Here is a 55,631-nt window from a genome sequence, read left to right on the forward strand (position 1 = left end):
ACGTGCACGCCGCGCCCACCCAAGTCGCGCCGATGAGCCCGCCCGGCGTCGCCCCGGTCCCGCCCCCGGCCCCCGCGCCCGCGCCCTATGGCCACCCGCCCCAGCAGCAGCCGTACGGACAGCCCCCCGGCCAGACCGCCCCGCCTCCGCCCGGCTACGGCCAGCCCCAAGCTCCCCAGGCCCCCGCCCCGCCGCCCGGTTACGGCCAGCCGACCCCGCCTCCGGGGTACGGCCAGCCGACCCCGCCCCCCGGTTACGGACAGCAGCCGCCCTTCGGGCAGGTCCCTGGACAGCAGGCGTACGGCGTCCCGCAGGGCGCTCCCCAGGGTGGTGCCGGTGTCGGGGCCGCGCTGCAGATGTTCAAGGAGACGCCCACCGGGCAGCGCTGGACCCTGCAGAACAGCAAGCTGGTCCGTGTCGACCTCGGCGTCGGCGGCCAGCCAGTGCTCGCGCGTCAGGGCAGCATGGTGCTCTACCAGGGCAAGGTCGACTTCGCCTACAAGGGCGCCGGCATCATGGGCCGGGTGGTGGGCAACGCGACCGGCCAGGAGATGCAGCTGATGCGCTGCACCGGCCAGGGGCAGGTGTTCCTCGCCGAGCAGGCCACCTATCTGCACCCCGTCGAACTCCAGGGCGACGCGATCTGCGTGTCCGCCGAGAACGTCCTCGCCTTCGACGAGGGCCTCCAGTACGAGGTCCGCCGGATCGAGGGACACGGCATCCCCGGGGGCGCGCTGTTCACGATGCAGTTCCAGGGCACGGGCACGCTCGTGGTCAAGACGCACGGCACGCCCGTGGCGCTGCCGGTCACGCCGACCACGTTCGCCGACGCCAACGCCGTGGTCGCCTGGTCGGCCGCCGCCCAGGTGATCGTCTCCAGCCAGGTCCGGATGCGGCGCAACGCCTATCCGGGCGACACCGGGGAGAGCGTCAACCTGCAGTTCCGGGGCGCTCCCGGCAACTTCATCGTCGTCCAGCCGTACGAGGTCTGAGGGAGCCCGTCATGAACCAGCCGCTCGCGGGCTTCGCCCCCGCACCCGTCACCACCCGTATGGACACCCACGGCGACCACATGCTCAAGGTCGCCATGCAGACCGGACAGGACCTCTTCGCGCGCGTGGGCTCGATGATCGCCTACGAGGGCTTCATCCAGTACGAGCCCAACCCGCCGGCCGTGCGCCAGATCGCCCGGGACTGGATCACCGGCGAGGGCGCGCCCCTGATGAAGTGCTCCGGCGACGGGCTGCTCTACCTCGCCGACTACGGGGCAAACGTCGTCGTCATCAACCTGGGCGGTGACGGCATCTCCGTCAACGCCACCAACCTCCTCGCCTTCGACGCCCACCTCACCTGGGGCGTGGAGCGGGTCAAGGGGCTCGCGAAGTTCGCCGGGCAGGGCCTGTGGAACACCAAGATCTCCGGGCAGGGCTGGGTCGCGCTGACCTCCCGGGGCAAGCCGATCGTCGTCGACTGCGGCGGCGGCGAGGACGAGACATACGTCGACCCGGACGCGCTCGTCGCCTGGTCCCCGAACCTCAAGGTGAAGGGCAAGCGCAGCTTCAAGGCGCAGTCACTGATCGGCCGCGGCAGCGGCGAGGCCTACCAGATGGCCTTCTCCGGTCAGGGCATCGTCGTCGTCCAGCCCAGTGAGGACAGCACCGACCGCCTGCGGTTCCGGGGCTGAGGGGGAGCCAGAAACGCCATGCAGAGTCCGCTTTTCGCCTTCAACGACTCGCAGTCCCAGGAGCGCTACAGCCTGCAGAACAAGCAGCTGCTGCGCGTCGCCCTGCAGGGCCACGACGACATCCTGGCCCGCAAGGGCACCATGGTCGCCTACCAGGGGCTCGTCGAGTTCGACGCCGAGTACCAGAGCAACCAGCAGGCACGCGCGCGTGCCTACACCGGCGAGGGCCTGAGCCTGATGCGCTGCCACGGGCAGGGCACGGTGTACTTCGCCAACCTCGCCCAGCACATCCATGTGGTGGACGTCGATCAGGACGGTCTCACCGTCGACAGCGGCTACGTCCTCGCGATGGACTCCTCGCTGCACCACGAGGTCATCGCCGTCGACAGCCTCTACGGCATCTCCGGCTCGGGGAAGTACCAGCTGAACATCACCGGCCGCGGCAAGGTCGCCCTGATGACCTCGGGGGCGCCCCTGATGATGCAGGTGACGCCCGACAAGTACGTCAACTGCGACGCCGACGCCATCGTCGCCTGGTCGACCGGGCTGCGGGTGCAGATGCAGGCCCAGACGCACTCCTCCGGGGTGTGGCGGCGCCGAGGCAACACCGGTGAGGGCTGGGAGCTCAGCTTCATGGGCAGCGGCTTCGCGCTGGTCCAGCCGAGCGAGTTGCTGCCGCCGCAGAACGCGCACATCGGGCAGGGCCTCGCCGCGCAGTACGGCATGGGGCAGCACGGGGTGCGCGCGCAGAACCAGGGGAACGTCTGGAGCTGAGCGTCCAGGAAGCAGACGTAAGGGGCGCCCGCCATTGCGGGCGCCCTTTACACGTTCACAGCCTGGCGCGCGTCGCCTCGAGCAGACGTACGACGGACTCGTCGGCGACGTCCGCGACCTCGCCGTACGGGAACCATCTGACGTCCAGCGACTCGTCGCTGATCGTGACGTCCGCCTCCGGCGGTGCCAGGACGGCGTACTGCACGTCGAAGTGCCAGTGACACGGCGCCGGGATGGGGTGCCGGTCCAGGCGGACCGGGCCGCCCGGCAGCAGCGTCAGCCCGGTGACACCGGACTCCTCCGTCGCTTCCCGCAGGGCCGCCGCCTCCAGCGACGCGTCCTGCGGCTCGCAGTGGCCGCCCATCTGCAGCCACATCCGCAGCTTGCGGTGCAGCGTCAGCAGGACGCGCTCGCGCGAGGGGTCGATCACCAGGGCGCTCGCCGTGATGTGACCCGCGTGGCACGCCTTCCACAGGCCGTCCGGGTGGGCCGCCAGATGATCCAGATAGGCCTGGCACAGCTCTTCCTGGTCCTCGTACCCCTTCAGGACGAGGACCGCGTCGTCGTACAGGCTCACTCGGAGTCGTCGTCCTTCTTCAGGTCCGGCTTCCCGGCGGAGCCGTCCGCCGCCTCGCCCAGCATCTTGTCCAGCTCGGAGAAGTCCAGCTGCTCGCGGTGGACGAAGCCGTCCGGGTCGTCCAGGTCGGACGCCGTGGGCAGCATGTCCGGGTGCGACCACAGGGCGTCGCGGCCGTCCACCCCACGCGCGTCCGTGAGTGAGGCCCACAGACGGGAGGCGTCCCGCAGCCGGCGCGGACGCAGCTCCAGGCCGATCAGCGTGGCGAACGTCTGCTCGGCCGGGCCGCCCGTCGCACGGCGGCGGCGCAGGGTCTCACGCAGCGCGTCGGCGGACGACAGACGCGGTTTCGCGGCCGCGTGCACCACCGCGTCCACCCAGCCCTCGACGAGCGCCAGAGCCGTCTCCAGACGGGCCAGGGCCGCCTTCTGCTCGGGCGTGTCCTCCGGCTGGAACATTCCCTGCTGGAGGGCGTCCTGCAGCTGCTCCGGGTTCTGCGGGTCGAACTGGCCGACCACGTCCTCGAGCTTGGCCGTGTCGACCTTGATGCCGCGCGCGTACCCGTCGACGGCGCCGAACAGGTGTCCGCGCAGCCACGGCACGTGCGCGAAGAGGCGCTGGTGGGCGGCCTCGCGCAGGGCGAGATACAGCCGCACCTCCTCCTTGGGCACGCCCAGGTCCTTGCCGAACGACTCGATGTTCACCGGCAGCAGGGCCGCCTTGCCGGCCGGGCCGAGCGGCAGGCCGACATCGGTGGAGCCGACGACCTCGCCCGCGAGCACGCCGACGGCCTGCCCGATCTGCGTGCCGAACATGGCGCCGCCCATCGAGCGCATCATGCCGATCAGCGGGCCGGCCATGGCCTGCATCTCCTCCGGCAGGACGTCGCCCATGGCCGCGCCCACGCGCTCCGCGACCGGATCGACGAGCTCCTTCCAGGCCGGCAGGGTCGCCTCGACCCACTCCGCGCGGGACCAGGCCACCGCGGTGCCGGCGCCGGACGGCAGGGACGTCGCGTCGTCCAGCCACAGGTCGGCGAGACGGACGGCCTCCTGGACGGCGTTACGCTCGGCGGGGCCGACGCTCGTGTCCTTCACGCCGTCCGCGGTGCCCTGGGAGACGGTCTGGCGGGCGATCTGCTTGGCCATGTCCCAGTTCACCGGGCCGCCCTCGTACGAGAGCATCTGGCCCAGCTGCTGGAAGGCGGCGCCCAGGTCGGTGGGGTTCAGCGAACCGAACATGGCAGCGAGCGGATTGTCCGCACCGGGGCCGCCAAAGCCCCCGGCGCCGGGCAGCCCGCCGAAACCGAACGGGTTGGCCGGGCCCTGACCACCGCCGCTCTCCTGGTCCTTCTTCTTGCCCTCGTCGCCGTCTTCCGGCTCCTCCGGCGGAAGGCCGAATCCGAATGGGGTGTCACTCACGGGATTCCTCGGCTGGTAAGGCCGCCGGTTGTCTCCGACGGCACGACTGCCCGATAACACCACCCAGCGTAGACACCATGGGCGGTTCGGGCCTCGGTGCTTCGCCGACTCTTGGCCTGCGGCAGGATGGATGCCACCTGGTACGGACGCCTCATGCGCGTTCGTACTGAAGACAACCGCTGGAGACGCCCGGTGAGTTCCCCAGATCCGCAGGTTCGCGCAGCGCGAAACGAGTCAGCCCCGCCAACCGTACGCGGACCCGTCGTCGCGGTCACCGGTGCCGCGTCCGGTATCGGGGCGCTGCTCACGGAGCGGCTCGCCGCGTCGGAGGAGATCAAGCAGGTCGTCGCCATCGACGAGCGGCGCGGCGAGTGCGCGGCGGCGCAGTGGCACATCCTGGACGTGCGGGACCCGGCCATCGCGGACAAGCTGCGCGGCGCGGACGCCGTGGTGCATCTGGCGCTCGACCTGGACCTGGAGAGCGATCCCGCCGCCCGGACGGCGTACAACGTCCGGGGGACGCAGACCGTGCTCACCGCCGCCGCGGCGGCCGGTGTCCACCGGGTCGTGCTGTGCACCTCTGCGATGGTCTACGGCGCGCTGGAGGACAACGAGCTGCCGCTGTCGGAGGACGCGGAGCTGCGCGCCACCGCCGAGGCCACCGGTGTGGGCGACCTCCTGGAGATCGAGCGGCTCGCGCGTCGCGCGCCACGCGCGCATCCCGGGCTCAATGTCACCGTGGTGCGGCCCGCGGTGCTGGTGGGCGGGACCGACACCGCGTTGACGCGGTACTTCGAGTCGCCGCGGCTGCTCGTCGTCGCCGGGTCGCGGCCCGCGTGGCAGTTCTGCCACGTCGAGGACCTGTGCGGCGCCCTGGAGTACGCCGTCCTGGAGAAGGTGGACGGGGAACTCGCCGTGGGGTGCGACGGGTGGCTGGAGCAGGAGGAGGTCGAGGAGCTCAGCGGGATCCGGCGGATGGAGCTGCCCTCCGCGGTGGCGCTGGGCGCCGCGGCCCGGCTGCACCGGATCGGGCTGACGCCGTCCCCGGCGGGGGATCTGGCCTACACGATGTACCCGTGGGTGGTGAGCGGGAGCCGGCTGCACGACGCCGGGTGGCGGCCGCAGTGGACCAACGAGGAGGTGCTCGCGGAGCTGCTGGAGGAGGTCTCCGGCCGGCACACGGTCGCCGGACGGCGGCTCGGCCGCAAGGACGCGACGGCGGCGGGCGCCGCGGGCGCGACGGTGGCCCTGCTGGGCGCGGCGGCGGTCGTGCGGCGGGCCCGCAAGGCGCGGCGGCGGATCTGAGCCGGGTCCCGGGGCTGTAGGAGGCTCCGAGAGGGCACGCGCGTGTGCCTGGTGATCGTCGTATTCCTCGCTGTCACACGCGTGAGGCACGATGGACGTATGGCACCCACATACGACCATCCCGGTGAGCGGGCCGCGGGCGACCCCGTCAAGCTCATCGGCATCCGGGAGACCCCGCTCTCCGTCGACGAGGTCTTCCGGGCCGTCGGTGACGACGCCGCCGGTGGTACGGCGCTGTTCGTGGGGACCGTGCGGAACCACGACGGGGGCGCCGACGTCGACCGGCTCGGTTATTCGTGTCACCCGAGCGCCGAGGCCGAGATGCGGCGGATCGCCGAGAAGGTCGTCGCGGAGTATCCGGTGCGGGCGCTGGCCGCCGTGCACCGGGTCGGTGACCTCCGGGTGGGTGACCTCGCCGTCGTCGTCGCCGTCTCGTGCCCGCACCGGGGCGAGGCCTTCGACGCCTGCCGCAAGCTGATCGACGATCTCAAGCACGAGGTGCCGATCTGGAAGCACCAGACCTTCTCCGACGGCACAGACGAATGGGTCGGCGCGTAGCGCCGTCGGTGAGGGGTGGTGGTCGGGTGACGGGAGGACGGGTCGGCGCGTAGCGCCGTCGGTGAGGGGTGGTGGTCGGGTGACGGGAGGGCGGGTCGGTGCCTGCTGACTCCCTTCGTGGCCTGCTGAGTCTCTTCGGCGTCCGCCGAACCCCCTTCGCCGGTCCTCCGGTTGCGTAACCACACCCCTGCCGTGAGCGTTGTCAGTGCGGATGGTTAATCTGCTGATCAGTCAGTTCTTGCGGTCGCTCACCGGGGTTGGGAGGTCGGCATGGGAGCGCTCGTCTGGTTGTTGATTCCGCTGATGGCCGGGATCGTCGCCGGTCTGTGGGGCAGCTGGGCCACCCGGACCCGGAAGGTGCGCGGCGACGGGCCCGAGCTCGACGGGTACGCGCGCTTCCGCGAGGCCATGGAGAAGTCCCACTCCGGTACATGACAGAGGTGGGGCTGACGGTGCGCTGACAGCGCCGTCCCGTACTGTCTTGGCATGCCACGCCGCACCGCGACGATGCTCGCCTCCACCCTGATGCTGATCGCGCTCCTGTGCGCGGGAGTCTTCATCCCCGTGCCCTACTCGGAGATGTCCCCCGGGCCCACCGTGAACACGCTGGGGGACCACGACGGCGAGCCGGTGCTGCAGATCGCCGGGCACAAGACCTACGCGGCGAGCGGGCATCTGAACATGACCACGGTGCGGGTCACCAGCGCCGACTACAAGATGAACCTCGTCGAGGCCGTCTACGGATGGCTCGCGCACGACTACAAGGTCGTGCCGCACGACACGCTCTACCCGAACGGCAAGACCGAGCAGCAGTCGACCCAGGAGAACGCCGAGGAGTTCAGCCAGTCCCAGGAGAGCGCCAAGGTCGCCGCCCTGAAGGAGCTGAACATCCCGGTGAGGTCCTGGGTGATCGTCTCGACCGTGGTGAAGGACTCGCCGGCCGAGGGCCGACTGCACGCCGGTGACGTCATCAAGGCCGTGGACGGCACCGCCGTCAAGCAGCCCACGGACGTGGCCAAGCTGGTGACCAAACACCAGCCGGGCCAGAACGTCGTCTTCACGGTGGTGCCCGCGAAGGACCAGGCCGCCGCCGAGAAGGCGAACAAGACGGCGACCAGTACCGAGGACATCACGATCAAGACGGCCACCTCGGACGACAGCGACCCCAAGCGGGCCATCGTGGGGATCTCGGCGGGGACCGACCACACCTTCCCGTTCTCGATCGACATCAAGCTCGCCGATGTCGGCGGCCCCAGCGCCGGCCTGATGTTCGCCCTCGGCATCTACGACAAGCTCACCCCGGGCGACCTCACCGGCGGCAAGTTCGTGGCCGGCACCGGCACGATCGACGACACCGGCAAGGTCGGCCCGATCGGCGGCATCGAAATGAAGACCGTCGGCGCGCGCGACAAGGGCGCCCAGTACTTCCTGACCCCGGCCGAGAACTGCGCCGCCGCGGCCAAGGACACCCCCGGCGGGCTCAGGCTCGTCAAGGTGCACACCATCGCGGACGCCCTCGGCGCCCTGAAGGACATCCGCAGCGGTGACACCGCCGCCCTGCCGAAGTGCACGACCAAGGGCTGACAACCGGGTCCGGTACGACGACGGGGGCGCCCTCGCACAGCAGGAGCGCCCCCGTCGTCGTACCCGAAGAGGATCAGTCCTCGAAGGTCGCCGCCAGGGCCTCGGCGAGGCCGGGAACGAGGCCGGAGCCCGTGAGGACCTCCGTCGGCGCGTCCTTCTCGCGCAGCCTGAGGGCCGACTCGCGGGCGCCGTCGCGCAGGACCGCCACCGTCATCCGGACCTCCTGCCGGTCCGGGTGCTCGGCGACCCAGCGGGCGAGCTTGCTGTCGTCCAGGCCTTCCGGGACGGACGCCTCGGCGGACGGCGGCAGCATCAGCCGCTCCACCGTGAGCGCGCAGCCGGCCACCGCGTCGGGCCAGGCGATGGTGGCGAGGAACTCGTCCAGCGGGCTGTTCGCCGGGATCTCGTCCTGCTCGATGGGCGTGAGACCCGAGGACTCCGGCTCGTCGTCCAGGCCGAGCTGGGCGGCGAGAGCCGGTTCCTCGGCCCGCAGCCGAGCGGTGTCTACGAGGGCGAAGAGGCGGGCGGGCTGGTCCCAGCCGAGGCCGGAGGCGTACTCGTCGATCTCGAGCACGGCCCGGGTGAGCGGGCTCGCCGCCATGGGGGTGTTGGACATGGTCACAATCCTGCCTCGTTCATGGCCGGAATCGGGAACCGAGTAAACGGTGAGTAAGTTGCATAGGTGTGGGCCCGCGATCACGGGGGGCCACGGAGGGGCTCACGAACACGCGGGGGCCTGACGAACCGACAGCGACTTCGAGGTGCGCACCTTGGCTTTCCAGATGCCGGACCGCGGCGGAGGCCCGACGGGGCCACGGATCAGAGTGGGCCGCCCGTCCCGGCGAGTCCGGACCCTGCTCATGACACTGGGCGTGCTCGCCGTTCTCGGCATGGCCTTCACCATGTTCGCGGGCTTCTGGACGGACTGGCTCTGGTACCGCTCGGTGAAGTACTCGTCCGTCTTCACCACCACGCTGTGGACGAAGATCGGCCTGTTCTTCGTCTTCGGTGTGCTGATGGCCCTCGCGGTCGGCGTCAACATCTGGCTCGCGCACCGGCTGCGGCCCCCGCTGAGTGCCATGTCCATGGAGCAGCAGAGCCTGGACCGCTACCGGATGGGCATCGCGCCGTACAAGAAGTGGCTGCTGCTCGGGATCACCGCGCTGGTCGGCCTGATCGCCGGTGCCTCCGCCTCCAGTCAGTGGCAGACCTGGCTGATGTGGGTCAACGGCGTGCCCTTCCACCAGAAGGACCCCCAGTTCCATCTCGACGTCTCCTTCTACGCCTTCGACCTGCCCTGGTACCGGTTCCTGCTCGGTTTCGGCTTCGCCGCCGCGATCCTCTCCCTGATCGCCGCCGCGCTCACGCACTACCTGTACGGCGGCCTGAGGATCACCTCCCCGGGCGCGCGCGCCACCGCCGCCGCGACCGGTCATCTCTCCGTGCTGCTCGGCATCTTCGTCGCGCTGAAGGCGGTCGCGTACTGGCTCGACCGGTACGGTCTCGCGGTCAAGTCCAGTGACTTCAAGGCGACCGGCAACTGGACCGGCCTCAGGTACGTCGACGCCAACGCCTATCTGCCGGCGAAGACGATCCTGTTCTGCATCGCCGTCATCTGCGCGGTGCTGTTCTTCGCCACCCTGTGGCGGCGCACCTGGCAGCTGCCCGTGATCGGTTTCGGGCTGATGGTGCTCTCGGCGATCCTGATCGGCGGCCTGTACCCGGCGATCGTGCAGAAGTTCCAGGTCCAGCCCAACGAGCAGGCCAAGGAAGCGCCGTACGTCCAGAAGAACCTCAAGGCGACCCGCGAGGCGTACGGCATCGACGACACCAAGGTGACCGAGTACTCGGGGACGAGCACCACCAAGGACAAGACCAAGCTGCGCGACGACGTCGACTCCACGGCGAGCATCCGCATCCTGGACCCGAACATCGTCTCGCCGACCTTCCAGCAGCTCCAGCAGATCAGGAACTACTACGCGTTCCCGAACAATCTGGACGTCGACCGGTACAGCAAGGACGGCAAGGAGCAGGACACCGTCATCGGTCTGCGGGAGCTGAACCTCAACGGCATCCCGAAGAACAACTGGATCAACGACCACTTCCGTTACACCCATGGCTACGGCGTGGTCGCGGCCAAGGGCACCGAGGTCGAGGACGGCCAGCCCGTCTTCACCGAGTCCGATCTGCCGTCCACGGGTGACCTGGGCGAGTACAAGCAGCAGATCTACTACGGCGAGAAGACCACCACGTACTCGATCGTCGGCGGTCCCCAGAAGGAGATCGACTACTCCGACGACAGCGGCGAGAAGACCACCAGCTACAAGGGCAAGAGCGGGGTCAACCTCGACAACCCGGTCAACCGGGCCGCCTACGCGGTGGCGTTCAACGAGCCGCAGATCTTCTACTCGGGCGCGATCGGCAAGGGTTCGCGGATCCTCTACAACCGCACACCCAAGGAGCGCGTCGAGGCGGTGGCGCCCTGGCTGACCATCGACGGCGACGCCTATCCGGCGGTGGTGGGCGGCCGCATCCAGTGGATCGTCGACGCCTACACGACGACCAACGGCTATCCGTACGCCTCCCGTACGACCTTGGGCGACACGACGGCCGACTCGCTGACCGCGACCAACAACAACCGCGCGGTGGTGGCCCAGCAGAACCAGGTCAACTACATCCGCAACTCGGTGAAGGCGACCGTCGACGCGTACACCGGTGAGGTCAAGCTCTACCAGTGGGACACCGAGGACCCCGTCCTGAAGACCTGGATGAAGGCGTTCCCGGGCACGGTGGAGCCGAAGGCGGACATCTCGCCCGATCTGCAGGCCCACTTCCGCTACCCGCAGGACCTGTTCAAGGTCCAGCGCGAGCTGCTCACCCGCTACCACGTCACCGACGCGCAGACCTTCCTCACCGGCAGCGAGGTGTGGCAGGTGCCGGACGACCCGACCAACAAGTCGGGCAACGCGGTGCCGCCGTACTACCTGAGCATGAAGATGCCCGGGCAGCCCGCGCAGGCGTTCTCGCTGACGACGACCTTCACACCGAACGGCCGGGACAACCTCAGCGCGTTCATGGCGGTCGACGCCGACGCCAGTACCAGTGACTACGGCAAGATCAGAATCCTGAAACTGCCGACGAGCACGACCGTCGACGGACCCAAACAGGTCCAGAGCAAGTTCAACTCCGAGCAGGACATCGCCGCGGCGATCAGACTCCTCAAGGGCGGCGACTCCGACATCGAGTACGGCAACCTGCTGACGGTGCCCCTCGACGGAGGACTGCTCTATGTGGAGCCGGTCTACGTACGCGGTGGTGGACTGAAGTACCCGCTGCTGCGGAAGGTGCTGGTGACCTACGGAGGCAACACCGCCTTCGAGAACACCCTGGACGAGGCCCTCAACAAGGTCTTCGGGGCGCAGAGTTCGACCTCGCCGCCGGACCAGGGGACGACCACCCCGCCGCCGACGTCCAGCAACCCGACGGTCCAACAGGCCCTGAACGACGCCCAGAAGGCCTTCGACGCGGGCCAGGAGGCCCTGAAGAAGAACGACTGGACGGCGTACGGCAAGGCGCAGAAGGACCTCGAGGACGCGCTCAAGCGGGCCGAGGCCGCGCAGTCCCAGGCCGACAGGACCAGCGGCAACGGCAACAAGAGCGGGAGCAGTGCCAAGCCCGGCAGCAGTCCCAGCCCGAGCGGCAGTTCGGGCGGCGGCTGATCAACTGCCCCTCCCGCGTCGTGATACGGTTGCCGAACAACGACGCGGGGTGGAGCAGCTCGGTAGCTCGCTGGGCTCATAACCCAGAGGTCGCAGGTTCAAATCCTGTCCCCGCTACTGCAGTCGAAGGCCCGGATCCTCAAAGGATCCGGGCCTTCGTGATGTGCGAACGGATGTGCCGGGGGAGGGGACCGCCGTGCCGCCTCGGGGAGTCGCGTGCCGTGTGTTTGACTTGTCTCTCTGTGGGCATGTCGACAAAACGCTGAAGTGACCTCACTGGCTGCGGTATACCAGGTGTACCCAGGTTGCAGGTGGTGCGACGATGGACGTTATGGGGGACAAGGCAACTCTGTTCGAGACAGGGCGATTTGTGCAGCCATCCCAGGGGGACGCGGGGGAGGCTGCTGAAGAGGCTGCCGAGGAACTGCGTCAGCGGCTCGCCGCCGAGACCGGCGACGTCGAGGCGATGAGTGTTCTCGGGGCCATGCTGCTGCGCCGCGGCGATCTCGACGGAGCCGAGCCCCATCTGCGTGCCGCCACCGCCGCGGGCGACCGTGCCGCCGCCAACAACCTGGGAGTCCTGCTGCACCAGCGCGGCTACGCCGAGGAGGCGGCCGGCTGGTGGCGGATCGCCGCCGTCGCCGGATCCGCCGCGGCCGCGCACGCGCTGGGCCGCCACCACCGCGAGCGCGGCGACGAGCCCGCCGCCGAGTACTGGCTGCGGCAGTCCGCCGAGCAGGGCCACCCCCTCGGGGCGTACGCGCTCGCCGACCTGCTGGAGCACCGCGGGGACGGCGGGGCCGAGGAGTGGATGCGGGCCGCCGCCGAGCGCGGGCACCGGGAGGCCGCGTACCGGCTGGCGCGCGTGCTCGATCGCAGAGCGGTCGACGAGGGCGAGGACGGGGCCGACAACGGTGTCGCGCCGCTGGAGGAGGCCGAGCGGTTCTACCGCCAGGCCGCCGCGCGTGGACACCGCCGGGCCGCGCTGCAACTCGGGGCGATCCTGGAGAAGCGCGGCGAGCTCAAGGAGGCCGGGCGCTGGTATCTGACCTCCGCCAAGGACGGCGAGGCGCGGGCCGCCTGCGCGCTGGGCTTCCTGCTGCGTGACGCCGGGGACACCGAGAGCGCCGCCGTGTGGTGGCTCAGGGCCGCGCAGGAGGGGGACGGCAACGCGGCCAACGCGCTGGGGGCGCTGCACGCCGAGCGCGGGGAGCCGCAGACCGCCGAGCGGTGGTACCGGGCCGCGATGGACGCCGGCGATGTGAACGGCGCCTACAACCTCGGGCTGCTCTGCGCCGAGCAGGGACGGACCGCGCAGGCCGAGCAGTGGTACCGGCGGGCCGCGTACGCCGGGCACCGGGAGGCGGCGAACGCGCTGGCCATCCTGCTGCTGCAGGGCGGCGACACGGCCGGTGCCGAGCCGTGGTTCTCCAAGGCGGCCGAGGCGGGGAGCGTGGACGCCGCGTTCAACCTGGGGATCCTGTACGCCGGGCGGGGCGAGGACGTCGTCGCGCTGCGGTGGTACGAGCGTGCCGCGGCCGCCGGGCACACCGAGGCGGCGCTGCAGGTCGGCATCGCTCGGCTGCGCGACGGGGACGAGACGGCGGCCGAGCGGCATCTGCGGTGCGCGGCCGGCGGCGGCAGCGCCGAGGCCGCGTACCGGCTGGCGACCGTGCTGGACGCCCGGCGGCCGCCGGAGCCGGCGCACGAGCTGGGCGAGACGGTGCACGAGAAGACCGAGTGCGAGGAGTGGTACGAGCGGGCGGCTTCCCAGGGGCACCGGCGGGCGCAGGTGCGGGTCGGGATGATGGCGGCGGCTCGGGGGGACGTCGTGGAGGCGGCGCGGTGGTACCGGCTGGCCGCGGAGGCCGGGTCGCGCAACGGAGCCTTCAATCTGGGGCTGCTGCTGGCCCGGGAGGGGAGCGAGCCGGAGGCCGCCGTGTGGTGGACGCGGGCCGCTGACGCCGGGCACGGGCGGGCGGCGCTGCGGCTGGCCCTCGTCTACGCGCGTCGGGGCGAGCTGGCGGAGGGACAGCGGTGGGCCGATCGCGCGGTGTCGCTGGGGCCGGGGGAGGTCTCGGAGCGGGCGGCCCGCTTGCGGGACGCGTTGCGGGAGGAGCTCTCCGCATGAGGCCGGGGGCCGGGACGAGAGCGCTGGTCGTAAGCGATTTGCTTCCCCTGGTGTCGCTGACGTAATGTTGCGTTCACCGACGCGGGGTGGAGCAGCTCGGTAGCTCGCTGGGCTCATAACCCAGAGGTCGCAGGTTCAAATCCTGTCCCCGCTACTGATGGCCGAGGGGCCGGAATCCAGAGATGGGTTCCGGCCCCTCGGCGTTTCCCACGGTCAGGGCGTGTGGCCCACCGCTTCCTCGTAGTAGGCGCGGTCCACGATCCTGGGTTCGGGGACGGCGGAGCCCTCCGTGGCGCCCTGGGTGACGTACGCGGACTGGAGGCGGTTCGTCGTGCCCTTGCGGATCTCCCAGTCCATGCGGAGGGGCGGGGTGGACCTCAGGACGGACTCGTCGGTCTTGAGCAGCTTCGCCAGGTAGGTGACGAAGGTCTCGTTCTGTTTGTAGTCCGAGGCGAAGTATGTGTTCACCGTGCGGATGTAGGCCCTGAGGAGGGCCATCCCGGCGTCCACGTCGTCCCGCAGCAGTGTGCGGCCGTAGAGCATGCCGCCGAGGGGCTCGCCGAGCGGCTGGCCGCCCAGGAAGGCGTATCCCCGCTCGCCGTCGACCTTGCGCCAGACCGGGTCCAGCAGCCATGCCGAGTCCACGCCGCCGTTCTGCAGGGCCGTGAGCACGTCCGCCGAGCCCAGCTGGCGGTACCGGATGCTGTCGAGGCCGCCTTGGTGCCCGGCCAACGCCTTCTGCATGGGGTACGCGATCACGGAGCCCTTGCCGATCATCGTCCCCAGCGAGCGGCCGGCCAGCTTCACCCCGGCCGCCGTCTCGCCCTTCTTCAGCCGCACCCACAGGCCGCTCTTCGACTTCGGGTCGGGGGAGAAGTTCCCGGCGACCCACCTGATGTCGAAGCCGCCCTTGATGCCATTCATCACGGCCGCCTCCGGAGCCGCCCACAGCGCGTCGATGTCGCCCTTGGCGAGCAGGGGCAGCGCCTCCGGCGTGGGCAGGACCTTGAGGGTGACGTCCAGCCCCTCCGCCTTGAACTCGCCCTTGTCCAGGGCGACTTCGAGGGGTGCCACATACTCCGCGCTGAGTGTGCCCGTCGCGATCGTCAGCTTTCGCGTCGTGGACAGGGGGCGCGCGGCAGGAGCGCGCGGTGCGCAGCGGGCCGGTGCGCGGGCGGCGGAGAGGTCGGCCGGGTCCGTCCAGGAGGACGGACCGCAGCCGTCGACCGGGCGGATCGTGCGACCGGCGGCCGGGTCCGCCCCGGTGTCGTCCTTCGGTGTCGCCGAGCAGGCCGCCGACACCAGCAGCGCGGCCACCGCCAGCGCGGCGCCGTACCCACGGGGTGTCCGTCCGCTCATGACTGGCCCCTTCCTCTGTCCCTCGGTGCCCACGGAGTCAACAACCGGCCCAGCACGCGCACCAGTTCGGAGAACAGCACGCCCAGGACGGCCACGCAGACGATGCCCACGAACATCACGTCGTTCTGGAACAGCGCCCGCGAGTCGAAGATCAGGTGACCGAGGCCGTCCGTCGCGGCGATCTGTTCCGAGGCGACGATCACCAGTACGGCCACGCCCGCCGCGATCCGCGCGCCCACCAGCACCGAGGGGAGGGAGGCGGGCAGCAGGACGTGGCGGAACATCTGCCAGGGGGAGGCGCCGAAGACCCGGCCCGCGTCCCGGTGGCCCGACGGGATCGCGATGACGGCCGACATCGTGGAGATCCAGACGAAGAAGAAGACGGTCGTCGCCACGAGCGCCACCTGTGGGCCCTCGCCCAGGCCGAACATGTTCAGGAAGACGGGCAGCAGGGCGAGTTTGGGGACCACGTAGAGGGCGTCGAGGAGGGGCTCCAGGGCGGCCCTGACCAGGGAGAGCGAGCCCATCAGGAGGCCGAGCGCGTAGCCCGTCGCGGTGCCGATCGCATAGCCGGCCAGGACGCGTCTGAGGGTCGCCCACACGTCCGGCCACAGATCGCCGGCCGCGGCGCGGTCCCAGCCGTCGGAGAGGATGGTGGAGGGAGCCGGGTAGACGCGGGGGTCGATCCATGCCCGGGCGGCGGCCAGTTGCCACAGCAGGATCAGCAGGGCGGGTACGGCCACGGCCAGGGAGAGTTCCAGGGCTCGTCGGCGGCGGTGGGTCCGGACCGGGTGGAGTTCCCCGGGGCCCGGACGGCGGACCAGTACCGGCTCGGGGTCCTTGCCGGGGGCGATCGTCGTCATGCCGGTGCGGCCTCCTTGCGCAGCAGGTCCCACAGTTCGCTCTTCAGGGCCGCGAACTCCGGCGCGGCGCGCACTTCTCCGGTGCGCGGGCGCGGGAACGGCGGGCGGTGCTCGGCGATGATCCGGCCGGGGCGCGCGGACATCACCAGGACGCGGTCGCCGAGGACGAGCGCCTCCTCCAGGCTGTGCGTGATGAACAGGGTCGTGGTCCGCAACGCCTGGGTCAGCTCCAGGAGTTCGTCCTGGAGGATGGTGCGGAGCTGGGCGTCCAGCGCCGCGAAAGGCTCGTCCATGAGCAGGAGTTCGGGTTCCACGGCCAGGGCGCGGGCGATCGCCACGCGCTGGCGCATACCGCCGGAGAGCGTCGCCGGATAGGCGTCGGCGAAGTCGGCCAGGCCCATGCGGGCGAGCCACCCGTCGGTGCGGGCATCGGCCTCGCGGCGCGCAAGGCGCTGGAGGTCCAGGCCGAAGCGGACGTTGGCGCGGATGCTCTTCCAGTCGTAGATGCCGTAGTCCTGGAAGATCATGGCCGCGGGGCGGCGGCTCGTCGTCCGGATGCGCAACTCGCCCCTGCTGGGGCGCAGCAGACCCGCCGCGATGCGCAGCAGCGTGGACTTGCCGCAGCCGGACGGGCCGACGACGCACACGAACTCGCCGGTGGCGACGGACAGATCGAGGGGGCCGAGCGCGTCGACCGTGCGGGGGGTCCGGCCGAAGACGCGGGTCAGGCCGGAGGCTTGGAGTTTCGGTGCCGGTGCCGGTGCCGGTGCTCGTGCCGGTCTCGGTTCCGGTTCACGTCTCGGTTCCGGTTCCGGTTCCGTTTTCGGCTTCGGTTTTGGATACGGCTCTCCCACGGTGTCTCCTTGCGGAGTGCGGAACGGACGTGTGGGTGTCGTACGGACGGGTGCCGACGACGATATGACGATCCGTCAGATTCGGGAAGCCTGTAGGCAGCACGAAGCCCCGGCACCAGAGCGGTGCCGGGGCTTCGGAAGTGCGGTTACGCGGACGCGCAGTTCGGGCAGACGCCGCGATAGGTGACCTCGACGTCCGAGACCGTGAAGCCGAAGCGCTCGGAGTCGGGGAGGTCGGCGAGCGGGTTGCCGCTCGGGTGGACGTCCTTGATGGCGCCGCAGCGGGCGCAGACCAGGTGGTGGTGCGGCCGGTGTGCGTTCGGGTCGTAGCGCTTGGCCCGCTTGTCCGTGGCGACCTCGAGGACCTCGCCGAGGGAGACCAGCTCGCCGAGCGTGTTGTAGACGGTCGCCCGGGAGATCTCGGGCAGCCTGGCGACGGCTCTGGCGTGGACCTCGTCGGCGGTCAGGTGTACGTGCTCGCCGTCGAGGACCTCGGCCACGACGCGCCGCTGCGCGGTCATCCGCCATCCGCGTCCGCGCAGCCGTTCCAGAAGGTCGCTCATACGATCCAGCCTAACAGAAAGGGACCAGGTCGCGAACGGGTGTGATTTTAGACGGGGTCTAATCGGCGGTCTAGGGAAGGGTGGCCATCTGCTGCCGGGCCGGCGCCCAGCAGCGGATGATGTCGCGGACCGAGACGATGCCGACGGTCTCGCCGCGCTCCAGCACGATGAGGTGGCGGAAGCCGCCGTGCGCCATGGCGCGAGCCGCCTCCTCCAGGGTCCAGGACGGTGCGGCGAAGACGACGTCGGTGGTGGTGTGGGCGTGGGCGCGCTCCGTGTCGGGGTCCTGGCCGAGGCCGACCGCGTTGAGGATGTCCCGTTCGGTGAGGATGCCGATGCCGCCGGCGTCGGGGTCGAGGACCACGGCCGCGCCGACGCGGCGCGCCGACATCAGGGCGGCCGCCTGGCGGAGGGTGTGTGCGGGGCCGATGGTGAGGACCACCGTGCTCATGGCGTCGCGGACGAGCATGGTTTCGAGCCACCTCCTGATGGAATCCGTCTCCGTCGGGCTCCCGGTGCCCGATAGTTCAGGGATTCACAAGTTCACAAGTGGGGGGACTCTCAGAGTGGCAGGTAAAGCGGGGGTCAACAAGGGGGCGCGGGCGGCCGATTGAGGGCGTGCGCGCTCATCTGTGTGTTTCGGTCTGCCTCAGTAGCGCTGGTTGAGATACCCCAGCAACTCGTCGTGCAGCAGGCCGTTCGACGCGGCCGCGTTGCCGCTGTGTGGGCCGGGGCGGCCGTCGAGGCCGGTGAAGGTGCCGCCGGCCTCCGTCACGATGATCGCGTTGGCGGCCATGTCCCACAGGGACAGCTCCGGCTCCGCGCAGATGTCGACCGCGCCCTCCGCGACCAGCATGTACGGCCAGAAATCGCCGTACGCGCGCGTGCGCCACACCTCGCGGGTCAGGTCCAGGAAGCCGCCCAGCCGCCCCTGATCCTCCCAGCCGCTCAGCGAGGAGTACGCGAACGAGGCGTCCGTCAGCTTCGAGACCCGCGAGACGTGCAGCCGGGAGGACGAGGACAGGCTGCGGCCGGAGAAGGCGCCGTGGCCCTTCGCGGCCCACCAGCGGCGTCCGAGCGCGGGGGCGGAGACGACGCCGACGACGGGCTGGAAGCCGGTGTCGCCGGCCTCCATCAGGGAGATCAGGGTGGCCCAGACGGGGACGCCGCGTACGTAGTTCTTGGTGCCGTCGATCGGGTCGATCACCCAGCGCCTCGGGCCGGTGCCCTGGATGCCGTACTCCTCGCCGAGGACCGCGTCGCGGGGGCGGGCGCGCTGGAGCTGGCCGCGGATGAGTTCCTCCGCGGCCTTGTCCGCCTCGCTCACCGGGGTCATGTCCGGTTTCGTCTCGACCTTGAGGTCGAGGGCCTTGAAACGGTCCATGGTCGCCGCGTCGGCGGCGTCCGCGAGGACGTGGGCGAAGCGGAGGTCGTCGAGGTAGTCCGGCATGTGACGAACGGTATCCGGCGTGGTCGGTGCGGGGCCATAGGGGCCGACGGGTGATCGGTGCCGGACGGTGCCGGACGGTGCGGGGATTGGGGCTCGGGGGAGAGAGCGCGCGGAGTCGGGAGTCGGGTTGTTCCGGGGGTGTACGGGCCGAAGGGCGCCCCCGCGTACGTCCGCGAACCCTTGACAGTGCTTCCGTCCGCGTCAAACCTGGGCGCAGAGCCGCTCGCCCCAGGGAGGCGATGATGCCTGCAGCGCGGGAATCCCTACTGGACGCCGCGTACTCGGCGCTGGCGCGCCGGCCGTGGTCCGCTGTGCGGATGGTGGACGTGGCCGCGGCGGCCGGAGTGTCCCGGCAGACCCTCTACAACGAGTTCGGCAGCAAGGAGGGGCTCGCCCGGGCGCTGGTCAGAAGGGAGGCGGACGGCTATCTCGCCGGGGTCGAACGGGCCCTCGCCACCCCCGCCGACGCCCGTGACCGGCTCACCGCCACCGCCGAGTGGACGGCGTCGGCGGCCCGGGAGAACGCGCTGGTACGGGCCATGCTGACCGGCTGCTGGAGCGAACGGCTGCCGTCGCCGACCCTGTCCGCCGTGCCGTCCTCCTCGGCCGTGCCGGCGCAGCGCCGGGCGGACGGTCCGTTACCGTCACCCGGCGACTTCGTGGCGATGGTCCGCGACCGGGCCGTGGCGGTGCTGGCGGGACCCGGCGCGGCCAAGCCGGACACGGCCGAACTGGCCCGCTCCTGCGAACTCGTCGTCCGTCTCGCCTTGTCCTGCGTCGCGGCCCCGCCGAGCGAGGGCAACGTCGCGGACCTGGTCCGCACGGCCCTACCCCGGCAGGCGGTCTAGCCGCCACGCTGCGCCGGGCGTGCCCCGCCAGACAGTCCAGCCGCGCAGTCGGGTGGGTCATGCCTGGTCAGGCGTGCTGGATGCGCACTCCGGTGGATTCTGCGCGGCCAGGGGGGCGAGCTGCGCGTCGGGTGGGTGGTGCTTGGTCGGGGGTGCTGGATGCGCGGTCGGGTGGGTGGTGCTTGGTCGGGCGTGCTGGATGCGTGCTCCGGTGGGTTCTGCGTGGCCGGGCGGTTTAGCTGCGCGGTCGGCTAGGTCGTGCCTGGTCGGGCAATTCAGCTGCGCAGTCGCTCGGGTGGTGCTTGGTCAGGCGGTTCGCCGCGCGGTCGGGTAGGTCGTGCCTGGTCGGGCGGGCTGGATACACAGCCGGGTCGGTCGTGCCTGGTCTGGCGTCGAGGTGGGCACTTCGGTGGGCCTCGGCTGGTCTGGCGTCTGTGGTGGGCAGTCCGGTGGGCCTCGGCTGGTCTGGCGTCTGTGGTGGGCAGTCCGGTGGGCCTCGGCTGGTCTGGCGTCGAGGTGGGCACTCCCGTGGGCCTCGGCTGGTCTGGCGTCTTGGTGGGCGCTCCCCGTGGGCCTCGGCTGGTCTGGCGTCGAGGTGGGCGCTCCCGTGGGACTTGCTCGGTCGGGCGGTCCAGGTGTGCCTCCGTGGCCCCTGCCGCGTCCGCCCCGCGGTGAAGCCGTCCGGTCAGTGAGTCGGGAGGGAGTCGTGGGCGGGCGGTGCGTGGTGCGGCCGACGCGGCGGTGGGTGGGCTAGTGCGCCGATCCTGAGAGCTGGAGCCCAATCACGCCGATGATGACGAAGCTGATCGAGACGATCTTGAGGGTGGAGACCAGGTCGCCGAGGAAGATCATGCCGTAGATCGCCGTGCCCGCCGCGCCGATCCCGGTCCACACGGCGTAGGCGGGGCCGACGTCGAGTTTCTTCAGGGAGAGGGTGAGCAGGCCGAAGCTGCCGAGGGCGAAGCAGCAGAACGCGATCGTGGGCCAGAGCCGGGTGAATCCGTGGGAGAGCTTGAGGCACACGGCGAAGCCGGTCTCGAGTATCCCGGCCACGATGACCAGCAGCCACGCCATGTGCTGTCCTCCCGTATGTCCAGCTCGGTGCGATTATGCACTTACCGAGCTGACCTACGGCCAAACAACGCGGTGGTCAGTCGCCTTCCTTGCGCTCGCGGGTCGCCAGCAGCCGGCGGAGGGAGTAGAGGCGCGCGGGATCGGCGTGACCCTCGGCGACCCATGCGTCCAGCGCGCAGTCGGGTTCGTCGTGGCTGCACGCGCGCGGGCAGTCCACCGTGCCGGGTTCGAGGTCCGGGAAGGCGTGGATGACCCGGGACGGATCGATGTGCGCGAGGCCGAACGACCGCACGCCCGGGGTGTCGATCACCCAGCCGTCGTCCCCGGCGAGGGGGAGGGCCAGCGCCGAGGTGGTGGTGTGCCTGCCGCGGCCTGTCACCGCGTTGACATGGCCCGTCAGACGTCTGCGGTCCTCCGGGACCAGCGCGTTGACCAACGTCGTCTTGCCCACGCCCGAGTGGCCCACGAACGCCGTGATCTTGCCGTCCAGCTGCTCGCGCACTCGGTCCGCCGCGCCGCCGTTCTCCAGTTCCTCGCGGCTGGTGACCACGTAGGGGATGTCGAGGTCGCCGTACAGCTCCAGGAGCTTGTCGGGCGGGGCGAGGTCCGACTTGGTCAGGACCAGCAGGGGGTCCAGGCCGCCGTCGTAGGCCGCGACCAGGCAGCGGTCGATGAGGCGCGGACGGGGTTCGGGATCGGCGAGGGCCGTGACGATGGCTAGCTGGTCGGCGTTCGCCACCACCACACGCTCGTACGGGTCGTCGTCGTCGGCCGTCCGCCGCAGCACCGAGCTGCGCTCCTCGATGCGGACGATGCGGGCCAGGGTGTCCTTCTTGCCGGACAGGTCGCCGACGAGGGCCACCCGGTCGCCCACGATCGCCGCCTTGCGGCCCAGTTCGCGGGCTTTCATCGCCATGACGATCCGGTCGTCCATGAGGACGGTCAGCCGTCCCCGGTCGACGGTGAGCACCATGCCCTCGGCCGCGTCCTCGTGCGCGGGGCGGATGTTGGTGCGGGGTCGGGTGCCCTTGCGGTTCGGGCGGCTGCGGATGTCGTCCTCGTCGGTGTGCTTGCCGTAGCGGCGCATGACTGTCCTCGCTGCCTAGGCCGCGAGCATCCCGGTCCACAGCTCGGGGAAGTCCGGCAGTGTCTTCGCCGTCGTCGCCACGTTCTCGATCCGTACGCCCTCCACCGCGAGGCCGATGATCGCGCCGGCCGTCGCCATGCGGTGGTCCTCGTAGGTGTGGAAGGTCCCGCCGTGCAGCGGGCGGGGGCGGATGTGCAGGCCGTCGGCGGTCTCGGTGACGTCACCGCCGAGTTCGTTGATCTCCTTGGTGAGCGCGGCCAGCCGGTCCGTCTCGTGCAGCCGCAGATGGGCCACGCCCCGCAGGGTCGAGGGGGAGTCCGCGAGCGCCGCGACCGCCGCGACGCCGGGGGTCAGCTCGCCGACCTCGCTCAGGTCCACATCGATACCGTGGATGCCACCCGAACCGGTGAACACCAGCCCGTAGTCGAGGAGTTGGCAGGAACCGCCCATTTCGGTGAAGATCTCGCGCAGCCGGTCACCTGGCTGGGTGGTGCGGGAGGGCCAGTCCGGGATGACGACCCTGCCGCCGGTGACCAGCGCGGCGGCCAGGAACGGCTGGGCGTTGGACAGGTCCGGCTCGATCGTCAGGTCCCGGCCCAGCAGCGCGCCCGGCGTCACCCGCCACACGTTCGGCTCGCCGCCCGACTCCGGGGTGTCGACCTGGGCGCCGACCGTGCGCAGCATGTCGACGGTCATCCGGATGTGCGGCATCGACGGCAGCGGGGAACCGACGTGCCGGACCTCGACGCCCTGGTTGAAGCGCGGGCCGGACAGCAGCAGGGCCGAGACGAACTGGGACGAGGAGGAGGCGTCGATCTCCACGGGGCCGCCGTCGAGGGCGCCCCCGCCGTGCACGGTCAGCGGCAGCGCGCCCCGGCCGTCGTCGTCGATCCGGGCGCCGAGGACGCGCAGCGCGTCGATCACGCCGTGCAGAGGGCGCTCGTACGACCGCGGGTCGCCGTCGAAGCGGATGGGGCCGTCGGCGAGCGCGGCGACCGGCGGCAGGAAGCGCATCACCGTGCCGGCGTTGCCGACGTCGACCGTCGCCGGGCCGTGCAGGCCGGTCGGGAGCACGCGCCAGGTCTCGCCGGTGCCGTCCGGGCCGACGCCCTCCTCGATGTCGACGCCCATCGCGCGCAGCGCGCCCAGCATCAGCAGGGTGTCGCGGGAGCGCAGGGGGCGGCGCAGCCAGCCGGGTTCGCTCGCCAGGGCCGCGAGGACGAGGGCACGGTTGGTGACGGACTTGGACCCCGGTACGTGGACCGTCGCGTCGACGGCTCCGCTCGCGTGGGGGGCGGGCCAGAGGGCGGTGTGCTCGGCGGGGTTGTGGGCCATGGGTTCACTTTATAAGGAGGGGGTGGCACCGCCCGCCGCGCAGGTCCGGCGTCGTCGACGCTCCGTCACACCTCCAGCAGCCACCGGCCGCCGCCGATGAGCGAGCACAGCGACACCGCGTGGAACAGGAACAACCAAAGCCCCGCCGGTACGTGCGTCAGCCGGGACAGCTGGTCCGCGTCCGAGTCGCCCGCGCCGCCGCGCATCCGCTTGGCCTGCAGCTCGAAGGCCGGGCGCACCCCGCCCACCAGTAGGAACCAGACCACCGCGTAGGCGAACGCCGCCTGCACCTGGGGTCCCGCGAGCCACGACACCAGGAGGAACGCGCCCCCGGTCAGCACCACGGTGAGGGCCCCGTACGCGTTGCGGATCATCACCAGCATGGCCAGCAGCAGGGCCGTCGCCAGCCACAGCAGCAGCGTGATGTGGCCTGCCGCGAGCAGGGCCGCGCCGCCGAGGCCGAGCAGCGGGGGAGCGGTGTAGCCGGCGGCCGCGGTGAGGATCATGCCGAGGCCGTGCGGTTTGCCGCGGCTGACGGTGAGGCCGCTGGTGTCGGAGTGCAGGCGTATGCCGGTGAGGGTGCGGCCGGTGAGCAGCGCGATCAGGCCGTGGCCGCCCTCGTGGGCGATGGTGATGGCGTTGCGCGCGATGCGCCAGACGTTGTGCGGGACGGTGACGGCGAGCGCGGCGACAAGGGTCGCGATCACCACCCACAGATCGGGGTCGGGCTGGGTGCCGAAGACACGGTCCCACAGGGACGCGAGAGAGGATGCGGTGCTGTCCATGTTCGGCGGTGACTCCCGGTGGGCTCGGCGGATCTGGCAGTGTGGCACGTATGTGCGGTAGGTATGCGGCTAGTCGTCGGCCAGAGGATCTCGCAGGAATCTTTGAGATCGAGAAGTGGGAACCTGAGGAGACTCTGGCGCCCGACTACAACGTGGCCCCCACCAAGGAGGTCTACGCCGTCCTCGACCGCCCTCTTAAGGACGTGGACGAGCCGCGGCCGGTTCGGCAGCTGCGCAAGCTCAAGTGGGGGCTGGTGCCGAGCTGGTCGAAGAGCCCCGAGGGCGGCGCCCGGATGATCAACGCCCGCGCCGAGACCATCCACGAGAAGCCGTCGTACAAGCGGGCCTTCTCCTCCCGGCGCTGCGTCATCCCCGCCGACGGCTACTACGAGTGGGTCACCGGCAAGCAGGAGCGGGACCTGGAGGTCGAGGGCAGGAAGAAGCGGCCGCGCAAGCAGCCCTACTTCGTGCTGCCGGCCGACGGCTCGGTGTTCGCGATGGCCGGGCTGTACGAGTTCTGGCGGGACAAGACGCTCCCCGACGACCACCCGCAGGCCTGGTGGGTGACCTGCTCGGTGATCACCACGGAGGCGGAGACGACCCCGCTCGCCGGCTCCCCGGCCGAGGGCCCGTACTCCCTGGCCGAGATCCACCCCCGGATGCCCCTGATGCTCACCCCGGACCGCTGGGACTCCTGGCTCGACCCCTCCCGCACCGGCGTCGACGACCTGCGCTCCCTGCTGCAGCCCCCGCCGCCCGGCCTGATGCGCGCCTACCCGGTCTCCACCGCCGTCAGCAACGTCCGCAACAACGGCCCGGAGCTGCTCAAGGAGCTGGAAGGCCCCGAAGAGGGCACACTGTTCTGACGTGACGACCGAGATCATCGCTACGGAGGCGGGGGACGCCCGCATCACCTGGCATCCGGCCCAGGACGCCCGGCTCGTGCTGGCCGTGAGCCATGGCGCCGGCGGAGGCATCGAGGCGCGCGACCTCCAAGCGCTCGCCCATGTCCTGCCGCGGCACGACGTGACCGTCGCCCTGGTGGAGCAACCCTGGCGGGTCGCCGGCAAGAAGGTGGCGCCGGCGCCCAGGACCCTGGACGTCGGCTGGCACGGCATCTGGCCCGCCCTGACCAAGCTCGGGCTGCCGGTGGTCTCCGGGGGCCGCAGCGCCGGCGCCCGGGTCGCCTGCCGTACGGCCACCGAGCTGGGCGCCCACGGCGTCCTCGCCCTGAGCTTCCCGCTCCATCCGCCGGGCCGGCCGGAGAAGTCGCGCGCCGGGGAACTGCTGGGATCCGGGGTGCCCACCCTGGTCGTACAGGGCGGAAACGATCCCTTCGGCAGGCCGGAGGAGTTTCCCGACGGGACGTACGAACTGGTCGAGGTGCCGTTCGCCGATCACGGGTTCGCCGTGCCGAAGCGGGCGGAGCTCGGACCCGAGCAGGCCGTGGCGATCGTCACGGACGCGGTCGTGAAGTGGGTCGGGTCACTGGGGTGACGGGCCCGGGAATGTTGCGGACCGGACCTCTGTTGAGCGGGACAGAAGTGCTGAACCACCAGCACCGACGTCGTGGGAGAGGAAGTCCGCCGCATGGGTTCGACCACATGCCCGAGCCGCAGCAACCGTGCTGACCTGGACTGGACGGTGCTGACTGCGGCCAAGACCACCCCGATTCGAGGGGCGGCGGGGACGGGTCGTCGTCTATCCTCCAATTCCGGTGGCACCGGTTTCGATGCCACCCGGAATCTTGAGGAGGTGGGTCCGGTCACTGGGACCGACGCAGGGACCGACAACGGCCAGGCGGAGCTGCCCGAGGGCCAGGGCGTCAGCGCGGAGTCGACGTCGGAGCGCAGTGCGCGCTTCGAGCGGGACGCGCTCGAATTCCTCGACCAGATGTACTCGGCCGCCCTGCGCATGACGCGCAACCCGGCGGACGCGGAGGACCTGGTGCAGGAGACGTATGCCAAGGCGTACGCGTCCTTCCACCAGTTCCGCGAAGGCACCAACCTCAAGGCGTGGCTGTACCGGATCCTCACCAACACGTTCATCAACTCCTACCGCAAGAAGCAGCGCGAACCCCAGCGCTCCGCGGCCGAGGAGATCGAGGACTGGCAGCTCGCCCGTGCCGAGTCGCACATGTCGACGGGTCTGCGCTCCGCGGAGTCGCAGGCGCTCGACCATCTGCCGGACTCGGACGTGAAGGAAGCGCTCCAGGCGATCCCCGAGGAATTCCGTATCGCCGTGTACCTGGCCGACGTAGAGGGCTTTGCGTACAAGGAGATCGCGGACATCATGGGGACACCCATCGGTACGGTGATGTCCCGGCTGCACCGGGGCCGCCGTCAACTGCGCGGCATGCTCGAGGACTACGCCCGTGAGCGCGGGCTGGTCCCGGCCGGCGCCGGAGACTCGGACGAAGCGAAAGGCTCGGGCTCATGAGCTGCGGAGAGCCGCACGAGACGGACTGCAGCGAGGTACTCGATCATTTGTATGAGTTCCTCGACAGTGAGATGCCGGAAGTCGATCGCGACAAGTTCAAGCAGCACTTCAAGGAGTGCTCGCCGTGTCTGGAGAAGTACGGCCTGGAAGAGGCCGTGAAGAAGCTCGTCAAGCGCTGCTGCGGGCATGACGACGTGCCGACCGACCTGCGGTCCAAGGTGATGGGGCGGATCGAGCTGATCCGCTCCGGGCAGACCGTGCCCGAGCGCGACGTGGCGGCCGCGCCGGCGACGCCCCAGGAGTCCTGAGCGCCACCGGGCGACCGCCCCCGGTCGTGCCGTGCGCGTCCGGTCAGATCTCCAGACCGTTCTCGATCCGCCTCAGCCCGTGCCGGGCGAGCGCCAGGTTGCTGCGCGTCCGGTCCAGGGCGACGTAGAAGAACAGCGCCCCCTTGCTGCTGCTCAGCGGGCGGATCAGGTGGTACTGCTTGCCCAGCGTGATCAGGATGTCCTCGATCACGTCGTCCATGTCCAGCGAGGCCAGGGTGCGCATCTTGGCGCGCACCACCTCGGTGTTGCCCGCCGCCGCGAGTTCCAGGTCCAGGCCCTGGCCCCCGCCGAGGGTGCCGAGGGCCATGCCGCTTTCATAGTCGACGATGGCGGCGCCGATCGCGCCGTCCAGGGTCATGGCTTCCTTGAGCGCGGTCTCGATGTTCACCGGTTACCTCAATTCTTCCGTGCTGCTGACCGGTCGATGCCTGGCCAACTACGATCGAACCCAAGCGACATGTGCGTCACTTCGCGCCAAATTTGGCGTGCGTGCCGAAACTTGACGTTCAAACTAATGCGTGGGGTATGGGCTTGGGGGGCCAATGGGGGAAAACGTGACGGCTCTCCAGTCCTCCCTGGAACGGCTGCTCGACTCTCCCGGGGTCACGGGTGTCGCCCTCGTCGACGCGGTGACCGGGCTGGTGTACGGCGCCGCCGGTGACGTCGTCGAGGCCGGGGACGGCACGCAGAGCAGCGAGTTCGCCACCCTGATCGCCGAGCGTCTCGGCGCGGCCGGCGCCGAGGGGGAGCTGGAGAGCGTGGTGCTCACCAGTCGGCGCCGCCACCAGATGCTGTTCAGCGTCGTACGGCCGGCCGGTGATCCCCTGCTGCTGACCGCGGGTCTGGACCGGGACCGAGCCAACGTCGCGCTCGCCCTGCGCGGCATCGGTGACCGGCTCGCGGAGGTGCTGGCATGACGCCCGCCGCTCGCAACGTCCCGGCGCTCTTGCAGGGACTGCGCGAGGGGGAGTTCACCGGTACGGTCCGGGTCTCCGGCTCCCCCGGCGGAACGATCCATCTGCGGGACGGTCTCGTCGGCGCGATCGAGACGCCCGGCGCGCCCAGCGCCACATCGGTCCTGCTCACGCCGGGGCGCATCGACGACGCGGAGTGGCTCGCCGCCTGCGCCGCGGAACCGGACGCCGACCGGTTGGGCGGGCATCTGGTGGCGGCCGGACTGATCGGCGCGGCGGAACTCGAAGTGGTGTGCACCGCCGCGGTCTTCGACGCCGCCTTCGCCATGGCGCTGAGTCCGGTGGGCGGTTGGGAGACGGGGGAGCGGGAGCCGACGCTCCTCACCGCGCAAGGGGTGGAACCCCGCCACCTCACCGAGGAGACCACCCGCCGCATGGCCTCGCTGGCCGGCTCCGGGAGGACACCGGGTGAACTGGCGCGGTTGCGGCCGGGGGTGGCGACGGACGACGGTTCCGTGGATGCGGGTGGGCCAGGGGCCGGCGCCGCTCCTCGGGTTCACCGTGGAGGTGCGTGGTTGCCGCAGCGGTACCGGGATCTGCTCGGTGGCGTCAACGGGCGCCGAACGCCCCGGGATCTCGCCTTCGCCCTCGGACGCGGGCTCTACCCCGTCCTGCTGGACCTGATCCGGCTGGAGGCGTTGGGGCTGGTCCTCTGGGCGGCCGGGGCGGCGACCGGCGACCGGCCGAGCACCGCGCCCCGTGTCACCCCGGGGAGTCCTGCCGCGACCGGGGCCGCCCCGGCCGCCGGCCCCCTGCCCAGGCGCAGACCGGGCGGCACCTCTCCGGCCCCGGACCGCGGTGAGAAGGGTGCCCCGTGAGCCCAGCACCGGAAGGCACACCGGGCGAGGACCACCGCGAGAGACAGCGGGCACAGGAATCCTTGCCCAGGCGCGGCTCGAAGCGCCCCGGCACCAGCAAGCCGGCGACGCCTGCGAAAACCGTCCAGCCCTCGACGCCCGTCGACTCCTCGACGCCCGCCGACTCCCCGCAGACCGTCGAGTCCCCGAGGGACTCCACCCCCTCGCCCGCCAAGCCGCCCCTCCCGGTCCGTGATGTGAGCCGGAGCAAGTCGGGGCTGTACGCGTATCCCATTCCCTCGCCCGAGGAACTGGCCGCCGATCAGCCTTCGTTGGAGACCCTGCGGCGCGTCAGAAGAGGGCTCGGCGGGCTTCCCGAGACCACGCGTTCGAACGAGCCACCGCAGGCGCCCGGAGCAAGGAGCACGTGTCAATGACCGAAAACCCCTCGTCCGAACCGCGTGATTCCGCCACCACTCTCACCGACATCCTGGCCTCGCTGCGCGACCGGGTGATGGGGGTCAGCGAGAGCGTCCTGTCCACGGCCGACGGCCTGCTCGTCGTCGCCGACGTCGAATCCGTGCACGCCGAGTCCGTCGCCGCCCTCGCCGCCGCGACCCTCGGCGTCGGCCGCCGCATGGCCGACCACACGGGCGCCGGCCCGCTGCGGGAAGTGGTCGTCCGGGGCGGCTCGGGCCATGTCGTCGTCACGGCCGTGGGCGACCGCGCGCTGCTCACCGTCATGGGCGACGAGGGCCTGGACCTCGCCGCGTTCCAGCGGGAGTCACCTGCCGCCGTGGAGGAACTGAGCAAGGTGCTCGCGGAGGACGTGCCGGGCTGAACATTCGACCACCGCTCACTCGAACGGGCTAATCCTGAGGCTATATGCCCGCAGATTCCCCCATAGCGTCCCCTTCGTGACGCCTCGCGCCCTAGGCTCCGTTGCCGGAACGGGCACGATGGGAGGGCGTGGGCGTGGAGGCGGTACCGGCACGGGCACGCGCGTACGTCGCCGGGCTCGTCGTCGCCACCCTGTGCTGTCTGCTCCCGCTGCCCGAGACGCACGCGCCCTGCTGGGCGGTCGTTCTGCTCGCCGCGCTGTACGCGGGCGGTGAGCAGGCCGCCGCCCGTCGGCGCTTCGCCGGAACGTTCTACCCGGTCCTGCTCGCCGGCGCCTTCCTGCTGCCGCCGCCCGCCGCCGCGCTGGTCCCGCTGCCGGGCGCGCTGCTCTCCCGGGTCGAGCAACGCCCGTACGCACTGCGGCGGATCCGGCGCGCGGCCCAACTGGCGCTCGCCGTCTGGGTCGCCGGGCGGGTGCACGAGGCGCTCGGCGGGCGTGAGGCCGTCCTCACGCCCGACTTCCCGTACGTGCTGGTGGCCGCCGGAGCGGCGGTCCTGGCCTTCTGCCTGGCCCTGACGGCCCTGGAGGGCGGGATCCTCGCGCTGGCCGAACGGGTTCCGGTACGGCGGGCCTGGCGCGGGCTGTTCGTACGGTCCCTCGCGCCCGTCGCCGTGCACGGACTCGCCGGGCTCATGATGGCCGTGCTGTGGCGCAGCCCCTACGGCCCGGTCGCCGCGCTGCTCGTGCTGTTGCCGATGTGCGTGTCCTGGTGGGTGTTCGCGCAGTCCCACCGCGAGCGGGCCGCGCACCGGGCGACCATCCGCGCACTCGTCCAGGCCGTCGACATCAAGGACGGGTACACCCGCGGACACAGCGAGCGGGTCGGGCAGGCCTCCATGATGATCGCGCGCGAACTCGGTATGGACGACGCCCGCGTCGAGGTGCTGCGCTTCGCCGGGATCCTGCACGACGTGGGCAAACTCGGCGTCCCCACACGGCTGTTGAGGAAGGACGGGCCGCTGACGCCCGAGGAGCGGCGGGTGATCGAGCTGCATCCCGAGTACGGGCACGAGATGGTGCGCGGCATCGGGTTCCTGGGGGAGGCGCGGGCGGCCGTGCTCCACCATCACGAGCGGCTGGACGGCAGCGGCTACCCGTACGGGCTGATGGGCAGCCAGATCCCGGAGTCGGCACGGGTGGTGGCCGTCGCCGACGCCTTCGACGCGATGACCTCCACCCGCTCCTACCGCCGGGCCCGGCCCGTCCCGGCCGCGCTGGAGGAACTCGGGCGGTGCGCGGGCGCCCAGTTCGACCCGCGGATGGTCGCCGCGCTGGTACGGGCGCTGGCCCGGGAGGGCTGGCACCCCGCGGTGACGGCGGACGAGGAGCACCCCGGAGCGCCGGCCCCACCCACCACCGACCGGGAGGGGGCCCGTCGATGACGGTGCGGCCGCGCAGCACGCTGTTGGCCGGGCTCGTGCATGCGGGGACCGCTCTTCTGGTGAGCGGCTCGTTGGGCGTGGTCCGGTGGGTCGGGGTTGCCCGGTGGGCGGGTGTCGGGGCCCGCCTCGACGTCCTGGTCCCGTCAGGCGCCGGGTGGGAGGGGGTTCGTCGGTGACGGTGTGGTCGTGCAGCGCGTTGTTGGCCGGGCTCGTGCCCGCCGGGACCGCTCTTCTGGTGGGCGGCTCGTTGGGCGTGGTCCGGTGGGTCGGGGTTGCCCGGTGGGCGGGTGTCGGGGCCCGCTTCGACGTCCTGGCCCCACCCACCACCGACCGGGAGGGGGTTCGTCGGTGACGGTGTGGTCGTGCAGCGCGTTGTTGGCCGGGCTCGTGCATGCGGGGACCGCTCTTCTGGTGGGCGGCTCGTCGGGCGTGGTCCGGTGGACGGGTGTCGGGGACCGTAACCGGGCCCCGGCACCACCGGTCGCCGGCCTGCGGGGGGTGCGTAGATGACCGTACGGCCGCCGTCGTGCCGCCCGTCGCTCACCGCCCTCATCCATGCCGGGGCCGCACTCCTGGCCGGCGGCTCGCTGGCCGTCACCCTCTGGAACGGCATGGAGGAGCGCCCCACCGCCCTCGCCTTCGGCGTGCTCGTCACCGTCGGCGAGCTCAACCGCTGGACCGGCGCCCGGGTGAGGGAGGCCGCGCCGCTCGGAGCCGCCGGCGCGCTGTCGTACGCCCTGCTCGGGGCCAACGCCCAGGAGCCCTCCCGGCACGGGGCCGCACAGGTCGTCGCCGTCGTGCTCGCGGCCGCGTTGCTCGGCTGCGTACCGCACGTGGCGCGCGGTCGGGGGCCCGTCCTCGACCATCTCGCCCGGCGTGTGCTGTCCGTCGCCTTCGCCGCCGTCTGCTTCCAACCCCTCTACAACCGCGGGGTGTTCGACCACTGGAAGGGCCCCGCCTACGCCCTGGTGCTGCTCGCGCTGCTCACCCTCACCGTGCTGTGCGACTGCGTGCTCGCCGCCGCCCTCGCCCACTCCCGCACCGGCTGGCCCTTCGGCCCGCTGCTGCGGGACGAGTTGCGGGCCCTGCTCGGCATCGGATCGGCGGTCTGCGCGACCGGCGCGGTGATGGCGCTCGCGGTCGCGGTCGTCGGCCTCTGGGCGCTCCCGGTCTTCTGCCTGCCCCTGCTGCTCACCCAGCTGTCCTTCAAGCGGTACGCCGCCGTACGGACCACCTACCGGCAGACCATCGCCTCCCTCGCCCGAGCCACCGAGATCGCCGGCTACACCCCGCCGGGGCACGCCCGCCGGGTCGCCGAACTCAGCCGGGCCGTCGGCCGCGACCTCGGGCTCACCCGGCCCGAACTGGCCGTCCTGGAGTCCGCGGCCCTCATGCACGACATCGGGCAGCTCAGCCTCGTCGACCCGGTACCGGCGGGCGCCACCGCCGACCTGCCCGGCCCCGAGCAGCGGCGGATCGCGCTGCTCGGCGGAGCCGTCGTACGCCAGACCGGCGTCGATCCGGCCGTCGCCGTGGTCGTCGAGCGGCAGGCCGACCCCTACCGGGAGCAGCCCGTCGCGGCCCGGATCGTGCGGGCCGTCAACGCGTACGAGGAGAAGGTGCAGGGCGCCGGACCGGGCGGACCCCTGACGGCGCTGGAGGAACTGCGCCTGGCGACCGCCGGGGACTACGCGCCCGACGTGGTGGAATCGCTCGCCCGGGTCCTCGCCAGGGACTGTCTGACCGTCCCCTCGGCTGGGTAACCCATGGGTAATGAGCGCCCTTCCAGCCCCACGTGGTTGGATGCGAATGAGAGGGTGTCCGGGGGCACCAGGCTCTGGGCCGGCCCACTCCACGGAACTGGCAGGCGGGAATCGTGAGGATCTTCGGCAAGGGACGGCACCGGCCCTCCGCCTCCTGGCGGCAGGCCACCGATCGCGCCTTCACGCTGATCGGCGACGGCCGGTACGAGGACGCGGGCGCGCTGCTGACGCGCGCCGCCGATCTGGAGCCCTGGCTGTCGGAGTCCTGGTTCAACCTCGCCCTGCTGCACAAGTTCCGGCACGACTGGGAGCAGGCCCGCGCGGCCGGACTGCGCGCCGTCGCGCTGCTGGACCGGGAGACCGGGGCGCCCGACTGGTGGAACGTCGGCATCGCGGCCACGGCCCTGCAGGACTGGCCGCTGGCCCGGCGGGCCTGGCAGGCGTACGGGCTGCGCGTGCCGGGCGTGGCCACCGCGTCCGGCGAACCTCTCGGCATGGACCTGGGCAGCGCCGCCGTACGGCTGTCCCCGGAGGGGGAGGCCGAGGTGGTGTGGGGGCGGCGGCTGGATCCCGCGCGGATCGAGGTGCTGTCGATCCCGCTGCCGTCGTCCGGACGGCGCTGGGGCGAGGTCGTCCTGCACGACGGCGTTCCGCACGGTGAGCGCACCACGGCCGCCGGGCACGCCTACCCCGTCTTCGACGAGATCGAACTGTGGGCGCCCTCGCCGGTGCCGACCTGGGTGGTGCTGCTGGAGGCGGCGACCGAGGCGGACCGTGACGCGCTGGAGCAACTGGCCGCCGACGCCGGGTTCGCGGCCGAGGACTGGTCGTCGTCGGTCCGGCTGCTGTGCCGGATGTGCAGCGAGTCCCGTATGCCCTCCGACGAGGGCGACGGCGAGCATCTCGACCCGCACGACCACAGCGAGCCGGGCCACCCGGGCCCCCTCGGTCACCGCACCGACGGGCAGATGTGGGTACCGGAACGGGAATGCGGGGTGGCGGCGCCGGCCTCGCTGGTACGGGGGTTGCTGGACGGGTGGGTGGCGGACAGCCCGGACTCCAGGGACTGGCGGGACCTCGAAGAAGTCTGCTGACCGGACCGGACCGCCGAACTGCCTTTAGGCTGTACTCCCGGAATTGGCATGGTTGCAGGAAGGCATACGTCGGTCATGGCGCAGCAGGACACCGATCAGCAGCACGCGGGCGTGCTTCCCGTGGACGACGAGGGTTTCGTCATCGACACCGGGGACGCCGAGGAGCGCGAGGCCGCCTGGCGCGAGCGCGGCACCTCGCGGCCGATCACGGTCGTCGGGAACCCGGTGCTGCACAAGGAGTGCAAGGACGTCACCGAGTTCGGCCCCGAGCTGGAGCAGCTGGTCGCTGACATGTTCGCCAGCCAGCGCACCGCCGAGGGCGTGGGCCTGGCCGCCAACCAGATCGGCGTCGACCTGAAGGTCTTCGTCTACGACTGCGGGGACGACGAGGGCGCCCGGCACGTCGGCGTGGTCTGCAACCCCAGGCTGGTCGACCTGCCCGCCGACCAGCGCCGGCTGGACGACAGCAACGAGGGCTGCCTGTCCGTGCCCACCGCGTACGCGCCGCTCGCCCGCCCCGACTACGCCGAGGTGACCGGCCAGGACGAGAAGGGCAACCCGATCAAGGTCCGCGGCACCGGCTACTTCGCCCGCTGCCTGCAGCACGAGACCGACCACCTGTACGGATACCTCTACATCGACCGGCTCTCCAAGCGCGAGCGCAAGGAGGCGCTGCGGCAGATGGCCGAGAACGAGCCCCGCTATCCCGTGGTCGCCAACGACTGAGACGCCGGACGACGTTCAGGCGGCCGCCTCGGGCCCCCTGAACGTGCGCCGGTAGGCGTTCGGCGTGGTGCCGACCGCCTGGATGAACTGGTGCCGCAGCGCGGCCGCGTTGCCGAACCCGGCCCGCCCGGCGATCGCGTCCACCGTCTCGTCCGTCGCCTCCAGCAACCGCTGCGCCAGCAGCACCCGCTGGCGCAGGATCCAGCGGTAGGGGGTCGTCCCGGTCTCCTGCTGGAAGCGGCGGGCGAAGGTGCGCGGGGACATGTGCGCACGCTCGGCCAGCTGCTCGACGGTGACCTCCTCGTCGAGGTGCCGCTCCATCCACACCAGCACCTCGCCGACGGTGTCGCACGAGTTCCTCGGCAGCGGCCGCTCGATGTACTGCGCCTGCCCGCCGTCCCGGTGCGGCGGCACCACCATGCGCCGGGCGATCTTGTTGGCGACCTCCGGGCCCTGTTCCTTGCGCACGATGTGCAGACAGGCGTCGATACCGGCGGCGGTCCCCGCGGAGGTGATCACCGGGTCCTCGTCGACGTACAGGACGTCGGGCTCGACCGTCAGCCGTGGGTAGGCACGCGCCAGCTGCCCCGCGTCGTGCCAGTGCACGGCGCAGCGCCGGCCGTCCAGCAGCCCGGCGGCGGCGAGCACGAAGACGCCGGAACAGACGCTGAGCACCCGCGCGCCCCGGTCGACCCCGCGGCGCAGGGCTTCGAGCATCTCCGGCGGAAAATCCCTGCTCCCGTAGTGGGCGCCGGCCGGCACGGCGATCAGGTCGGCCTCCTCCAGCCGCTCCAGACCGTGCTCGACCTGCATGGAGAAGCCGCCGCGGGTGCTCAGCACCGGCCCCTCGGCGGAGGCGACCGCGAAGTCGTACACGGGCAGTCCGTCGTCGCTGCGGTCGATGCCGAACACCTCGCAGACGACGGCGAGTTCGAAGGGATTCACGCCGTCCAGCACGACGGCGGCCACGTTCTGGAGCATGTCTCCAGTGTGCCTCAGGGTTGGCAGTTTTTCGAGGCTCTACGGCAGTCCTGCCACTGTTTGTAAGGAGTCAACGGCGCGACAGTGGTGTCTATGGATACGGCACACATCGAAGGACTGATCGGAATGCTGTTCGTTCTCGGACTCCTCGCCCTGATCGTGCTCCCGTCCGTGATCGGCATCGCGCACGACCGTGGAGTGGACCGCCAGATCCGCGAGGCCGAACGTGCCCGCCTGGAGGCCGAGGGCCTCGGCGCGCGGGAGCGCCCGGCCCTCGGGCGGCGCTACTTCACCACCACGGTGACCCACCACTCCTGAATCCCCAGGCACGAGACCCGGCCCGGCTGGGCGGCGCACAACGGCCGCGTGGACTCCAGCCGGGTCCTGCCGTCCGCCACGGCCTTGAAGGCGGCGCTCGCGTCGCCGGGCTGCAGCACGATGCCGCTGTTGGTGGGCTGAAGGGCGGAGCCCTTGGCGGTGACCGGTTTCCAGGGCCGCTTGGACGTCCCGTCCAGACTGATCCGGAGCGTGTCGCCGACCGCCAGGCAGACGGTACGGCCGCTGTCGCGGGCGTCGAGTGTGGCGGCGGGCGTACAGCCCGTGGAGCTCGGGGTGGGCGAGGTGGTGGGGGTCGGCGAGGACGGGCTCGTGGGGGTCGGCGAGGACGGGGACGTCGGGGCGGGCGAGGACGAGGTCGTGGGGGTGGGAGAGGACGACACGCTGTTGCTTCCGCCGCCCTTGCCGCTGTCGGCCTGGCCGCCGCAGCCGACGAGGACGAGGGCGAGCGCGGCGACGGCGATGGTCGTGTGGGGGATCGATCGACGCATGGGGGCCTCCTCTCCTCTTTGACGTGTCACCCACATCTTCGGATCCACGCCCGCGCATGCCGCAGCCCCGGCCGCGAAGGCGGCGACCGGGGCCCGGATCAAGCGGTGTTCAGCTCGTGGTGACGGCGGTGTCGTCGATGACGAAGCTGGTCTGGAGCGAGGAGTCCTCGACACCGCTGAACTTCAGGGTGACGGTCGAGCCCGCGTAGGAGCTCAGGTCGAAGGACTTCTGCACGTAGCCCGAGGCGGCGTTGACGTTCGAGTACGTCGCCAGGGTGGTCGAACCCGCGCTGACCGTGAGCTTGTCGTACGCCGTGCTGCCGGTCTCCGCGGTGTCGATGTGCAGGTAGAAGGTGAAGGTGGCCTTGCAGCCGCTCGGGACGGTCACCGACTGGGACAGCGTGTCGGTGTGGCTGGAGCCGTACCCGTCCAGCCAGGCGTAGTACGAGCCGGCGTGCGCGCTCTCGCTGCTGGAGTTGGTGATGACCCCGCTGGACGCGGTCCAGGTGGTGTTGCCCGACTCGAAACCGGGGTTGCCGAGCAGCTGCGTCGAGGTGCAGGTGCCGCCGCTGGAGCCGACCGTCCAGGAGAAGGAGGCCGAGCCGGAGGCGCCGGTCGAGTCCTTCGCGGTGACGGTGACCTGGTAGGTGCCCGCGGTGGACGCCGTACCGGAGATCAGGCCGGTCGAGCTGCTGATGGACAGCCCGGTGGGCAGGCCGCTCGCGCTGTAGGTCAGCGTGGCGCCCGCGCTGTCGCTCGCCTTGATCTGCAGGCTGACCGAGCTTCCGGTCGTCGTCGACTGGCTGCCCGGGTTGGTGACGGTCACGGTGTTGCCGGAGGTGGTGCCGGCGGTGAAGGCCGTGGTGCCGTTGGGGGTGCCCCAGCCGGTCGGGCCGTCGTAGCCGGTCTCGGCGGTGCAGAAGTACGCCGTGGAGCAGGAGCCGTTGTTGCCGCTGGTCACGTCGTACAGGTTGCTGGTGTGGCTGTAGGGGTACTTCGCCGGGTAGTCGCTCGAGCCCGGGGTGCCGGCCAGGGCGTAGACGCCGGCGATGATCGGGGACGAGGCGCTGGTGCCGCCGTAGACGGCCCAGCCGGAACCGCCGTAGGTGTCGTACACGGCCACACCGGTGGCCGGGTCGGCGACCGCGGAGACGTCGGCCTCCATGCGCTTGGAGCAGCCGGTGTCGGTCTGCCAGCTCGGCTTGGGGTCGTACGCCGAGCAGCCGGAGCCGGTGCCCTCGGTGGAGCTGGTCTTCCACACGGACTCGGTCCAGCCGCGGGAGTTGGACGAGGTGGACAGGGCGGTGCCGCCGACTGCCGTCACGTACTGGGAGGTCGCCGGGTATTCGGCGCCGTAGGCGGAGTCGCCGGCGGAGACGGTGATGGCGACACCCGGGTGCTTGAAGTACGAGGTGTCCTCGCTGGTCTGCGACGAGGACTCGGAGCCGCCCCAGCTGTTGGAGACGAACTTGGCGCCGAGCGACACGGCCTCGTTCTCGGCGATGCCGAGGTCGGTGTCGTTCGCGGAGTTGGCCTCGACGAGGATGATGTTGCAGTTCGGGCAGACGGCGCTGACCATGTCGATGTCGAGGGCCTCTTCACCGGCCCAGCCGCTGTCGTTGGTCGGCAGCGAGGTCGTCGAACCCGTCTGGCTGACCTGCTTGAAGCAGCCGTTGGCCACCGTGCAGGCCGACAGGCCGTAGGTCGAGCGGTAAGTGGCCAGGTCCGAGGCCGCGTTGGGGTCGTTGTAGGCGTCCACCACGGCTACCGTCAGGCCCGAGCCGCCCGTCGAGGGCAGGTTGTAGGCGCTGTGCAGGTTGGCCGGGCTGAGGCCGGAGGGCGCGGCGGCGGCCACCGCGGAGGCCAGCCGCTGCTTGATGTCGGTCCGGCGCTGGGCGAAACAGGCCGCGTGGCCGGCGGTCGGCGTGCCGCACAGGTGCTGGGTCGGTACCTTCTGGCCCGCCTTGCCGGTGGAGTGGAAGGTCTGCCGGGCAGGGGAGGTGAGGGCCTGGGCGTTCTGGGTGACGCGGGAATGGGACGAGGTCGCCGTGGCCTGGGTCTGGACCTGGGCCTGGGCCGCCGGAGCGGCTACGAGTCCGGCGACGCCGAGGGCGAGGGCGGGGAGGGCTGCGGTCAGGAGTCTTCGCAGACTCCGTCGGGACTTCTCACGCATGGGGGTACTGCCTCCGTCGTTGGAGTGGGGTTCTCGACGCTGGTGGCAGGCCTGTGACGCGCGTAGCGGCGGCAGTGCGCGGTTCCGTCATGGGCATGACACATTGGGTTTACATGCGGCGTCCTGTGACGTCCCTGTGGTGCGGTTGTGGGTGACATGACAGGACGGCAGGAAGGTAGCCGGGGCGCGGGGCGGCGGAACAGATGCGCCGGAAGAACTTTGCCGCTCCATAGGAACTCCATGGACGGCGGATGGATCGTTTATGGCCAGTCCAACACGGTCAACTCCGGCCACTGCGCGCGCCATCGGGCTGCCTTGGCCTCGTAGACGGCTCGCGGGGCGAGCACCGGATTGGGCCGTACGACGAGATGGAACACGTCACTCAGCCCGTGCGGCGCATACACCCGCCACCGCCCATCCCCCTCCAGCCGCACCCCCAGACAACAGGTCGTCGCCGCAAAGCTGTCGATCGCCGCTTCACTGGACCCGTACGGCGGACACGGCACCCCGAACTTCTCCTCGTACCACAGGTGCACCCGCGCCTCGTTGCGGATCTCGACCTCGGCCGGGAGGCCGGCGAAGACCTCCCGGCCGGCCTTGATCACGGCGTCCTCGGCCTCCCAGGACAGATCACGGTCGTCGAAGTAGAAGACGTCGTAGTCCTTGATGCCATGGGCCGGCGGCCGGTCCGTGACGACGTTCCACACCGTCTGGAACAGACACCCGGCCGTCAGGTACCACCCGGGCAGGCCGAGTGTCGCGGTCCGCGCGAGCACCTCCGTCAGCACGTCGTTGCGGGACAACGCCGCGCGCAGGGCGTCGAGTTGCTCATCGAGAGGAAGCCGGCCGATCACGCCCCCGGCTTACCACAACCGGATCCGTCAGAAGTCCTCGTCCAGGGCGACCGTGCCCTCCACCGCCACCTGGTAGGCCGAGGGGCGGCGTTCGAAGAAGTTGGTCAGTTCCTGGACGCCCTGCAGTTCCATGAAGGAGAAGGGGTTCTCGGAGCCGTACACGGGAGCGAAGCCGAGGCGGGTGAGGCGCTGATCGGCGACGCACTCCAGGTACTGCCGCATCGACTCGGTGTTCATCCCCGGCAGCCCCTCGCCGCACAGGTCGCGGGCGAACTGCAGCTCCGCCTCCACGGCTTCCTTCAGCATGTCCGTCACCTGCTCCCGCAGCCGGTCGTCGAAGAGCTCCGGCTCCTCCTTGCGCACGGTGTCGACCACGTCGAAGGCGAAGGACATGTGCATCGTCTCGTCGCGGAACACCCAGTTGGTGCCGGTGGCGAGACCGTGCAGCAGACCCCGGCTGCGGAACCAGTACACGTACGCGAAGGCGCCGTAGAAGAACAGGCCCTCGATGCACGCGGCGAAGCAGATCAGATTGAGCAGGAACCGACGGCGGTCGGCCTGGGACTCCAGCCGGTCCAGGTTCTCCACCGAGTCCATCCACCGGAAGCAGAACTCCGCCTTCTCACGGATGGAGGGGATGCTCTCGACGGCGTCGAAGGCGGCCGCCCGGTCCTCCGGATCGGGGAGATAGGTGTCCAGCAGCGTCAGGTAGAACTGGACGTGGACGGCCTCCTCGAACAGCTGGCGCGACAAATACAGCCGTGCTTCCGGGGAGTTGATGTGCTTGTAGAGCGTGAGCACCAGGTTGTTCGCCACGATCGAGTCGCCCGTGGCGAAGAAGGCGACCAGCCGGCCGATCAGGTGCTGCTCCATCGGGGACAGCTTCGCCAGGTCGGCCACGTCCGAGTGGAGGTCGACCTCCTCCACGGTCCAGGTGTTCTTGATGGCGTCCCGGTAGCGCTCGTAGAAGTCCGGGTAGCGCATGGGACGCAGAGTCAGCTCGAAGCCGGGATCGAGCAGGTTCTGGTTGCTGGGCATTACTGGCAGGCCTCGCAGGACTCGGGGTTTTCCAGGGAGCAGGCGACGGCGTCCGCCGTCGGTACGGGCACGGTCGCCCGTGCCGCGCGGGCGATGCGGGTCGCCGGGCGGGAGCGGAGGTAGTACGTCGTCTTCAGGCCCTGCTTCCAGGCGTACGCGTACATCGAGGAGAGCTTGCCGATGGTCGGCGTCTCCAGGAAGAGGTTCAGGGACTGGGACTGGTCGAGGTACGGCGTACGGGCCGCCGCCATGTCGATCAGGCCGCGCTGCGGGATCTCCCACGCCGTGCGGTACAGGCGCCGTACGTCCTCGGGGATCCACACGAAGTCCTGCACCGAGCCGCCCGCCTCGCGCAGGGCCTCCCGGGTGCGGGCGTCCCAGACGCCGAGGTCCTTCAGCTCCCGTACCAGGTAGGAGTTGACCTGGAGGAACTCGCCGGACAGCGTCTCGCGCTTGAACAGGTTGGACACCTGCGGCTCGACGCACTCGTACACACCGGCGATGGAGGCGATGGTCGCGGTCGGCGCGATGGCGAGGAGGAGGCTGTTGCGCAGGCCGGTCGCCGCGATCCGCGCGCGCAGCGCCGCCCACCGCTCCGGCCAGACGAGGTCGACGTCGTAGTGGTCGGGGTGCAGCACGCCCCGGGCGGTCCTGGTCTTCTCCCAGGCGGGCAGCGGGCCGCTCCGCTCGGCGAGGTCCGCGGAGGCCTCGTACGCGGCGAGCATGACGCGCTCGGCGATCCGGGTGGACAGGGCCTTGGCCTCCGGCGAGTCGAAGGGCAGCCGCAGCTTGAAGAAGACGTCCTGCAGGCCCATCGCGCCCAGGCCCACGGGACGCCACTTGGCGTTGGAGCGGCCCGCCTGCTCGGTCGGGTAGAAGTTGATGTCGACGACACGGTCGAGGAAGGTGACGGCCGTGCGCACGGTCTCGTCCAGCCGCTCCCAGTCGAGGCCGTCGCCGGCCACGAAGGCGCCCAGGTTGACCGAGCCGAGGTTGCACACCGCCGTCTCACCGTCGTCGGTGACCTCCAGGATCTCCGTGCAGAGGTTGGAGGAGTGGACGACATGACCGGGGGTCGCCGTCTGGTTGGCGGTGCGGTTGGCGGCGTCCTTGAAGGTCATCCAGCCGTTCCCGGTCTGCGCGAGGGTGCGCATCATCCGGCCGTACAGCTCGCGTGCCGGGAGCGTCCTGAGGGCGAGCCCCGCCGCCTCCGCCTGCCGATACGCCGCGTCGAACTCCTCGCCCCACAGGTCCACGAGTTCGGGCACGTCCGCCGGGGAGAACAGCGACCACCGCTCGTCGGCGTCGACCCGGCGCATGAACTCGTCCGGGATCCAGTGCGCCAGGTTCAGGTTGTGCGTACGGCGGGCGTCCTCACCGGTGTTGTCGCGCAGCTCCAGGAACTCCTCGATGTCGGAGTGCCAGGTCTCCAGGTAGACGGCCGCGGCGCCCTTGCGCCGGCCACCTTGGTTCACGGCGGCGACGCTCGCGTCCAGCGTCTTCAGGAACGGGACGATGCCGTTGGAGTGGCCGTTGGTGCCGCGGATCAGCGAACCGCGGGCGCGGACGCGGGAGTAGGCGATGCCGATGCCGCCGGCGTGCTTGGAGAGACGGGCGACCTGGTGGTAGCGGTCGTAGATGGAGTCCAGCTCGTCCTTCGGGGAGTCGAGGAGGTAGCAGGACGACATCTGGGGGTGCCGGGTGCCGGAGTTGAAGAGCGTGGGGGAGGAGGGCAGGTAGTCGAGACGGCTCATCAGGCCGTAGAGGGAGGCCACTTCGTCCACGGCACGGGCGCCTGTCTCCGGACCGAGCGCGGTGTCGTCCGCGAGACCGCTCGCCACGCGGAGCATGAAGTGCTGCGGTGTTTCGATGACCTTGCGGGTGATCGGGTGGCGCAGGAGGTAACGGCTGTAGAGGGTGCGCAGGCCGAAGTAGCCGAAGCGGTCGTCGGCCGCGGGGTCGATCAGCGCGTCGAGGCGGTCGGCGTGCAGCCGTACGAACTCCGCGGTGCGGTCGGCGATGAGCCCTTCGCGATGGCCGACGGCGACGGACTCGGTGAAGGACGTGACGCCCTGCGAGGCGGCCTCGGCGGCGACGCTCAGGGTGAGGAGCCGGGCGGCCAGCCTGCTGTACGCCGGGTCCTCGGAGATGAGGCCGGCCGCCGCCTCCGTGGCGAGCTCGCGCAGTTCCGCCCCGTCCGCCCGCGCGGACCGGCCGCGCAGTGCGGCGGCGGCGACCCGGCCGGGGTCGGCGTCGGGCAGGTCGGCGGTCAGCTCGGTCAGGGTGCGCAGCAGTGCGGCACCGTGTCCGGCGGCTTCCGGCTCGGTCGCTGAAGCCGGGTCGGTCGCTGAAGCCGGATCGGCTGGCGGCGCGATGGTCACGTGGGGCTCTCCCTCGCTCGGCACGGGGCCTTGCGGGCAGGGGGCAGCACACGAGCGCACGGCGCATCGCGTCCACCGGCCCATTCCACGAGGCCCGGACGTCAGGGCACCCGGGCCGGTGTGGCCGGGTGCGCTGTCGGCAGGTCCTCGGACTGATTCCGCGCACGGGTGTGCGCGGGTTCACCGTTGCGGGACAGTTCCGGATTCGCACCGGATTCCCCTGCGACGACAGCGAGCATGAGCATACATCTTGTGCCGGGCGAGAACAGCGCCCCCATATGTTGTGTCGCGGCGACTTCGAAGCGTGTCAGAGCGTCAACTCGTAGGTGAGGAGCGTGAAGGCGTCACCGGGGAGCGGGTGCCAGTCGCGGCCGGGTGCTCGGCGGAAACCCAGGCGCTCGTAGATGCGGTGCGCGGCGCGCATCTTCTGCTGGGTGGACAGCACCACGCCGGTGCACTCCAAGGCACGCGCGCGGTCGACGCAGGCCCGGACGAGGGCCTCCCCGGCGCCCTGGCCACGAGCCGCGTCGGCCACGGCCAGCATGCGGATCTCGGCCTCTGAGGGGCGGGCGAGGTCGGCCATCGGGCCGCCCGCGGGGACGAAGGTGACGCCGCCGAGGAGGCTGCCGTCGCGGACGGCCACCAGCACGTCGGCGGCCGACGCCCGCTTGGCGACGTCCCGCAGCTCCTCCAGGTACCAGTCGCTCTCGCCGAACGCCAGCAGGCCGTCCTGCACGTAGGCCCCGGCGGTGATCTCGCCGAGGGTGCCGTACTCGCCGGGTTCCACCGGCCTGATCAGGATGTCCATGGGCCCGAGTGTGCCGGACGGGTACGACAACGGGCCGCCGGATTCCTCCGACGGCCCGCCGGTCGTGCCGTGTCCGCCTCAGCGGTCAGTGCGAGGTCCCCGCCGTCGCCGGCGGCAGTTCCACCTCCACCCCCGGGTCTCCCGCGTCCGCCGTGTAGTCCTCCGGGCTGGTTTCGTCGATGCCCTCCGGGGCCTTGAAGGCCTTCAGGGCGAAGGTCAGGATCACCGTCACCGCCACGTTCAGGACGAAGGCGGTGAGGCCGATGTAGCCGATCTCCCCGATGCCCGGGATCTCCTTCGACGAGCCGCCGAAGTGCTTCTGGGTGGGGGAGGCGACGCCGTACGCCGCGACCGTGCCGTAGATCATGCCGACCGCCCAGCCGGCGAGCAGGGCCCAGCGGTGGAACCAGCGGGTGAAGAGGCCGCCGACCAGGGACGGGAAGGTCTGCAGGATCCAGATGCCGCCCAGCAGCTGGAAGTTGATGGCGACCGTCTTGTCCATGGTGAGGACGAAGACCAGTGCGCCGACCTTCACCAGCAGCGACACGATCTTGGAGACCTGGGCCTCCTGCTTCGGCGTGGCGTCCGGCTTGATGAAGTCCCTGTAGATGTTGCGGGTGAAGAGGTTCGCGGCCGCGATGGACATGATGGCCGCCGGGACCAGCGCGCCGATGCCGATCGCCGCGAAGGCCACCCCGGCGAACCAGCTCGGGAACATGTTCTCGAAGAGCTGCGGGATCGCCAGCTGGCCGTTGGTGACCTTGACCCCCGCCGCGATGGCCATGAAGCCCAGCAGCGCGAGCAGGCCGAGCATCAGCGAGTACAGCGGCAGGATCGTGGTGTTGCGGCGGATCACCTCACGGCTCTTGGAGGAGAGCGTCGCGGTGATCGAGTGCGGGTACATGAAGAGCGCGAGCGCCGAGCCCAACGCCAGGGTGGCGTACGTCCATTGGGCGGGCTCGGCTGGTGCCAGGGCGCCGCGCGGCTTGCCCGTCGCCGGGTTGGTCTGGGCGAAGGCGTCGCCCGCCTTGGCGAAGATGTCGTCGAAGCCGCCCAGCTTGATGGGGATGTAGATGATCGCCACGGCGATGACGATGTAGATCAGCGTGTCCTTCACGAACGCGATCAGGGCGGGGGCCCGAAGGCCGGAGGAGTAGGTGTAGGCCGCGAGCACACCGAAGGCGATCAGGAGCGGGAGGTCCTTCACGAACCAGTTGGTGTTCTCACCGCCGCCCACGCCCATGACGTCCAGCACGGCCTGGATGCCGACGAGTTGGAGCGCGATGTACGGCATCGTCGCGAGGATGCCGGTCAGCGCCACCGCCAGCGACAGGCCCTTGGAGCCGAAGCGTCCACGCACGAAGTCGGAGGTCGTCACGTACCCGTGCTTGTGCGAGACCGACCACAGGCGCGGCAGGAACGTGAAGATCAGCGGGTAGACCAGGATCGTGTACGGCACGGCGAAGAAGCCGGCCGCGCCCGCCGCGTAGATCGCCGCCGGAACGGCGACGAAGGTGTACGCCGTGTACAGGTCGCCGCCGAGCAGGAACCAGGTGACCCAGGTGCCGAACGACCGTCCGCCCAGGCCCCATTCGTCGAGGCTGTGCTCGTTCTCGGCCTTGCGCCAGCGAGCGGCGAGGAAGCCCATGGCCGTGACGGCCAGGAAGAAGAAGATGAAGACGCCGAGCGCGACGCCGTTCACACCGTCCTTCACTTGCCCGCACCCCCCTTGCGGGCGCGCTGGTCACGCTGCCACAGCTTGTACGCGGTCATGGTCAACGCGGTGGAGACCAGCACCCACAGCATCTGGTACCAGTAGAAGAACGGGATGCCGATGAACTCCGGGTCTGTCTTGGCGTAGGAACCGACCCACAGCATCGCCACGAAGGGCGCGAGCAGGCAGACGGCGATGATCACGCGGACCGGGGTCACCACCGGTGGTCTCACTTCGGGTACTTCGGACATACGGCGGCTCCGTCCCCTCACGTTCGCCTGTGATCACATGTGCAACGCGCAGGCAATGTAGGTCACGGTGTCACGGCAGTGGAAGACCGCGTCGGGATATCGGTATGTCGATTCCGTGAAGACCCGCGGCGGGGGTGGAACCCCCGCCCGCTTCCCCTCAGTCGACGGGCCTCTTCAGCCGCGCCACGAACTTGTACCTGTCCCCCCGGTACACCGACCGCACCCACTCCACCGGCTGTCCGTCCCGGTCCAGGGAGTGGCGGGAGAGCATCAGCATCGGCAGGCCCACGTCGGTGCCGAGCAGGCCGGCCTCGCGCGGGGTGGCCAGCGAGGTCTCGATGGTCTCCTCGGCCTCGGCGAGGTGGACGTCGTACACCTCGGCCAACGCCGTGTACAGAGACGTGTACTTGACGAGGGACCGGCGCAGGGCCGGGAAGCGCTTGGCGCTGAGGTGGGTGGTCTCGATGGCCATCGGCTCGCCGTTGGCCATGCGCAGCCGCTCGATGCGCAGCACCCGGCCGCCGGCCGTGATGTCGAGGAGCCCGGCGAGCCGGTCGTCGGCGGTGATGTAGCCGATGTCCAGCAGCTGCGAGGTCGGCTCCAGGCCCTGGGCGCGCATGTCCTCGGTGTAGGAGGTCAGTTGCAGCGCCTGCGAGACCTTCGGCTTGGCGACGAAGGTGCCCTTGCCCTGGATGCGTTCCAGGCGCCCCTCGACGACCAGTTCCTGCAGCGCCTGCCGCACCGTGGTGCGGGAGGTGTCGAACTCCGCGGCGAGGGTGCGCTCGGGCGGTACCGGTGTGCCGGGCGACTGTGTCTCCGTCATGTCCAGCAGGTGCTTCTTCAGGCGGTAGTACTTGGGCACGCGCGCGATACGGACGCCTGCCCCGCCCTCGTTCTCCGCACTGCTGACGTCGGTACTCATGGTCTGCCTTCCCGGCTCCGGACGCGGGTCACGTCGTGATCCCCTCTGTATACCGTCGCCACCTGGTTTGGTCTAGTCCACAGAGCCAAGTGGTCTAGCGGACGAGACTACTCCGCCGCCGCTGTTTTCGCTGGCTTCTTACTTAAAGGTTCTTGCATATGTAGGTCGCATAACGGCTGGTCAGAGCATTTTCGAGCACTCTTGACAGGCTTCGTGGTCTGGTCCAAGCTCCCGGTACTGGTCTACACCATTGGTTCAGGTCCCGGCGTATGGGCGGGGAGGTGTGGGCATCCCTGAGGAGGGTGGCGTGAAGCGCAAGCTGGCAGCCGCGATCGGTATCGCGGGCATGATGGTCTCGGTCGCTGCGTGTGGGGGAAGCGACAACAAGAGCTCGACGTCCGGCTCCGACGCCAAGGAGCTGACGGTCTGGCTCACCGTCGACGCCCAGAACAACTGGCCCAACCTCGTGAAGGCCGCCGACGCGGCCGTCGAGAAGGCCCACCCCGGCATCAAGATCAACCACGAGTACTACGGCTGGCCGGACAAGAACACCAAGCTCGACGCGGTCCTGGCCACCGACAAGGTGCCGGACGTGGTCGAGATGGGCAACACCGAGATGCTGAGCTACATGGTCAAGGGCGCCTTCGCTCCCGTCGACCCCGCGAAGTTCACCAACTCCTCCGCCTGGCTGGACGGCCTGAAGGCCTCGGTGACGTACGACGGCAAGACCTACGGCGTCCCCTACTACGCGGGCGGCCGGGTCGGCAACTGGCGCAAGGACCTCTTCGCCTCGGTGGGCGTGAAGTCCACGCCGAAGACGTACGCCGAACTCACCGCCGCCCTCGACAAGGTGCAGGCGAAGGAGGGCAACAAGTTCTCCGCCTGGTACCAGCCCACCCGTGACTGGTACGCGGCCATGTCCTTCGTCTACGACGCCGGCGGCTCCATAGCGAAGCAGGACGGCGGCCAGTGGAAGGGCAACCTCTCCTCGCCTGAGTCCATCAAGGGCCTCACCGAGTTCAAGAACGTCATCGACAAGTACATGCACGGTGACAAGACCAAGGACGAGTCCGACCGTTACATCGTCTACGGCCAGGGCAAGTCCGGCATGATCTTCGGTGCCGCCTGGGAGGGCGCGACCTCCGCCGACCCGAAGAACGACAAGACCGGCAAGCTCAAGAACAACCTCGAGAACTTCGTGATGCCGGGTCCGTCCGGCAAGAACCTGCCCGTCTTCCTGGGCGGTTCGGACCTCGCCGTCCCGGTCAAGTCCAAGGCGCAGGGTGTCGCCGCCGAGTGGATCAACGCCTTCACCGGTCCCTCCGGTCAGAAGGGCCTGATGGCCAAGGGCAACCTGCCCAACAACAAGACCGACCTCCAGACCCTGAAGAACGACCCCGCGACGGCGGTCCCGGCCACCGCGGCCGAGTCCAACTGGTTCGTCCCGATGGCGCCCGGCTGGGGCCAGGTCGAGAAGGCCCAGGTGCTGCAGACCATGCTGCAGAGCATCGGCACCGGCAAGCAGTCGGTCGAGGCCGCCGCGAAGGCCGCGGACGCCGCGATCGACAAGGTCATCAACACCAAGTGACCTGAGGGCAGGGCCCTTTCGACCCCGGGCAAGGTCCGGGGCGGGGGCCCTGCCTCTCGTACGACCGTACGACCTGAGGGACCGCTGAGGAGCGCGCGATGAGTGCCGCAGACACCACCACCCCTGCCAAGGTGCCGCCGCCGCGGCAGGCGCCGCCGTCACCACCGTCCGCCCCGAACGCGCCACGCAGAGGCCGCATCTCGGGCGGCGCGGCCACACCGTGGCTGCTGCTCGCCCCCTGTCTGGTGATCCTCGCCCTGGTCATGGGCTACCCCATGGTCCGCCTGGTCACCCTGTCCTTCCAGAAGTTCGGGCAGTCCCAGCTGTGGGGCTTCCAGCCGGCCGAGTGGGTCGGGTTCGCCAACTTCACCGGGGTGCTGGGCGACACCCAGTTCTGGCAGGTCGTGCTGCGCACGATCATCTTCGCCGCCGGGTCGGTCATCTTCACGATGGTCCTCGGCATGCTGGTCGCGCTGCTGCTGCAACGTGTCTCCGGCTGGGTGAAGACACTGGTCAACATCGTGCTGGTGGCCAGCTGGGGCATGCCGATCATCGTCGCCACGACCGTCTTCAAGTGGCTGTTCGACAGCGACTACGGCATCCTCAACGCGCTGCTCAGCAAGCTGCCCGGGGTGCAGCTGATCGGTCACAACTGGTTCGCGAGCGGCCCGCAGGGCCTGGCCGTCATCATGCTGCTCGTGGTCTGGGGCGCCGTGCCCTTCGTCGTCATCACCCTCAGCGCCGGACTCACCCAGGTCCCGGCGGAGTTGGAGGAGGCGGCCCGGCTGGACGGCGCGGGCTCCTGGGGCGTCTTCCGGTACGTCACCCTGCCCATCCTCAAGCCGATCATCGTGATGCTCACGACCCTGTCGGTCATCTGGGACATGGGCGTCTTCCCGCAGGTCTTCGTGATGCGCGACGGCCATCCCGAGGACGAGTTCCAGCTCCTGACCACCTACTCCTACGACCGCGCCTTCCAGGTCAACGACTACGCGCAGGGCTCCGCGATCGCCCTGATCACCGTGCTGTTGCTGCTGGGCGTGGTCGCCGTGTACATGCGCCAGATGCTGAAGATCGGAGAGGTGGAATGAGCGCGATCACCACGGGGCGGCGGCCCCGCAAGTCCAAGCTCGGCTGGAACCTCCTCGGTCTCCTCGTCTTCCTGACCGCCGGCTTCCCCGTCTACTGGATGCTCAACACGGCCATCAAACCGGCCAAGGACACCATCGACCCCGACCCGAGCCTCTTCCCGACCGGCTTCACCCTGGCCAACTTCCGCCGGGCGCTGGACATCGCGGACTTCTGGGGCCCGGTCGGCCGCAGCCTGATCGTCTCCCTGTCCGTCGTGGTGATCGGCATGGTCGTCGGTCTGCTGGCGGCGCTCGCCATCTCCCGGTTCGCCTTCCGCGGCCGCAAGGTCGTCATCATCGGCATCCTCGCCGTCCAGATGGTCCCGCTGGTGGCCATGATCATCCCGGTCTTCCTGCTCCTCAACGACCTGGAGCAGTACGACAAGCTCTCGGGCCTGATCATCACGTACCTGACCTTCATCCTCCCCTTCACGGTGTGGACGCTGCGCGGCTTCATCGTCAACATCCCCCGGGAACTGGAGGAGGCGGCGATGGTCGACGGCTGCTCCCGCACCGGCGCCTTCATCCGCGTGGTCTTCCCGCTGCTGGCCCCCGGCATGGTCGCCACCTCGGTCTACGCCTTCATCCAGGCCTGGAACGAGTACATCTACGCCCTCATGCTGCTCAGCCAGCAGCACCAGACCGCGACCGTCTGGCTCGGCAACTTCACCACCAAACACGGCACCGAGTACGCCCCGATGATGGCCGGCGCCACCATGATGGCCGTGCCGATCGTCGCCCTCTTCCTCCTCGTCCAGCGCAAGATGGCCGCGGGTCTGACCGCGGGCGCCGTGAAGGGATAACGCCCCCGATGACGACAATCGCCAGCGGCTCAGACACCCTGACCCGCGACGCCCTCACGGTCCTGCAACCGGGCTTCACCGGCACCACCGCCCCCGACTGGCTGCTGCGCCGCCTCGGGCAGGGCCTCGCCTCCGTCGGCCTCTTCGGCCGCAACATCGCCTCCACCGAACAACTGGCGGCCCTGACGGCGCAGTTGCGCGCCGAGCGGGACGACGTGCTCGTCGCCGTCGACGAGGAGGGCGGTGACGTCACCCGCCTGGAGGTGCGCACCGGCTCCTCCTTCCCCGGCAACAACGCGCTGGGCGCGGTCGACGACGTGGAACTGACCCGGCAGGTCGCGGCCGAACTGGGCCGCCGCCTCGCCGCCTGCGGGGTGAACCTCAACTGGGCCCCCTCCGCCGACGTCAACTCCAACCCCGCGAACCCGGTCATCGGCGTGCGCTCCTTCGGCGCCGACACCGACCTGGTGGCCCGGCACACGGCGGCCTATGTCACCGGCCTGCAGTCCGCCGGGGTCGCCGCCTGCACGAAGCACTTCCCGGGCCACGGGGACACGGCCGTCGACTCCCACCACGCGCTTCCGCGCATCGACGTGCCCGCCGAGGTGCTCTCGGCCCGCGAACTCGCCCCGTTCCGTGCGGCCCTCGCCGCCGGCACCCGGGCCGTCATGAGCGCCCACATCCTGGTCCCGGCCCTCGACCCGGTCCGCCCCGCGACCCTGTCCCGCCCGGTCCTGACCCGGCTGCTGCGCGGCGAACTCGGCTACGACGGCCTGATCGTCACCGACGGCATGGAGATGCAGGCGATCGCGGCCACGTACGGCGTCGAACGCGGCAGCGTCCTGGCCATCGCGGCCGGCGCCGACGCGATCTGCGTGGGCGGCGGACTCGCCGACGACGAGACGGTACGGCGGCTGCGCGACGCCCTGGTCACGGCGGTCCGCACCGGCGAACTCCCCGAGGCCCGCCTGGCGGACGCGGCGGAACGGGTACGGACCCTGGCCCGCTGGACGGCCGCGGCGGGCACCGCCGACGCCAGGCCGCCGGCCGACGAGGAGGTGGGTCTGCGCGCGGCCCGCCGCGCCCTGAGACTGACGTCGGCCCAGCCCTTCACGCCCCTCACCGAACCGCCCTACGTCGCCGCCCTCACCCCGGTCGCCAACATCGCCGTGAGCGAGGAGACCCCCTGGGGCGTGGCCGCGGAACTCTCCCGGCTGCTCCCGGGCACCGAAACAGGAACGTTCGCCGGAGAGGACGCCGGCCTGGCCACCCTGGCGGCGGCCGGCAGGCGCCGGATCGTGGCGGTGGTCCGCGACGAACACCGCCACCCCTGGATGGGGAGGGCTCTGGACACCGTCCTGCGCACCCGCCCCGACACCATCGTGGTCGAAATGGGCCTCCCCCAGGCCCCACCCCGAGGCACGCTCCACATAGCCACCCACGGCGCGGCCCGAGTCTGCGGCCGAGCGGCGGCGGAGATCATCGCGGGGGAGTGACTCACGGGCTGTCTGCCCTTCGATGCGACAGGCGCCGGCCCTTTCAGGGTCCGGCGCCTGTCGCGCCCCTCCAGGGGCGCGGGGCTGTATCGATTTGCGGTTCCGCCGTGTGGGCGCGACCAGCCCCCACCACTCGCACTCCGCAACAGTCCGTCAGATCCCCTGCCAATCCGGCTTGTTGACATACGTGTGCCGAAAGTAGTCCGCCAGCTTCAGCTTCGACGCCGCAGCCTCGTCCACAACCACCGTCGCATGCGGATGCATCTGCAACGCCGACGCCGGACACACAGAGGCGAGCGGCCCCTCAACCGTCGCGGCGACCGCCTCCGCCTTCCCTTCCCCCGTCGCGAGCAGCACCACGTGCCGAGCCTCGAGAATCGTCCCGATCCCCTGCGTGATCACGTGGTGCGGCACCGCCTCGACGTCCCCGTCGAAGAACCGCGCGTTGTCCACCCGCGTCTGCTCGGTCAGCGTCTTGATCCGCGTCCGCGAGGCCAGCGAGGAGCACGGCTCGTTGAAGCCGATGTGCCCGTCCGTCCCGATCCCGAGCAACTGCAGGTCCACGCCCCCGGCCGCCGCCAACGCCGCGTCGTACGCCTGGCACGCGCCCTGCACGTCCTCAGCCGTCCCGTCGGGCCCCAGGAATGCCTCCATGCCGATGCCGAGCGGCTCCAGCACCTCGCGCCGGAGCACGGAGCGGTACGACTCGGGGTGCTCGGCCGGCAGGCCCACGTACTCGTCGAGCTGCGCTATCCGCGCCCGTGAGACGTCCACGGCCCCGGTGCGCACCCGGGCCGCCAGCGCCTCGTACACGGGCAGCGGAGTCGACCCCGTGGCCACGCCGAGCAGCGCGTCCGGCTTGCGTCGCAACAGCCGTGCCATGGCCTCGGCGACGAGCTCGCCACCCGACCTGGCGTCCGGAACGATGACAACTTCCACGCTGGGGCCTGCCGTTCTGAAGGACCGTGAAGGACTATGTGGTTTAGACCAATCTGTGCGGGGTCAATCTAACAGAGCGGGATCCCGTGGCCCAGGTCGTCCGAACCCTGAAACCGCCCGCTCGGGAGCCGTTCACGTGCCGGACGGGCACCATGGGGGCCGGGGGAGTGCAATGGGTACCGCAGCGCAGCCCGATCCAGGAGGAACCACCATGACCGCCACGCCACCGGAGCCGCAGACCGACGTCCCGGGCCGGATCATGGCCCGTGAGATGGCCGAGCAGCCCGCCGTACTGCGGCGGATCCTGGACGAAGGCGCCCCGGCGATCCGGCGGGTGGCCCAGGAGATCGCCGCCCGCAGGCCCCGGTTCGTCCTGTTGACCGCCCGCGGTACCTCCGACAACGCCGCCCTGTACGCCAAGTACCTGCTGGAGATCCGCCTCGGCCTGCCCTGCGGGCTGACCTCGATGTCCACCACCACGGCGTACGGCGCCCACCCCGACCTCACGGACGTCCTGGTGATCACCGTCAGCCAGTCCGGCGGCTCCCCCGACCTGGTGGCCTCGACCCGGGCGGCCCGCGAGGCCGGCGCGATCACCCTCGCCGTCACCAACAACCCCGACTCGCCGCTGGCCGGCGTCTCCGAGTACCACGTCGACATCATGGCCGGACCGGAGAAGGCGCTCCCGGCGACCAAGACGTACACCGCCTCCCTCCTCGCCCTCTACCTCTTCGTCGAGGGACTGCGCGGCGGCGACGGCGGCGCCGCGAAGGTGCTCCCGGACCTCGCCGAGCAGCTGCTCGCCCGGCAGGACGAGGTCCGCGCCCTCGCCGCCCGCTACCGCTTCGCCGAGCGCATGGTCATCACCTCCCGCGGTTACGGCTATCCCACCGCCAAGGAGGCGGCGCTGAAGCTGATGGAGACGAGCTACATCCCCGCTCTCTCCTACTCCGGCGCCGACCTGCTGCACGGCCCGCTCGCCATGGTCGACAACGTCTCCCCGGTCATCGCGGTGGTCACCGACGGCAAGGGCGGCGAGGCCCTCCAACCGGTCCTGGACCGGCTGCGCGGCCGCGGTGCCGATCTCTTCGTCGTCGGTCCCCGGGAGCAGGTCGAGCGGGCCTCCGCCGGTCTGGTGCTGCCCACCGAGGGCGTCGCCGAGGAGGTCCAGCCGATCCTGGAGATCATCCCCCTCCAGCTCCTCGCCTACGAGGTCACCATCGCCCGCGGCCAGGACCCGGACGCCCCCCGCGCCCTGGCGAAGGTGACGGAGACCCACTGATCCCTTCGCCGGCACCCGCAGCACTGTTCCGGCCGTGGCGGGCGGCGACGAGACGAGCACCCGGGCCGGGCCGGTGTCGAAGCCGCGCGTTCCTTCGACCGTGACGCCGCCCTGGAGAAGACCGTCCTGGCCTTCTGGGAGCACGGCTACGAGGCCGCCTCCGTCGCCGACCTCACCCGTGTCATGGGCAGCGGCGCGCCGAGCCTGTACGCAGCCTCGGTGACAAACGCGCGCTGCTCGACGAGGTCGTGACCGTCTACCGGGCCCGCCACGGCGCCTTCACCGACCGCGCGCTCGTCGAGGAGCCCACCGCCCGGGCGGCCGTCGAGCGGGTGCTGAGGGAGGCCGCCGACGTGTACCCGGCGCCGGGGCCGCCCGCACGGCTGCCTCGTCCTCCACACGGCCACCAACTGCGCCGCCTCCAGGCCGAGGAGTCCTTGCGCGCGGCGCAACGCCGGCATCGCCGCGTTCGGGAGCCTTGTCCGGCCGGCGTCACCGCGGGCGAGTCACCGTCCTCCACCGACGCCCGCGCCGCATCACCCTCGCCGCCCTGGAAGCCCTCGCCGAAATTGCCATGTCCATCTGGCCCCGCACATGAACCCACACGGGTTAGGCTGCGTGATGGACACCCGGGCGTCCCAGTAGTCGTCGAGCCGGTCGGGAAATAACAACAACCAACAGGCTCCAACGCATGGACACGCAGAGTGGTCTAGTCCACAATTGAAGCGAACTTCCGCCCTCCCCGCACAGGAGGACGGACCGAGGAACCGGAGCTCTCTGCCCTGACTGCCCCGGCTCCTCGACCTTCGGCCGACCGGGACCGCACACCCCGCGGCCGATGCTGCTCCGGGCTGCGGTGCCGGGAGGGTTGAGGGTCCCTCCCAGGCGCCGCGGCCCGCGGGTGTTCTCAGGCCGGTTTTCGGCCACCCACATACCGCCAGGTACGCTCGCACCCGTGCCCTCCATGAACGAACTGGTCCGCCAGCACACCGCCCTCGACGACTCCGACCTCGAGTGGCTCCACCTGCTGGTCTCGGAGTGGCAGCTGCTCTCCGACCTCTCCTTCGCCGACCTCGTCCTGTGGGTGCCCACCAGCGACGGCACCCGGTACGTCTCCGTCGCCCAGATGCGGCCCAACACCGGCCCCACCTCCTACCAGGACGACATGGTCGGCCACCTCGTCCCGCGCGGCCGCCGCCCGATGCTGGACGCGGCGCTCGACGAGGGCCGGATCGTGCGCGAGGGCGACCCCGAGTGGCGTGAGGAGGTCCCGGTCCGGGTCGAGTCGATCCCGGTGCGACGGGAGGGGCGCGTCCTCGGTGTCATCGCACGCAACACCAACCTGCTCACCGTGCGCACCCCGAGCCGGCTCGAACTGACCTATCTGCAGAGCGCCTCCGACCTCGCGCAGATGATCGCGGCCGGCGCCTTCCCCTTCGCGAACCAGCAGATGGACATGGACGCCGCCCCGCGCGTGGGCGACGGCCTGATCCGTCTCGACGCGGACGGCATCGTCCAGTACGCCTCCCCGAACGCCCTGTCCGCCTACCACCGCATGGGCCTGGCCTCCGACCTCGTCGGCCAGCACCTCGGCCGGACGACGGCCGAACTCGCCCCGACCCGCGGCCCGGTGGACGAGGCGCTCGCCAAGGTGGCCAGCGGCTGGGCGCCCCGCGAGTTCGAGATCGAGGCCCACGACGGGGTCATCCAGTTCCGCGCGATCCCGCTCAAGCCCAAGGGCACCCGCATCGGTTCGCTGGTCCTGCTCCGGGACGTCACCGAACTGCGCCGCCGCGAGCGCGAGTTGATCACCAAGGACGCCACCATCCGGGAGATCCACCACCGGGTGAAGAACAACCTCCAGACCGTGGCGGCCCTGTTGCGTCTGCAGGCCCGCCGCATCGAGTCCGACCGCGGCCGGGAGGCCCTGGAGGAGGCGGTGCGCCGGGTCGGGTCGATCGCGATCGTGCACGAGACGCTCTCCCAGAACCTCGACGAGCGCGTGGAGTTCGACGAGATCGCCGACCGGGTGCTCGCGATGGTCGCCGAGATCTCGCCGGGCAAGGTC

General features: G+C 70.7%; 53 protein-coding genes, 2 tRNA genes, 1 pseudogene and 1 riboswitch (1 of these 57 running past the window's edge). Of the genes and pseudogenes, 31 read left to right on the plus strand and 25 right to left on the minus strand.

Features of this window, described 5'->3' with window-relative positions; all coding sequences use genetic code 11:
* The 3 genes from ABZ453_RS25525 to ABZ453_RS25535 all read left to right on the plus strand — a co-directional run.
* Positions 1–992 (plus strand): AIM24 family protein (locus ABZ453_RS25525; RefSeq protein ID WP_359018049.1); only part of this gene is annotated, 992 nt, incomplete at its 5' end.
* 11 nt (positions 993–1,003) lie between these two features.
* A complete protein-coding gene (locus tag ABZ453_RS25530; RefSeq protein ID WP_359018051.1) occupies positions 1,004–1,684 on the plus strand; it encodes an AIM24 family protein in 681 nt (226 codons plus the stop codon).
* A gap of 18 nt (positions 1,685–1,702) precedes the next feature.
* Positions 1,703–2,458: an AIM24 family protein gene (locus ABZ453_RS25535; protein ID WP_359018053.1), complete on the plus strand. Its 756-nt coding sequence runs from the start codon at positions 1,703–1,705 to the stop codon at positions 2,456–2,458.
* Positions 2,459–2,513: 55 nt separating this feature from the next.
* Here the strand turns inward: ABZ453_RS25535 and ABZ453_RS25540 are convergent, their stop codons facing one another.
* Both ABZ453_RS25540 and ABZ453_RS25545 read right to left on the minus strand, forming a co-directional pair.
* Entirely contained in the window at positions 2,514–3,035 is a 522-nt protein-coding gene (locus ABZ453_RS25540) for an NUDIX hydrolase (protein WP_359018055.1), read from the minus strand.
* Complete coding sequence (locus tag ABZ453_RS25545; RefSeq protein ID WP_208785499.1) at positions 3,032–4,456, minus strand: zinc-dependent metalloprotease; 1,425 nt, start codon at positions 4,454–4,456, stop codon at positions 3,032–3,034. The genes ABZ453_RS25540 and ABZ453_RS25545 overlap by 4 nt, the downstream gene beginning before the upstream one ends.
* A gap of 192 nt (positions 4,457–4,648) precedes the next feature.
* On the opposite strand from ABZ453_RS25545, the gene ABZ453_RS25550 reads away from it, so the two are divergent.
* From ABZ453_RS25550 to ABZ453_RS25565, 4 genes are all read left to right on the plus strand, one after another.
* Positions 4,649–5,761, plus strand: coding sequence for an SDR family oxidoreductase (locus ABZ453_RS25550; protein ID WP_359018057.1), 1,113 nt, complete (start codon positions 4,649–4,651; stop codon positions 5,759–5,761).
* Positions 5,762–5,860: 99 nt separating this feature from the next.
* Positions 5,861–6,319 (plus strand): molybdenum cofactor biosynthesis protein MoaE, encoded by a 459-nt coding sequence (locus tag ABZ453_RS25555; RefSeq protein ID WP_133044530.1) that lies wholly within the window; start codon positions 5,861–5,863, stop codon positions 6,317–6,319.
* Between the two features lie 270 nt (positions 6,320–6,589).
* Positions 6,590–6,754 carry a hypothetical protein gene (locus ABZ453_RS25560; RefSeq protein WP_359018060.1) on the plus strand — a complete coding sequence of 55 codons (165 nt, stop codon included), beginning with the start codon at positions 6,590–6,592 and terminating at the stop codon, positions 6,752–6,754.
* Between the two features lie 51 nt (positions 6,755–6,805).
* Positions 6,806–7,903, plus strand: coding sequence for a PDZ domain-containing protein (locus ABZ453_RS25565; protein ID WP_359018062.1), 1,098 nt, complete (start codon positions 6,806–6,808; stop codon positions 7,901–7,903).
* 73 nt (positions 7,904–7,976) lie between these two features.
* Here the strand turns inward: ABZ453_RS25565 and ABZ453_RS25570 are convergent, their stop codons facing one another.
* Positions 7,977–8,519, minus strand: coding sequence for a PPA1309 family protein (locus ABZ453_RS25570; RefSeq protein ID WP_359018064.1), 543 nt, complete (start codon positions 8,517–8,519; stop codon positions 7,977–7,979).
* 166 nt (positions 8,520–8,685) lie between these two features.
* Here ABZ453_RS25570 and ABZ453_RS25575 point away from each other — a divergent pair, with 166 nt between their 5' ends.
* The 4 genes from ABZ453_RS25575 (at position 8,686) to ABZ453_RS25590 (ending at position 13,907) form a co-directional block, all read left to right on the plus strand.
* Positions 8,686–11,622, plus strand: a complete 2,937-nt coding sequence (locus ABZ453_RS25575; protein WP_359018252.1) for a UPF0182 family protein — start codon at positions 8,686–8,688, stop codon at positions 11,620–11,622.
* A gap of 43 nt (positions 11,623–11,665) precedes the next feature.
* Positions 11,666–11,739 (plus strand) — tRNA-Met (locus ABZ453_RS25580).
* Positions 11,740–11,944: 205 nt separating this feature from the next.
* Positions 11,945–13,753, plus strand: coding sequence for a tetratricopeptide repeat protein (locus tag ABZ453_RS25585; protein WP_359018066.1), 1,809 nt, complete (start codon positions 11,945–11,947; stop codon positions 13,751–13,753).
* 80 nt (positions 13,754–13,833) lie between these two features.
* Positions 13,834–13,907, plus strand: a tRNA-Met gene (locus ABZ453_RS25590).
* A gap of 59 nt (positions 13,908–13,966) precedes the next feature.
* Here the strand turns inward: ABZ453_RS25590 and ABZ453_RS25595 are convergent.
* The 6 genes from ABZ453_RS25595 to hisN form a co-directional block, all read right to left on the minus strand.
* A complete protein-coding gene (locus tag ABZ453_RS25595; RefSeq protein ID WP_359018068.1) occupies positions 13,967–15,112 on the minus strand; it encodes an ABC transporter substrate-binding protein in 1,146 nt (381 codons plus the stop codon).
* Complete coding sequence (locus ABZ453_RS25600) at positions 15,109–15,975, minus strand: ABC transporter permease (protein WP_359018070.1); 867 nt, start codon at positions 15,973–15,975, stop codon at positions 15,109–15,111. Before ABZ453_RS25600 ends, ABZ453_RS25595 begins: the two co-directional genes overlap by 4 nt.
* Positions 15,972–16,703 (minus strand): ABC transporter ATP-binding protein, encoded by a 732-nt coding sequence (locus ABZ453_RS25605; protein ID WP_359018254.1) that lies wholly within the window; start codon positions 16,701–16,703, stop codon positions 15,972–15,974. The genes ABZ453_RS25600 and ABZ453_RS25605 overlap by 4 nt, the downstream gene beginning before the upstream one ends.
* Before the next feature lie 272 nt (positions 16,704–16,975).
* Positions 16,976–17,392, minus strand: coding sequence for a Fur family transcriptional regulator (locus tag ABZ453_RS25610; RefSeq protein ID WP_359018072.1), 417 nt, complete (start codon positions 17,390–17,392; stop codon positions 16,976–16,978).
* Positions 17,393–17,462: 70 nt separating this feature from the next.
* Complete coding sequence (locus tag ABZ453_RS25615; protein WP_208784550.1) at positions 17,463–17,861, minus strand: CBS domain-containing protein; 399 nt, start codon at positions 17,859–17,861, stop codon at positions 17,463–17,465.
* Positions 17,862–18,041: 180 nt separating this feature from the next.
* On the minus strand, positions 18,042–18,842 hold the full coding sequence (hisN, locus tag ABZ453_RS25620; RefSeq protein ID WP_359018074.1) for a histidinol-phosphatase: 801 nt from the start codon (positions 18,840–18,842) through the stop codon (positions 18,042–18,044).
* A 239-nt stretch (positions 18,843–19,081) separates the two neighbouring features.
* Here hisN and ABZ453_RS25625 point away from each other — a divergent pair, with 239 nt between their 5' ends.
* Positions 19,082–19,690 carry a helix-turn-helix domain-containing protein gene (locus ABZ453_RS25625; protein ID WP_359018077.1) on the plus strand — a complete coding sequence of 203 codons (609 nt, stop codon included), beginning with the start codon at positions 19,082–19,084 and terminating at the stop codon, positions 19,688–19,690.
* A gap of 750 nt (positions 19,691–20,440) precedes the next feature.
* On the opposite strand, the gene ABZ453_RS25630 is transcribed toward ABZ453_RS25625, so the two are convergent.
* The 4 genes from ABZ453_RS25630 to ABZ453_RS25645 all read right to left on the minus strand — a co-directional run bounded on the left by ABZ453_RS25630 (position 20,441) and on the right by ABZ453_RS25645 (position 23,971).
* A complete protein-coding gene (locus ABZ453_RS25630; protein WP_133044537.1) occupies positions 20,441–20,764 on the minus strand; it encodes a multidrug efflux SMR transporter in 324 nt (107 codons plus the stop codon).
* Positions 20,765–20,840: 76 nt separating this feature from the next.
* Positions 20,841–21,851 (minus strand): ribosome small subunit-dependent GTPase A, encoded by a 1,011-nt coding sequence (rsgA, locus tag ABZ453_RS25635; protein ID WP_359018080.1) that lies wholly within the window; start codon positions 21,849–21,851, stop codon positions 20,841–20,843.
* Between the two features lie 15 nt (positions 21,852–21,866).
* A complete protein-coding gene (gene aroA / locus ABZ453_RS25640) occupies positions 21,867–23,186 on the minus strand; it encodes a 3-phosphoshikimate 1-carboxyvinyltransferase (RefSeq protein WP_359018082.1) in 1,320 nt (439 codons plus the stop codon).
* A 65-nt stretch (positions 23,187–23,251) separates the two neighbouring features.
* Positions 23,252–23,971 carry a M50 family metallopeptidase gene (locus ABZ453_RS25645; RefSeq protein ID WP_356950827.1) on the minus strand — a complete coding sequence of 240 codons (720 nt, stop codon included), beginning with the start codon at positions 23,969–23,971 and terminating at the stop codon, positions 23,252–23,254.
* Positions 23,972–24,021: 50 nt separating this feature from the next.
* Between ABZ453_RS25645 and ABZ453_RS25650 the strand changes: the two genes are divergently transcribed.
* From ABZ453_RS25650 to rsrA, 4 genes are all read left to right on the plus strand, one after another.
* Entirely contained in the window at positions 24,022–24,837 is an 816-nt protein-coding gene (locus ABZ453_RS25650) for an SOS response-associated peptidase (RefSeq protein WP_359018085.1), read from the plus strand.
* A gap of 1 nt (position 24,838) precedes the next feature.
* The gene (locus tag ABZ453_RS25655; RefSeq protein WP_359018087.1) at positions 24,839–25,468 is read left to right on the plus strand and encodes an alpha/beta family hydrolase; all 630 of its coding nucleotides are present in this window, start codon (positions 24,839–24,841) and stop codon (positions 25,466–25,468) included.
* Between the two features lie 258 nt (positions 25,469–25,726).
* Positions 25,727–26,410, plus strand: coding sequence for a sigma-70 family RNA polymerase sigma factor (gene sigR, locus ABZ453_RS25660; protein WP_207929812.1), 684 nt, complete (start codon positions 25,727–25,729; stop codon positions 26,408–26,410).
* A complete protein-coding gene (rsrA, locus tag ABZ453_RS25665) occupies positions 26,407–26,718 on the plus strand; it encodes a mycothiol system anti-sigma-R factor (protein ID WP_356950830.1) in 312 nt (103 codons plus the stop codon). The genes sigR and rsrA overlap by 4 nt, the downstream gene beginning before the upstream one ends.
* 43 nt (positions 26,719–26,761) lie before the next feature.
* Here the strand turns inward: rsrA and ABZ453_RS25670 are convergent, their stop codons facing one another.
* Positions 26,762–27,127, minus strand: coding sequence for a hypothetical protein (locus ABZ453_RS25670; protein ID WP_356951357.1), 366 nt, complete (start codon positions 27,125–27,127; stop codon positions 26,762–26,764).
* A 154-nt stretch (positions 27,128–27,281) separates the two neighbouring features.
* Here ABZ453_RS25670 and ABZ453_RS25675 point away from each other — a divergent pair, with 154 nt between their 5' ends.
* The 7 genes from ABZ453_RS25675 (at position 27,282) to def (ending at position 34,376) form a co-directional block, all read left to right on the plus strand.
* The gene (locus tag ABZ453_RS25675) at positions 27,282–27,656 is read left to right on the plus strand and encodes a hypothetical protein (RefSeq protein WP_359018091.1); all 375 of its coding nucleotides are present in this window, start codon (positions 27,282–27,284) and stop codon (positions 27,654–27,656) included.
* The gene (locus ABZ453_RS25680; protein WP_359018093.1) at positions 27,653–28,531 is read left to right on the plus strand and encodes a DUF4388 domain-containing protein; all 879 of its coding nucleotides are present in this window, start codon (positions 27,653–27,655) and stop codon (positions 28,529–28,531) included. Before ABZ453_RS25675 ends, ABZ453_RS25680 begins: the two co-directional genes overlap by 4 nt.
* 412 nt (positions 28,532–28,943) lie before the next feature.
* A complete protein-coding gene (locus tag ABZ453_RS25685; RefSeq protein ID WP_359018095.1) occupies positions 28,944–29,351 on the plus strand; it encodes a roadblock/LC7 domain-containing protein in 408 nt (135 codons plus the stop codon).
* Between the two features lie 134 nt (positions 29,352–29,485).
* On the plus strand, positions 29,486–30,793 hold the full coding sequence (locus ABZ453_RS25690; RefSeq protein WP_359018256.1) for an HD-GYP domain-containing protein: 1,308 nt from the start codon (positions 29,486–29,488) through the stop codon (positions 30,791–30,793).
* 506 nt (positions 30,794–31,299) lie between these two features.
* On the plus strand, positions 31,300–32,556 hold the full coding sequence (locus ABZ453_RS25695) for an HD domain-containing protein (protein WP_359018097.1): 1,257 nt from the start codon (positions 31,300–31,302) through the stop codon (positions 32,554–32,556).
* Positions 32,557–32,669: 113 nt separating this feature from the next.
* On the plus strand, positions 32,670–33,650 hold the full coding sequence (locus ABZ453_RS25700) for a hypothetical protein (RefSeq protein WP_356949496.1): 981 nt from the start codon (positions 32,670–32,672) through the stop codon (positions 33,648–33,650).
* A 75-nt stretch (positions 33,651–33,725) separates the two neighbouring features.
* A complete protein-coding gene (gene def, locus ABZ453_RS25705) occupies positions 33,726–34,376 on the plus strand; it encodes a peptide deformylase (RefSeq protein ID WP_359018099.1) in 651 nt (216 codons plus the stop codon).
* Between the two features lie 15 nt (positions 34,377–34,391).
* On the opposite strand, the gene ABZ453_RS25710 is transcribed toward def, so the two are convergent.
* Positions 34,392–35,357, minus strand: a complete 966-nt coding sequence (locus ABZ453_RS25710; RefSeq protein WP_359018101.1) for a helix-turn-helix domain-containing protein — start codon at positions 35,355–35,357, stop codon at positions 34,392–34,394.
* A 93-nt stretch (positions 35,358–35,450) separates the two neighbouring features.
* Here ABZ453_RS25710 and ABZ453_RS25715 point away from each other — a divergent pair, with 93 nt between their 5' ends.
* Positions 35,451–35,675, plus strand: coding sequence for a hypothetical protein (locus ABZ453_RS25715; RefSeq protein ID WP_359018103.1), 225 nt, complete (start codon positions 35,451–35,453; stop codon positions 35,673–35,675).
* On the opposite strand, the gene ABZ453_RS25720 is transcribed toward ABZ453_RS25715, so the two are convergent.
* The 9 genes from ABZ453_RS25720 to ABZ453_RS25760 all read right to left on the minus strand — a co-directional run bounded on the left by ABZ453_RS25720 (position 35,642) and on the right by ABZ453_RS25760 (position 46,325).
* Positions 35,642–36,184 (minus strand): hypothetical protein, encoded by a 543-nt coding sequence (locus ABZ453_RS25720; protein WP_359018105.1) that lies wholly within the window; start codon positions 36,182–36,184, stop codon positions 35,642–35,644. The genes ABZ453_RS25715 and ABZ453_RS25720 overlap by 34 nt on opposite strands.
* Before the next feature lie 109 nt (positions 36,185–36,293).
* Positions 36,294–38,357 (minus strand): putative Ig domain-containing protein, encoded by a 2,064-nt coding sequence (locus tag ABZ453_RS25725; protein WP_359018106.1) that lies wholly within the window; start codon positions 38,355–38,357, stop codon positions 36,294–36,296.
* Positions 38,358–38,617: 260 nt separating this feature from the next.
* On the minus strand, positions 38,618–39,211 hold the full coding sequence (locus tag ABZ453_RS25730) for a nucleotidyltransferase family protein (RefSeq protein ID WP_359018107.1): 594 nt from the start codon (positions 39,209–39,211) through the stop codon (positions 38,618–38,620).
* A gap of 27 nt (positions 39,212–39,238) precedes the next feature.
* Positions 39,239–40,249, minus strand: coding sequence for a ribonucleotide-diphosphate reductase subunit beta (locus tag ABZ453_RS25735; protein ID WP_359018109.1), 1,011 nt, complete (start codon positions 40,247–40,249; stop codon positions 39,239–39,241).
* Entirely contained in the window at positions 40,249–42,630 is a 2,382-nt protein-coding gene (locus ABZ453_RS25740; protein ID WP_359018111.1) for a ribonucleoside-diphosphate reductase subunit alpha, read from the minus strand. The genes ABZ453_RS25735 and ABZ453_RS25740 overlap by 1 nt, the downstream gene beginning before the upstream one ends.
* 120 nt (positions 42,631–42,750) lie before the next feature.
* Positions 42,751–42,882, minus strand: a riboswitch (cobalamin riboswitch).
* Between the two features lie 55 nt (positions 42,883–42,937).
* Positions 42,938–43,438, minus strand: a complete 501-nt coding sequence (locus ABZ453_RS25745; RefSeq protein WP_359018113.1) for a GNAT family N-acetyltransferase — start codon at positions 43,436–43,438, stop codon at positions 42,938–42,940.
* A gap of 85 nt (positions 43,439–43,523) precedes the next feature.
* Positions 43,524–45,152 carry a monocarboxylate uptake permease MctP gene (mctP, locus tag ABZ453_RS25750; RefSeq protein ID WP_359018115.1) on the minus strand — a complete coding sequence of 543 codons (1,629 nt, stop codon included), beginning with the start codon at positions 45,150–45,152 and terminating at the stop codon, positions 43,524–43,526.
* Entirely contained in the window at positions 45,149–45,403 is a 255-nt protein-coding gene (locus ABZ453_RS25755; protein WP_133044561.1) for a DUF3311 domain-containing protein, read from the minus strand. Before ABZ453_RS25755 ends, mctP begins: the two co-directional genes overlap by 4 nt.
* 157 nt (positions 45,404–45,560) lie before the next feature.
* The gene (locus ABZ453_RS25760; RefSeq protein WP_359018118.1) at positions 45,561–46,325 is read right to left on the minus strand and encodes a GntR family transcriptional regulator; all 765 of its coding nucleotides are present in this window, start codon (positions 46,323–46,325) and stop codon (positions 45,561–45,563) included.
* A gap of 307 nt (positions 46,326–46,632) precedes the next feature.
* Between ABZ453_RS25760 and ABZ453_RS25765 the strand changes: the two genes are divergently transcribed.
* The 4 genes from ABZ453_RS25765 (at position 46,633) to ABZ453_RS25780 (ending at position 51,342) form a co-directional block, all read left to right on the plus strand.
* The gene (locus tag ABZ453_RS25765) at positions 46,633–47,913 is read left to right on the plus strand and encodes an extracellular solute-binding protein (RefSeq protein WP_359018120.1); all 1,281 of its coding nucleotides are present in this window, start codon (positions 46,633–46,635) and stop codon (positions 47,911–47,913) included.
* A 98-nt stretch (positions 47,914–48,011) separates the two neighbouring features.
* Complete coding sequence (locus tag ABZ453_RS25770; RefSeq protein WP_359018122.1) at positions 48,012–49,004, plus strand: sugar ABC transporter permease; 993 nt, start codon at positions 48,012–48,014, stop codon at positions 49,002–49,004.
* A complete protein-coding gene (locus ABZ453_RS25775; protein ID WP_356949484.1) occupies positions 49,001–49,846 on the plus strand; it encodes a carbohydrate ABC transporter permease in 846 nt (281 codons plus the stop codon). The genes ABZ453_RS25770 and ABZ453_RS25775 overlap by 4 nt, the downstream gene beginning before the upstream one ends.
* A gap of 8 nt (positions 49,847–49,854) precedes the next feature.
* Entirely contained in the window at positions 49,855–51,342 is a 1,488-nt protein-coding gene (locus ABZ453_RS25780; RefSeq protein WP_359018124.1) for a glycoside hydrolase family 3 protein, read from the plus strand.
* Positions 51,343–51,495: 153 nt separating this feature from the next.
* Here the strand turns inward: ABZ453_RS25780 and nagB are convergent, their stop codons facing one another.
* Positions 51,496–52,281 (minus strand): glucosamine-6-phosphate deaminase, encoded by a 786-nt coding sequence (nagB, locus tag ABZ453_RS25785; protein WP_359018126.1) that lies wholly within the window; start codon positions 52,279–52,281, stop codon positions 51,496–51,498.
* Positions 52,282–52,492: 211 nt separating this feature from the next.
* On the opposite strand from nagB, the gene ABZ453_RS25790 reads away from it, so the two are divergent.
* From ABZ453_RS25790 to ABZ453_RS25800, 3 genes and pseudogenes are all read left to right on the plus strand, one after another.
* Positions 52,493–53,563 (plus strand): SIS domain-containing protein, encoded by a 1,071-nt coding sequence (locus ABZ453_RS25790; protein WP_359018128.1) that lies wholly within the window; start codon positions 52,493–52,495, stop codon positions 53,561–53,563.
* Positions 53,564–53,597: 34 nt separating this feature from the next.
* Positions 53,598–54,161: pseudogene (locus ABZ453_RS25795) on the plus strand (TetR/AcrR family transcriptional regulator).
* Positions 54,162–54,527: 366 nt separating this feature from the next.
* Positions 54,528–55,631: the 5' portion of a PAS domain-containing sensor histidine kinase gene (locus ABZ453_RS25800; RefSeq protein WP_133044755.1), read on the plus strand. Its footprint extends 363 nt past the window's final position; only the first 1,104 of its 1,467 coding nucleotides appear in the window; it begins with the start codon at positions 54,528–54,530; its stop codon lies off the right edge, out of view.

It is taken from the genome of Streptomyces sp. NPDC005799, from assembly GCF_040630525.1.
Taxonomy (GTDB): Bacteria; Actinomycetota; Actinomycetes; order Streptomycetales; family Streptomycetaceae; genus Streptomyces; species Streptomyces griseorubiginosus_B.

Excerpts from the sequence above, each read along its gene's own strand:
- ABZ453_RS25530 (WP_359018051.1), top strand. The coding sequence starts at position 1,004 with ATGAACCAGCCGCTCGCGGGCTTCGCCCCCGCACCCGTCACCACCCGT.
- ABZ453_RS25535 (WP_359018053.1), top strand. The coding sequence starts at position 1,703 with ATGCAGAGTCCGCTTTTCGCCTTCAACGACTCGCAGTCCCAGGAGCGC.
- ABZ453_RS25555 (WP_133044530.1), top strand. The coding sequence starts at position 5,861 with ATGGCACCCACATACGACCATCCCGGTGAGCGGGCCGCGGGCGACCCC.
- ABZ453_RS25560 (WP_359018060.1), top strand. The coding sequence starts at position 6,590 with ATGGGAGCGCTCGTCTGGTTGTTGATTCCGCTGATGGCCGGGATCGTC.
- ABZ453_RS25565 (WP_359018062.1), top strand. The coding sequence starts at position 6,806 with ATGCCACGCCGCACCGCGACGATGCTCGCCTCCACCCTGATGCTGATC.
- ABZ453_RS25570 (WP_359018064.1), bottom strand. The coding sequence starts at position 8,519 with ATGTCCAACACCCCCATGGCGGCGAGCCCGCTCACCCGGGCCGTGCTC.
- ABZ453_RS25575 (WP_359018252.1), top strand. The coding sequence starts at position 8,686 with ATGCCGGACCGCGGCGGAGGCCCGACGGGGCCACGGATCAGAGTGGGC.
- ABZ453_RS25585 (WP_359018066.1), top strand. The coding sequence starts at position 11,945 with ATGGACGTTATGGGGGACAAGGCAACTCTGTTCGAGACAGGGCGATTT.
- ABZ453_RS25595 (WP_359018068.1), bottom strand. The coding sequence starts at position 15,112 with ATGAGCGGACGGACACCCCGTGGGTACGGCGCCGCGCTGGCGGTGGCC.
- ABZ453_RS25600 (WP_359018070.1), bottom strand. The coding sequence starts at position 15,975 with ATGACGACGATCGCCCCCGGCAAGGACCCCGAGCCGGTACTGGTCCGC.
- ABZ453_RS25610 (WP_359018072.1), bottom strand. The coding sequence starts at position 17,392 with ATGAGCGACCTTCTGGAACGGCTGCGCGGACGCGGATGGCGGATGACC.
- ABZ453_RS25615 (WP_208784550.1), bottom strand. The coding sequence starts at position 17,861 with ATGCTCGTCCGCGACGCCATGAGCACGGTGGTCCTCACCATCGGCCCC.
- hisN (WP_359018074.1), bottom strand. The coding sequence starts at position 18,842 with ATGCCGGACTACCTCGACGACCTCCGCTTCGCCCACGTCCTCGCGGAC.
- ABZ453_RS25625 (WP_359018077.1), top strand. The coding sequence starts at position 19,082 with ATGATGCCTGCAGCGCGGGAATCCCTACTGGACGCCGCGTACTCGGCG.
- ABZ453_RS25630 (WP_133044537.1), bottom strand. The coding sequence starts at position 20,764 with ATGGCGTGGCTGCTGGTCATCGTGGCCGGGATACTCGAGACCGGCTTC.
- rsgA (WP_359018080.1), bottom strand. The coding sequence starts at position 21,851 with ATGCGCCGCTACGGCAAGCACACCGACGAGGACGACATCCGCAGCCGC.
- aroA (WP_359018082.1), bottom strand. The coding sequence starts at position 23,186 with ATGGCCCACAACCCCGCCGAGCACACCGCCCTCTGGCCCGCCCCCCAC.
- ABZ453_RS25645 (WP_356950827.1), bottom strand. The coding sequence starts at position 23,971 with ATGGACAGCACCGCATCCTCTCTCGCGTCCCTGTGGGACCGTGTCTTC.
- ABZ453_RS25650 (WP_359018085.1), top strand. The coding sequence starts at position 24,022 with ATGTGCGGTAGGTATGCGGCTAGTCGTCGGCCAGAGGATCTCGCAGGA.
- rsrA (WP_356950830.1), top strand. The coding sequence starts at position 26,407 with ATGAGCTGCGGAGAGCCGCACGAGACGGACTGCAGCGAGGTACTCGAT.
- ABZ453_RS25675 (WP_359018091.1), top strand. The coding sequence starts at position 27,282 with ATGGGGGAAAACGTGACGGCTCTCCAGTCCTCCCTGGAACGGCTGCTC.
- ABZ453_RS25680 (WP_359018093.1), top strand. The coding sequence starts at position 27,653 with ATGACGCCCGCCGCTCGCAACGTCCCGGCGCTCTTGCAGGGACTGCGC.
- ABZ453_RS25685 (WP_359018095.1), top strand. The coding sequence starts at position 28,944 with ATGACCGAAAACCCCTCGTCCGAACCGCGTGATTCCGCCACCACTCTC.
- ABZ453_RS25695 (WP_359018097.1), top strand. The coding sequence starts at position 31,300 with ATGACCGTACGGCCGCCGTCGTGCCGCCCGTCGCTCACCGCCCTCATC.
- def (WP_359018099.1), top strand. The coding sequence starts at position 33,726 with ATGGCGCAGCAGGACACCGATCAGCAGCACGCGGGCGTGCTTCCCGTG.
- ABZ453_RS25710 (WP_359018101.1), bottom strand. The coding sequence starts at position 35,357 with ATGCTCCAGAACGTGGCCGCCGTCGTGCTGGACGGCGTGAATCCCTTC.
- ABZ453_RS25715 (WP_359018103.1), top strand. The coding sequence starts at position 35,451 with ATGGATACGGCACACATCGAAGGACTGATCGGAATGCTGTTCGTTCTC.
- ABZ453_RS25720 (WP_359018105.1), bottom strand. The coding sequence starts at position 36,184 with ATGCGTCGATCGATCCCCCACACGACCATCGCCGTCGCCGCGCTCGCC.
- ABZ453_RS25725 (WP_359018106.1), bottom strand. The coding sequence starts at position 38,357 with ATGCGTGAGAAGTCCCGACGGAGTCTGCGAAGACTCCTGACCGCAGCC.
- ABZ453_RS25735 (WP_359018109.1), bottom strand. The coding sequence starts at position 40,249 with ATGCCCAGCAACCAGAACCTGCTCGATCCCGGCTTCGAGCTGACTCTG.
- ABZ453_RS25745 (WP_359018113.1), bottom strand. The coding sequence starts at position 43,438 with ATGGACATCCTGATCAGGCCGGTGGAACCCGGCGAGTACGGCACCCTC.
- ABZ453_RS25755 (WP_133044561.1), bottom strand. The coding sequence starts at position 45,403 with ATGTCCGAAGTACCCGAAGTGAGACCACCGGTGGTGACCCCGGTCCGC.
- ABZ453_RS25760 (WP_359018118.1), bottom strand. The coding sequence starts at position 46,325 with ATGAGTACCGACGTCAGCAGTGCGGAGAACGAGGGCGGGGCAGGCGTC.
- ABZ453_RS25770 (WP_359018122.1), top strand. The coding sequence starts at position 48,012 with ATGAGTGCCGCAGACACCACCACCCCTGCCAAGGTGCCGCCGCCGCGG.
- ABZ453_RS25775 (WP_356949484.1), top strand. The coding sequence starts at position 49,001 with ATGAGCGCGATCACCACGGGGCGGCGGCCCCGCAAGTCCAAGCTCGGC.
- ABZ453_RS25780 (WP_359018124.1), top strand. The coding sequence starts at position 49,855 with ATGACGACAATCGCCAGCGGCTCAGACACCCTGACCCGCGACGCCCTC.
- ABZ453_RS25790 (WP_359018128.1), top strand. The coding sequence starts at position 52,493 with ATGACCGCCACGCCACCGGAGCCGCAGACCGACGTCCCGGGCCGGATC.